The 56,981-nt window shown below is 62.9% G+C and carries 50 protein-coding genes and 4 pseudogenes (1 of these 54 only partly in view); 32 read left to right on the forward strand and 22 right to left on the reverse strand.

Annotated elements, in window-relative coordinates:
• Positions 1–9: 9 nt before the first annotated feature.
• The 4 genes and pseudogenes from FX984_RS30615 to FX984_RS30625 all read right to left on the reverse strand — a co-directional run bounded on the left by FX984_RS30615 (position 10) and on the right by FX984_RS30625 (position 3,901).
• Entirely contained in the window at positions 10–831 is an 822-nt protein-coding gene (locus tag FX984_RS30615) for a DeoR/GlpR family DNA-binding transcription regulator (protein WP_092359084.1), read from the reverse strand.
• 91 nt (positions 832–922) lie between these two features.
• Positions 923–1,438: pseudogene (locus tag FX984_RS33335) on the reverse strand (methyl-accepting chemotaxis protein); the annotation flags it as partial.
• Positions 1,439–1,786: 348 nt separating this feature from the next.
• Positions 1,787–2,866: pseudogene (locus FX984_RS33340) on the reverse strand (HAMP domain-containing protein); the annotation flags it as partial.
• Positions 2,867–3,010: 144 nt separating this feature from the next.
• Entirely contained in the window at positions 3,011–3,901 is an 891-nt protein-coding gene (locus FX984_RS30625) for a bestrophin family protein (RefSeq protein WP_027603608.1), read from the reverse strand.
• A gap of 249 nt (positions 3,902–4,150) precedes the next feature.
• On the opposite strand from FX984_RS30625, the gene FX984_RS30630 reads away from it, so the two are divergent.
• The 3 genes from FX984_RS30630 to FX984_RS30640 are packed head-to-tail and all read left to right on the forward strand — an operon-like array spanning position 4,151 to position 6,527.
• A complete protein-coding gene (locus FX984_RS30630; RefSeq protein ID WP_223841678.1) occupies positions 4,151–5,041 on the forward strand; it encodes a hypothetical protein in 891 nt (296 codons plus the stop codon).
• Complete coding sequence (locus tag FX984_RS30635) at positions 5,026–6,072, forward strand: GGDEF domain-containing protein (protein WP_027603610.1); 1,047 nt, start codon at positions 5,026–5,028, stop codon at positions 6,070–6,072. Before FX984_RS30630 ends, FX984_RS30635 begins: the two co-directional genes overlap by 16 nt.
• Positions 6,069–6,527, forward strand: a complete 459-nt coding sequence (locus tag FX984_RS30640; protein ID WP_027603611.1) for a metallophosphoesterase family protein — start codon at positions 6,069–6,071, stop codon at positions 6,525–6,527. Before FX984_RS30635 ends, FX984_RS30640 begins: the two co-directional genes overlap by 4 nt.
• An 8-nt stretch (positions 6,528–6,535) precedes the next feature.
• Here FX984_RS30640 and FX984_RS30645 read toward each other — a convergent pair whose 3' ends face one another.
• Complete coding sequence (locus FX984_RS30645; protein ID WP_027603612.1) at positions 6,536–6,847, reverse strand: ArsR/SmtB family transcription factor; 312 nt, start codon at positions 6,845–6,847, stop codon at positions 6,536–6,538.
• A gap of 78 nt (positions 6,848–6,925) precedes the next feature.
• On the opposite strand from FX984_RS30645, the gene FX984_RS30650 reads away from it, so the two are divergent.
• Positions 6,926–8,017 carry an NADH:flavin oxidoreductase/NADH oxidase gene (locus tag FX984_RS30650; RefSeq protein WP_108574608.1) on the forward strand — a complete coding sequence of 364 codons (1,092 nt, stop codon included), beginning with the start codon at positions 6,926–6,928 and terminating at the stop codon, positions 8,015–8,017.
• Between the two features lie 282 nt (positions 8,018–8,299).
• Complete coding sequence (locus tag FX984_RS30655) at positions 8,300–10,426, forward strand: TonB-dependent siderophore receptor (protein ID WP_146477609.1); 2,127 nt, start codon at positions 8,300–8,302, stop codon at positions 10,424–10,426.
• A gap of 202 nt (positions 10,427–10,628) precedes the next feature.
• Here the strand turns inward: FX984_RS30655 and FX984_RS30660 are convergent, their stop codons facing one another.
• On the reverse strand, positions 10,629–11,351 hold the full coding sequence (locus tag FX984_RS30660; protein WP_027603617.1) for a FadR/GntR family transcriptional regulator: 723 nt from the start codon (positions 11,349–11,351) through the stop codon (positions 10,629–10,631).
• A 48-nt stretch (positions 11,352–11,399) separates the two neighbouring features.
• A complete protein-coding gene (locus tag FX984_RS30665; protein ID WP_027603618.1) occupies positions 11,400–13,136 on the reverse strand; it encodes an IlvD/Edd family dehydratase in 1,737 nt (578 codons plus the stop codon).
• Positions 13,137–13,328: 192 nt separating this feature from the next.
• Here FX984_RS30665 and FX984_RS30670 point away from each other — a divergent pair, with 192 nt between their 5' ends.
• From FX984_RS30670 to FX984_RS33345, 8 genes and pseudogenes are all read left to right on the forward strand, one after another.
• Entirely contained in the window at positions 13,329–14,651 is a 1,323-nt protein-coding gene (locus FX984_RS30670; protein ID WP_027603619.1) for an MFS transporter, read from the forward strand.
• Positions 14,652–14,666: 15 nt separating this feature from the next.
• Positions 14,667–15,659, forward strand: coding sequence for an AraD1 family protein (gene araD1, locus FX984_RS30675; RefSeq protein ID WP_092359072.1), 993 nt, complete (start codon positions 14,667–14,669; stop codon positions 15,657–15,659).
• Positions 15,660–15,669: 10 nt separating this feature from the next.
• Positions 15,670–17,250: an aldehyde dehydrogenase (NADP(+)) gene (locus FX984_RS30680; protein WP_146477611.1), complete on the forward strand. Its 1,581-nt coding sequence runs from the start codon at positions 15,670–15,672 to the stop codon at positions 17,248–17,250.
• 16 nt (positions 17,251–17,266) lie between these two features.
• Positions 17,267–18,130 carry an SMP-30/gluconolactonase/LRE family protein gene (locus FX984_RS30685; RefSeq protein ID WP_146477613.1) on the forward strand — a complete coding sequence of 288 codons (864 nt, stop codon included), beginning with the start codon at positions 17,267–17,269 and terminating at the stop codon, positions 18,128–18,130.
• Between the two features lie 37 nt (positions 18,131–18,167).
• Positions 18,168–19,175, forward strand: a complete 1,008-nt coding sequence (locus FX984_RS30690) for a substrate-binding domain-containing protein (RefSeq protein ID WP_065926374.1) — start codon at positions 18,168–18,170, stop codon at positions 19,173–19,175.
• Entirely contained in the window at positions 19,172–20,674 is a 1,503-nt protein-coding gene (araG, locus tag FX984_RS30695; protein ID WP_154905411.1) for an L-arabinose ABC transporter ATP-binding protein AraG, read from the forward strand. The genes FX984_RS30690 and araG overlap by 4 nt, the downstream gene beginning before the upstream one ends.
• A 9-nt stretch (positions 20,675–20,683) precedes the next feature.
• A complete protein-coding gene (gene araH, locus FX984_RS30700; RefSeq protein WP_027607587.1) occupies positions 20,684–21,652 on the forward strand; it encodes an L-arabinose ABC transporter permease AraH in 969 nt (322 codons plus the stop codon).
• Positions 21,653–21,780: 128 nt separating this feature from the next.
• Positions 21,781–22,928 (forward strand): annotated as a pseudogene (locus FX984_RS33345) (integrase core domain-containing protein).
• Positions 22,929–23,056: 128 nt separating this feature from the next.
• Here the strand turns inward: FX984_RS33345 and FX984_RS30710 are convergent.
• Positions 23,057–24,205, reverse strand: a complete 1,149-nt coding sequence (locus tag FX984_RS30710; RefSeq protein ID WP_146478229.1) for an aldose epimerase family protein — start codon at positions 24,203–24,205, stop codon at positions 23,057–23,059.
• Positions 24,206–24,341: 136 nt separating this feature from the next.
• Between FX984_RS30710 and FX984_RS30715 the strand changes: the two genes are divergently transcribed.
• Positions 24,342–25,109 carry an SDR family NAD(P)-dependent oxidoreductase gene (locus FX984_RS30715; RefSeq protein WP_027607585.1) on the forward strand — a complete coding sequence of 256 codons (768 nt, stop codon included), beginning with the start codon at positions 24,342–24,344 and terminating at the stop codon, positions 25,107–25,109.
• Positions 25,110–25,246: 137 nt separating this feature from the next.
• On the opposite strand, the gene FX984_RS30720 is transcribed toward FX984_RS30715, so the two are convergent.
• Positions 25,247–25,843 (reverse strand): glutathione S-transferase family protein, encoded by a 597-nt coding sequence (locus FX984_RS30720; RefSeq protein ID WP_027607584.1) that lies wholly within the window; start codon positions 25,841–25,843, stop codon positions 25,247–25,249.
• A gap of 38 nt (positions 25,844–25,881) precedes the next feature.
• Positions 25,882–26,394, reverse strand: coding sequence for a G/U mismatch-specific DNA glycosylase (mug, locus tag FX984_RS30725; RefSeq protein WP_027607583.1), 513 nt, complete (start codon positions 26,392–26,394; stop codon positions 25,882–25,884).
• A 79-nt stretch (positions 26,395–26,473) separates the two neighbouring features.
• Between mug and yghU the strand changes: the two genes are divergently transcribed.
• Entirely contained in the window at positions 26,474–27,310 is an 837-nt protein-coding gene (yghU, locus tag FX984_RS30730) for a glutathione-dependent disulfide-bond oxidoreductase (protein WP_027607582.1), read from the forward strand.
• Between the two features lie 124 nt (positions 27,311–27,434).
• Here yghU and FX984_RS30735 read toward each other — a convergent pair whose 3' ends face one another.
• From FX984_RS30735 to FX984_RS30745, 3 genes are read right to left on the reverse strand one after another with little or no spacing between them, the layout of a single operon-like run.
• Positions 27,435–28,361, reverse strand: coding sequence for a sugar ABC transporter substrate-binding protein (locus FX984_RS30735; protein ID WP_027607581.1), 927 nt, complete (start codon positions 28,359–28,361; stop codon positions 27,435–27,437).
• 19 nt (positions 28,362–28,380) lie between these two features.
• On the reverse strand, positions 28,381–29,160 hold the full coding sequence (locus FX984_RS30740) for a TIM barrel protein (protein ID WP_065939860.1): 780 nt from the start codon (positions 29,158–29,160) through the stop codon (positions 28,381–28,383).
• On the reverse strand, positions 29,160–30,176 hold the full coding sequence (locus FX984_RS30745) for a Gfo/Idh/MocA family oxidoreductase (protein WP_146478226.1): 1,017 nt from the start codon (positions 30,174–30,176) through the stop codon (positions 29,160–29,162). Before FX984_RS30745 ends, FX984_RS30740 begins: the two co-directional genes overlap by 1 nt.
• Before the next feature lie 185 nt (positions 30,177–30,361).
• On the opposite strand from FX984_RS30745, the gene FX984_RS30750 reads away from it, so the two are divergent.
• Positions 30,362–32,335 (forward strand): sigma-54 interaction domain-containing protein, encoded by a 1,974-nt coding sequence (locus FX984_RS30750; protein ID WP_146478224.1) that lies wholly within the window; start codon positions 30,362–30,364, stop codon positions 32,333–32,335.
• Between the two features lie 355 nt (positions 32,336–32,690).
• On the opposite strand, the gene FX984_RS30755 is transcribed toward FX984_RS30750, so the two are convergent.
• Complete coding sequence (locus FX984_RS30755) at positions 32,691–33,740, reverse strand: LacI family DNA-binding transcriptional regulator (RefSeq protein ID WP_027607577.1); 1,050 nt, start codon at positions 33,738–33,740, stop codon at positions 32,691–32,693.
• A 162-nt stretch (positions 33,741–33,902) separates the two neighbouring features.
• Between FX984_RS30755 and FX984_RS30760 the strand changes: the two genes are divergently transcribed.
• From FX984_RS30760 to FX984_RS30780, 5 genes are read left to right on the forward strand one after another with little or no spacing between them, the layout of a single operon-like run.
• Positions 33,903–34,997, forward strand: a complete 1,095-nt coding sequence (locus tag FX984_RS30760; protein WP_092359725.1) for a fatty acid desaturase family protein — start codon at positions 33,903–33,905, stop codon at positions 34,995–34,997.
• A gap of 28 nt (positions 34,998–35,025) precedes the next feature.
• Complete coding sequence (locus FX984_RS30765; protein ID WP_027607575.1) at positions 35,026–35,346, forward strand: MocE family 2Fe-2S type ferredoxin; 321 nt, start codon at positions 35,026–35,028, stop codon at positions 35,344–35,346.
• 2 nt (positions 35,347–35,348) lie between these two features.
• Entirely contained in the window at positions 35,349–36,548 is a 1,200-nt protein-coding gene (locus tag FX984_RS30770) for an NAD(P)/FAD-dependent oxidoreductase (RefSeq protein WP_092359727.1), read from the forward strand.
• Position 36,549: 1 nt separating this feature from the next.
• Positions 36,550–37,368: a sugar phosphate isomerase/epimerase family protein gene (locus FX984_RS30775; protein WP_092359729.1), complete on the forward strand. Its 819-nt coding sequence runs from the start codon at positions 36,550–36,552 to the stop codon at positions 37,366–37,368.
• Between the two features lie 49 nt (positions 37,369–37,417).
• Positions 37,418–38,380 carry a Dyp-type peroxidase gene (locus FX984_RS30780; RefSeq protein WP_146478222.1) on the forward strand — a complete coding sequence of 321 codons (963 nt, stop codon included), beginning with the start codon at positions 37,418–37,420 and terminating at the stop codon, positions 38,378–38,380.
• A gap of 78 nt (positions 38,381–38,458) precedes the next feature.
• Here FX984_RS30780 and FX984_RS30785 read toward each other — a convergent pair whose 3' ends face one another.
• Positions 38,459–39,331, reverse strand: coding sequence for an undecaprenyl-diphosphate phosphatase (locus FX984_RS30785; RefSeq protein ID WP_108574877.1), 873 nt, complete (start codon positions 39,329–39,331; stop codon positions 38,459–38,461).
• 177 nt (positions 39,332–39,508) lie between these two features.
• Here FX984_RS30785 and FX984_RS30790 point away from each other — a divergent pair, with 177 nt between their 5' ends.
• Positions 39,509–40,015, forward strand: a complete 507-nt coding sequence (locus FX984_RS30790) for a GNAT family N-acetyltransferase (RefSeq protein ID WP_043293772.1) — start codon at positions 39,509–39,511, stop codon at positions 40,013–40,015.
• On the opposite strand, the gene FX984_RS30795 is transcribed toward FX984_RS30790, so the two are convergent.
• On the reverse strand, positions 39,993–40,937 hold the full coding sequence (locus FX984_RS30795; protein ID WP_027607569.1) for a GlxA family transcriptional regulator: 945 nt from the start codon (positions 40,935–40,937) through the stop codon (positions 39,993–39,995). The two genes, FX984_RS30790 and FX984_RS30795, sit on opposite strands and share 23 nt — an antisense overlap.
• A gap of 172 nt (positions 40,938–41,109) precedes the next feature.
• On the opposite strand from FX984_RS30795, the pseudogene FX984_RS30800 reads away from it, so the two are divergent.
• From FX984_RS30800 to FX984_RS30810, 3 genes and pseudogenes are all read left to right on the forward strand, one after another.
• A pseudogene (locus tag FX984_RS30800) lies at positions 41,110–41,737 on the forward strand (TetR/AcrR family transcriptional regulator).
• Positions 41,734–42,411, forward strand: a complete 678-nt coding sequence (locus tag FX984_RS30805) for a type 1 glutamine amidotransferase domain-containing protein (RefSeq protein ID WP_027607567.1) — start codon at positions 41,734–41,736, stop codon at positions 42,409–42,411. The pseudogene FX984_RS30800 and the gene FX984_RS30805 overlap by 4 nt, the downstream one beginning before the upstream one ends.
• 78 nt (positions 42,412–42,489) lie before the next feature.
• Entirely contained in the window at positions 42,490–43,614 is a 1,125-nt protein-coding gene (locus FX984_RS30810; protein ID WP_146478220.1) for an alkene reductase, read from the forward strand.
• Positions 43,615–43,874: 260 nt separating this feature from the next.
• Here FX984_RS30810 and FX984_RS30815 read toward each other — a convergent pair whose 3' ends face one another.
• A complete protein-coding gene (locus tag FX984_RS30815) occupies positions 43,875–44,873 on the reverse strand; it encodes an NAD(P)H-quinone oxidoreductase (protein ID WP_146478218.1) in 999 nt (332 codons plus the stop codon).
• Positions 44,870–46,102, reverse strand: a complete 1,233-nt coding sequence (locus FX984_RS30820) for a YbfB/YjiJ family MFS transporter (RefSeq protein WP_146478216.1) — start codon at positions 46,100–46,102, stop codon at positions 44,870–44,872. Before FX984_RS30820 ends, FX984_RS30815 begins: the two co-directional genes overlap by 4 nt.
• 112 nt (positions 46,103–46,214) lie before the next feature.
• Between FX984_RS30820 and FX984_RS30825 the strand changes: the two genes are divergently transcribed.
• Both FX984_RS30825 and FX984_RS30830 read left to right on the forward strand, forming a co-directional pair.
• Positions 46,215–47,090 (forward strand): LysR family transcriptional regulator, encoded by an 876-nt coding sequence (locus tag FX984_RS30825; protein ID WP_027607563.1) that lies wholly within the window; start codon positions 46,215–46,217, stop codon positions 47,088–47,090.
• Positions 47,091–47,171: 81 nt separating this feature from the next.
• Positions 47,172–47,558 carry a DoxX family protein gene (locus tag FX984_RS30830; RefSeq protein WP_092359737.1) on the forward strand — a complete coding sequence of 129 codons (387 nt, stop codon included), beginning with the start codon at positions 47,172–47,174 and terminating at the stop codon, positions 47,556–47,558.
• Between the two features lie 46 nt (positions 47,559–47,604).
• Here the strand turns inward: FX984_RS30830 and FX984_RS30835 are convergent, their stop codons facing one another.
• The 3 genes from FX984_RS30835 to FX984_RS30845 all read right to left on the reverse strand — a co-directional run bounded on the left by FX984_RS30835 (position 47,605) and on the right by FX984_RS30845 (position 50,797).
• A complete protein-coding gene (locus FX984_RS30835) occupies positions 47,605–48,423 on the reverse strand; it encodes an alpha/beta fold hydrolase (protein ID WP_027607561.1) in 819 nt (272 codons plus the stop codon).
• Between the two features lie 89 nt (positions 48,424–48,512).
• Entirely contained in the window at positions 48,513–49,904 is a 1,392-nt protein-coding gene (locus FX984_RS30840) for an alginate export family protein (protein WP_146478214.1), read from the reverse strand.
• Positions 49,901–50,797 (reverse strand): VOC family protein, encoded by an 897-nt coding sequence (locus FX984_RS30845; RefSeq protein WP_146478212.1) that lies wholly within the window; start codon positions 50,795–50,797, stop codon positions 49,901–49,903. The genes FX984_RS30840 and FX984_RS30845 overlap by 4 nt, the downstream gene beginning before the upstream one ends.
• 147 nt (positions 50,798–50,944) lie before the next feature.
• On the opposite strand from FX984_RS30845, the gene FX984_RS30850 reads away from it, so the two are divergent.
• Positions 50,945–52,012 carry an NAD(P)-dependent alcohol dehydrogenase gene (locus FX984_RS30850; protein ID WP_092359743.1) on the forward strand — a complete coding sequence of 356 codons (1,068 nt, stop codon included), beginning with the start codon at positions 50,945–50,947 and terminating at the stop codon, positions 52,010–52,012.
• A 266-nt stretch (positions 52,013–52,278) separates the two neighbouring features.
• Here FX984_RS30850 and FX984_RS30855 read toward each other — a convergent pair whose 3' ends face one another.
• Complete coding sequence (locus FX984_RS30855; RefSeq protein ID WP_027607557.1) at positions 52,279–52,578, reverse strand: hypothetical protein; 300 nt, start codon at positions 52,576–52,578, stop codon at positions 52,279–52,281.
• Positions 52,579–52,794: 216 nt separating this feature from the next.
• On the opposite strand from FX984_RS30855, the gene FX984_RS30860 reads away from it, so the two are divergent.
• The 4 genes from FX984_RS30860 to FX984_RS30875 all read left to right on the forward strand — a co-directional run.
• Positions 52,795–53,439: a secretin and TonB N-terminal domain-containing protein gene (locus FX984_RS30860; RefSeq protein WP_146478233.1), complete on the forward strand. Its 645-nt coding sequence runs from the start codon at positions 52,795–52,797 to the stop codon at positions 53,437–53,439.
• Complete coding sequence (locus FX984_RS30865; RefSeq protein ID WP_027607555.1) at positions 53,436–53,981, forward strand: RNA polymerase sigma factor; 546 nt, start codon at positions 53,436–53,438, stop codon at positions 53,979–53,981. The genes FX984_RS30860 and FX984_RS30865 overlap by 4 nt, the downstream gene beginning before the upstream one ends.
• Positions 53,982–54,018: 37 nt before the next feature.
• Positions 54,019–54,945 carry a FecR family protein gene (locus FX984_RS30870; protein WP_027607554.1) on the forward strand — a complete coding sequence of 309 codons (927 nt, stop codon included), beginning with the start codon at positions 54,019–54,021 and terminating at the stop codon, positions 54,943–54,945.
• Between the two features lie 423 nt (positions 54,946–55,368).
• A protein-coding gene (locus FX984_RS30875) for a ShlB/FhaC/HecB family hemolysin secretion/activation protein (RefSeq protein WP_146478210.1) crosses the window boundary here: on the forward strand, positions 55,369–56,981 show its 5' portion. The gene runs 82 nt beyond the window's last position; 1,613 of the gene's 1,695 nt are visible here — the first part of the coding sequence; its start codon is at positions 55,369–55,371; its stop codon lies off the right edge, out of view.

The following is a 56,981-nucleotide window of genomic DNA, read 5'->3' on the forward strand; positions in this document are numbered from 1 at the left end:
GGAAGGGGATCAGGCCGGCAACGGATCACCCGGCAGCATCAATTCAATCCCGCGCTTGCGGATGCCATCTGCCGCTGCCGGGGCCAGGGCGTCGTCGCTGATGATCACGTCGAACGGTTCCAGCCCGGCGATGCGGTACATGCTGAAGGTGCCGTATTTGGAGCTGCTCGCCACCAACACCACCTGGGACGCCGATTGCATCGCCACTTGCTTGACCTCGACTTTCAGCGCCGAGGGGGTGGTGATGCCTCGGTGCAGATCCCAGGAGCTGGTGGAGACAAAGGCGATGTCCGTGACCACCTGGCGCAGGGTCGCCACGGCCAGCCCGCCGACGGAAGAATGGTTGTCATGGTCCAGTTGGCCGCCGGTGTGGATCACCGTGACCTGCGTCGCATCCATCAGGGCCTGCACGATCCCGAAGTCGTTGGTGACCACCGTCATCCCCGACAGCGCCTTGATATACGGGACGATCTCCAGGGTGCTGGTGCCGGCATCCAGGTACACCGTCATGTCCGCGTGCAGCAACCGTGCGGCCAGTCGTGCCATGGCCTGCTTTTGCGGCAACTCCACCACGGCTTTGGATTGATGGCTGGGTTCGCTGTGCATCTGGCTGGCGATCCTGACCCCACCGGTGACGGAGTACGCCCGGCCTTCCTGCTCCAGCAGGGCGATATCGCGGCGCACGGTCATGTGCGAGCAGTCGAACATCTCCATCAACTGGTGCACGCTCATCACCTGATGCTTGCGCAACTGTCGCAGGATCTGTTCGCGACGCTGCTCGGGAATCATCGGGGTGCTGCTGTCGGTGGCCGTGTCCTTCGGGTTGGGCATTAAGGCTCCGCAGTGGTTGGGTAAGAGGCGGGGAGTGCGTGGCTATAGTAGCCAATACACGCCCCCGCCGGCGACCCCGGTGTGACAGCGGTCAGAACTTGAACCGCCCCACCAACCCCTTGAGCTGACCGGAAATATCCGTCAACCGTCCTGATCCGGTCTGCGCCGAGTGGGCAAAGCCTTCGACCAGTTGCGCATCGGCATGGATCTGCGCGATGTGCCGGTTGATCTCTTCGGCCACCTGGTGCTGTTCTTCGGCCGCTGTGGCGATCTGGGTGTTCTGGTCGCGGATCGAGTCCACCGAGCCTTGGATCTTGTCGAAGCTGTCGCGGGCCTGCTGGATGCGTTCCACGCTGGTGTGGGACACGAGCAGGCTGCCTTGCATCTGCTGGGTGACTTCCTGGGTGCGGCGGGCGAGGTTGCCCAGCAGGCTGTCGATTTCACCGGTGGAGTCGGCTGTGCGGCGTGCCAGGGCGCGGACTTCGTCGGCGACCACGGCAAAACCGCGGCCCTGGTCACCGGCGCGCGCGGCTTCAATCGCGGCGTTGAGCGCCAGCAGGTTGGTCTGTTCGGCGATCGAGCGGATGGTGTCGAGGATGGTGTTGATGTTCTGGCTGTCCTGCTCCAGCAACTGCATGGTCTGGGTCGACTTTTGCAGGTCTTCGCTGAGCTTGAGCACGCTGCCGGTGGCTTCGCCGATGTGCTGCTGGCCATTGTGCACGTCGCGGTAGCCTTCGTCGGCACTCGCGGCGGCGGCGCTGCAGGAACGCGCGACCTCGTTGGCGGTGGCCACCATTTCGTTGAACGCGGTGCTTACCAGCTCCACGGCTTCGCGCTGGCGGCCGGCGGCCTGGTTCATGTTATTGGCGACTTCGCTGGTGTCGGCGGCGGCGGTCTGCAGGTCGGAAGAGGCGTTACCGATGCGCTGCACCAGTTGCGCGATCATGCTCAGGAACTGGTTGAACCAGCCCGCCAGGCTGGCGGTTTCATCCTTGCCTTGCACCTTGAGTTGGCGCGTCAGGTCGCCTTCGCCTTCGGCAATCTCCTGCAGGCCGTCGGCCACCCCGCGAATCGGGCGCACGATCACGCTGGCAAAGCTGGCGCCGACAATCGCGAACACCACGGCCAGGACGGCGGCAATCGCGGCGATCAACCAGGTGAGGCTGGTGGCGCCGGCCATGACTTCATCGCGTTTGATCAGGCCGATAAAGCGCCAGCCCAGATCCTTGGAGCTGACCACGTTGGCCATGTAGGCCACGCCGTTGATGTCGACCTGGGTCACGCCGTCGCCGCGCTTGGCCAGTTCGGCGTAGTTGGGGCCCAGGTCGGCCATCGGCTTGAAGTTGTGCTTGGCGTCGCTGGGGTCCACCAGCACGTTGCCGTTGGCTTCCACCAGCATCAGGTAGCCGCTGTCGCCCAGCTTGATGTTGCGCACCAGCTCGGTGAGCTGCTTGAGCGACACGTCCAGGCCGACCACGCCAAGGATGTTGCCGGTGGCGTCGGCGACGGTGTGCACGGTGCCGATCAGCACCACGTCGTCCGGTGCCCAGTAATACGCGCCGGTGCGCACGGTGGCGCCTGGGGCGGCGATGGCGGCCTTGTACCAGGGGCGTACGCGTGGGTCGTAGTTGTTCAGTTTGGTGTCGTCAGGCCAGCTGGCATAACCGCCGTCGGCGAGGCCCAAGGACAAGTAGGCGGTGCTTGGGTGGCTCTTGGCGAACTGATCGAAAATCGCCAGCAGGTCTTTGTTGGTCTGGGTCAGGGGGATTTGCGCGGCGTCGGCGCCGGCGTAGCTCTTGAGGTCCTTGGCCGCGACAACGCGCGGGTCCTTGGCGACGAAGTCGACGTTCTGGCTGATGCCATCGAAAAACTGCTTCATGCCGTTGTCGATCTGACGGATCTCGCGACCGCTGCTGTCGAGGAAATTGGCCAGGGCCCCCTCGCGCAAGTTCAGCACAACCATAACGGCCACCAGGATGACTGGCAGGCACGCGATAGCGGCAAACGCCCAGGTCAACTTTTGCTTGATATTCATGACTTCACCCGCGGGTATTTATATTTTTGGCAAGGAGAAAACAGTGGCGTCGAGCGTCGCATGTGTTGTTTTGAGGGGATGTGGCCCATGCGTACTCCCTTTGTATCGACTGCGGGAGCACGCACTTTAGGCCGAAGGGCGTGTTTATCCGATGCGCTCGCCACCCAGCGCATCACGCTGCATCGATTGCAGGTTTTTCTCGATGGTTTCGCAGATGGCTTCCATCTGGATCTGGTGTTCGCTGGAGCGGAACGGGCTTTGCAGGTCGGTGCCGATGCGTTCGATGGCCAGCAACATAAAGCCCACCACGGTGGACGCCAGCGGGGTGAACCAGCCCAGGGATTCCACCAGGCCCACGGGCACGATCAGGCAGAACAGCGAGATAAACAGGCGTGGGAAATACACGTAGGGGTAGGGTAGTGGCGTGTTGGCGATCCGCTCCATGCCGCCCTGGGCATTGGACAAATCCACCAGGGTCGATTCCAGCCGTGCCAGGCGAATGCTGTCCAGGTGCCCGGTCTTGTATTCCCTGGCCAGCAACGCCGCCGAGCCGGTGAGGATGTCATTGGCGAAATTATTGGTGGCGCCGTTGCGGGCGAATTCCTCGGCGGGGATAAAGGCGCGTACTTCATCAGGGCACGGCTCGCCCTTGAGGTGCGCAGCCAGGCAATTCACGTAGGCCACGTGGCGGCGCAGCAGGGTGGCCTTGACCGGGTTCACTTCGCCGTCGGGGTCGTCCAGCAGGGTCAATACCTGCCGCGCGAAGCTGCGTGAATTGTTGACCATCGCGCCCCACAGCGTGCGGGCCTCCCACCAGCGGTTATAGGCGCTGCTGTTACGAAAGCTGATGAGCACGATCAGTGCCGAGCCCAGCAGGGTGAGGGGCATCAGCGGCAAATTGATCTTGGCGGTGAGGAACAGCATGAAGTCCACGGTGACGGCGACGTCCCACAGCAACAGCCAGAACAGTGACCAGCCCACATAGCCCATGGTCTTGATGATCAGGCGGTACTTTTTGATGATGGCGGCTTTCAAACGACAACCTCGCGGCGAACGGTAGGCAACAGTGCCTTAGCTCGGACGCCGGCTTGCGGGGAAGGTTCGCCGCGGCGACTGAAACGGTTAAGCCGCCTGGGTTTTTTGGAACAATTTTGGTAACGACGATGTCCCCTGAGCTAATCACGCTAGATTGCGCTCAAGGCAAAACGCCATTACCGGTGCTGCAATTGAGATCAGTGAATCCAAGTTGTTTGATCAGGGCTCTTTCTCATGTGCAGTGGTTCGTTGAAGCTGGCGATTGAACAGTCGGCGCGGGCGTTTGAGCGCCATATGGATTTTGACGGGTGTATTCGTACCCATTATTCGGCTCTGCTGGAGTGCTATTCAAAAAGACCGTTTTTCTACAAGACGGCGCTGAAATTCAGTCGCTTGATGGTGTCCTTTACGTTATTGAGCACGTATTTCACCAAGCCGGTCCCCTTGCTGTCCGAGGTGAAAGCGTTTTGTGTGGCGCGCGGGTTCTGTTCGCGAAACAGCCTGGAGTCGATCTTCCTGCTGTTCAGGGCACTGGGGTTCATGACGGTGTCGAGGCATCCGGACGACAGCCGTCTGCGGCTGTTCAGCCCATCGTCCCAAGCCTGCGCGGAGATCCGGCCGATGCTCACGTCCATGGTCGAGCCGCTGGGCGTGATGTGCCCCGAACCCGCGGTGTGCGCCTCAATGGCCGGGTTGGATGATCGCGCCTATCTGGCCCGGTATTTCAAAGGGTTTTCGGTGCTTCTCTGCCGTAACCTGAGCATTGACCTGTTGATACCGGATTGTTATTGGCTGGTAAAACGCGATGCCGGGCATATGTTGATGCTGGCGATCTATAACGATGCGTGTACGCGGGATAACCAGGGCGCAAGTTTCAGGTCATCGTCCTATCTTTCCATCGCTGAGCAACTTTCGGTGTCCAAGACCCACGTCATTCGTCTGGTGCAAGAGGGGGCCGAGCGGGGCTATTTCAAGATTCATTCCAAGACGCAGCTTGAAGTCCTGCCACCTTTTGTCGTGCTGGTAAGACGGTTCATGGCCTATTCGTTTGCGATTTGCCTGCACAGTCTTCAACTGAGTCATGCCGATGACACACCGGCCACCCATGCACAGGGAGTGACGGGATGCCGGCAAATGTGAAACTCAGGCCACGAATGCAGAGGCTGTTGTCGCCTGCCATCGCCCAGGCCGAACTGATCGGGATTTTCGCCTGGCTGGCGGTGTTGCTGGTGGATCGTGGGGGGATGTTCGGCTGGCCGGTGGTGCTGGTCACGCTGGGGCTGTGCGTGGTGTATGGGGTTCACCGGGTGGTGACGCATTATGTGCTGTGGCGGGCGCTGGGCGGGTTCTACATGGTGCTGCTGTCCGCAGGTTTTGCCTATGTGGTGCACACCCGCCCCGCGTTGCAGGTGTTCGCCTTGCCGCTGGCCGTGACCTTGGTGATGAGCAGCGCAATCCTGTTTATCGTGGTCCAGGATTTTCTGGTCTGCGCCGCCCTGGTCTGGTTACTGACGTGGCCCAACATTCAGCTGAGCCTTTATGACGGGGTCGACACCTATGTGTTTATTTTTTGTGCGGCGTCGGTGTCGATCGGCTTTATCTTGAATGTCTACTACCTGAAAAACCTGCGCTCCGTGTTACTGGTCGAGAGTGAGTTTCGGGAATTGGCCGAGACGGATTACTTGACCTCCATCCTGAACCGGCGCGCCTTTATGGAGGGCTTCGCCAAACTGATTGCGGCCGGTGATACCGGTTACTTCATGATGTTGGATATCGACAGTTTCAAATTGAAGAATGACCAGTTCGGCCATGATGTCGGCGACCGGATTCTCTGCGCCATGGCCGCGTGCCTGAAATCCACCCCCGGCAGCCACAGTTTCGGCAGGATTGGCGGCGAGGAATTCGGCGTGCTGCTGCTGGTCGATGACCCCGATCTCGCCACCGATTACGCGCTGCGCCTGCTGCAAGCGATCCGCTGCAGTGTCGCGCCGCCCCATCACTACACCTGCAGTGCGGGCATGACGCGCTTTACGACCGGGGCCGATATGTCGGCGGTCCTCAAGCGTGCCGACCGCAATCTCTACGCCTCCAAGGGCAATGGCAAAGACCGCGTATATTTGGATGGCGCGCCGGTGTTTCACCGTTCGATGTCCACCCCGGAGGCCCTATGAAAGTTGGCGTGATTTCCGACACCCACGGCCTGCTGCGCCCTGAGGCTGTCGCTGCCTTGCAGGGATGCGGGCAGATCATCCATGCCGGTGATATCGGCAGCCCTGAGATTCTTCAGCAATTGGCACAGATCGCGCCCCTGCACGTGGTGCGTGGCAACAATGACCAGGACGCGCCGTGGGCAGAGCAGGTGCCCGATCATCTGATGCTGGAGGTGGACGGATGGCGGACGCTGGTGGTGCATGATATCGCCGACGTACCCGCCTTACTCGACACGTCTACTCGGCTGGTGATCACCGGCCATTCGCACAAGCCCCTGATCGAATGGCGGGGCGCAACACTGTACGTAAACCCCGGCAGTGCAGGGCGGCGGCGCTTCAAGTTGCCGGTGACGTTGGCGGTGCTGGACGTGCGGGACATGACGATCGAGTCGCGGCTGATCGCGCTGCTGGACTGATCCGGCTTTTATCGTTGCGTCAGGATGCTCTGCAACAATCCCGGAAACCGTTCCTCAAGCACCTCGCCGCGCAATGAATTCATATGGGTGGTGCCCACGCTGCGGGTGTGGACCAGGCCGGCATCGCGCAGGACCCGGAAGTGGTGGGACATGCTGGACTTGGGGCGCCCGCCGTCCAGTTCGCCGCAGCTGGCCTCGGGCACGCCGGCCAGGCAGCGGACAATCTCCAGGCGCACCGGATCACTCAGCGCGTACAACAGGCGCTCGAGGGTCAGGTCTTCCGGGGTGGGGTGTTTAAAGGCTCGCATGAAACGAATCATAACAGGGGGCTATCATCGAATACCATAGTTCGATTACCATCGAACTATCGAATCATCCACTCGCTCCCGGAGTTCTCAATGCCCGCTTTGTTCGAACCGTTCACACTCAAAGACGTCACCCTGCGCAATCGCATCGCCATCCCGCCGATGTGCCAATACATGGCCGATGACGGCATCGTCAACGACTGGCACCTCGTGCACCTGGCCAGCATGGCCCGGGGCGGCGCCGGTTTGCTGGTGGTCGAGGCCACCGCTGTAGCACCTGAGGGACGTATCACCCCAGGTTGCGCCGGTCTCTGGAGCGACGCCCACGCCCAGGCGTTCGTACCCATGGTCAAGGCCATCAAGGCCGCCGGTTCGGTGCCCGGCATCCAGATCGGCCACGCCGGTCGCAAAGCCAGCGCCAACCGCCCGTGGGAAGGGGACGACCATATGCCTGCCTCCGATGTACGCAGTTGGGAAACCATCGCGCCGTCGGCCATCGCCTTCGGTGCCAACCTGCCGCAAGTGCCACGGGCCATGACCCTGGACGACATCGCTCGGGTCAAGCAGGACTTCGTCGACGCCGCCCGCCGTGCCCGTGACGCCGGCTTCGAATGGATCGAACTGCACTTCGCCCATGGCTACCTGGGCCAGAGCTTCTTCTCCGAGCATTCCAACCAGCGCACCGACGCCTACGGTGGCAGCTTCGACAACCGCAGCCGTTTCCTCCTGGAAACCCTCGCTGCCGTGCGCGAGGTCTGGCCGGAAAACCTGCCGCTGACCGCGCGTTTTGGTGTAATCGAATACGACGGCCGTGACGAACAGACCCTGACCGAATCCATCGAACTGGCCCGCAACTTCAAGGCCGGCGGCCTGGACCTGCTGAGCGTCAGCGTCGGTTTCACCATCCCCGACACCAATATCCCGTGGGGCCCGGCCTTCATGGGCCCGATCGCCGAGCGCGTGCGCCGCGAAGCCGGCATCCCGGTGACCTCAGCCTGGGGCTTTGGCACGCCGCAACTGGCGGAAGGTGCGTTGCAGGCGGGGCACCTGGACCTGGTCTCGGTCGGTCGTGCGCACCTGGCTGACCCGCATTGGGCGTACTTTGCGGCCAAGGAGCTGGGCGTGGAAAAATCCTCCTGGACCTTGCCGGCGCCTTACGCCCATTGGCTGGAGCGCTATCGCTGATCGGATCCATTTCTAAAGTTGTATAAAAATCCAAATGTGGGAGGGGGCTTGCCCCCGATAGCGGTAGACCAGTCGATGTTGCTGTGACTGATACACCGATATCGGGGGCAAGCCCCCTCCCACGTTTGGCTCGCGTCCAATTTCCTACAGATCGATACAAAGCTGTTACCTGAAAAATAGTGAATGAGAATAGATGTCAAACGCGAATGGATTGATATACCATTCCCGCGTTTTTTGGCAGGTTTGCCGCCCCATCTGGCTCATTCACTAGGTTCAACATCCATGCGTCGTACCCTGATTTCCCTCTGCGTGCTTCAGGCGTTTTCCCCGTTTACCTGGGCCGAGGTTGTCCCTGCCGACAAGGCCAGTCTTGAGCTGCAAGCCACCAATGTCACTGGCGAGGCGGACTACGAGACGGCGCAAGGGCCGGTCAAGGGCTACCACGCCACACGTTCGGCGAGTGCGACGCGCACCGACACCTCGATTCATGAAACCCCGCAGTCCATCAGCGTCGTGTCCAAGGATGTGGTCGAAGACATCGGCGCCACCCGTTTGCAGGATGCCCTGGACTACGCCGGTGGCGTCGGTCGTGCCAACAACTTCGGCGGCCAGGGGCTCACCACCTTCACCGTACGTGGCTTCACCACCGGCGAGTTCTACCGCAACGGTTTCCCGATCAACCGCGGCTACCCGAACATGCCCGACGCCAACACCATCGAACGCCTCGAAGTGCTGCGCGGCCCGGCAACCATGCTGTATGGCCGTGGCGATCCCGGCGGCACCTTCAACGTGGTGTCCAAGCAACCGCTGGCCGAGCCGACCGTGACCCTCGGCAGCCAACTGGATGACCAGGGCATGCAGCGCGCCACCCTCGACGCTTCCGGCCCGCTGGACGAACAAGGTCGCCTGGCCTATCGCCTGAACGTGGTGGGCGAGGGCGGTGACACCTTCCGTGACCATGTCGAGACCGAACGCTATGGCGTGACCCCGGTGATCACCTGGCAGGCCAGCGATGACACCAAGGTGATCTTCGAAGGCGACTTCATGCGCAACAACCACCCGCTGGACCGTGGCCTGACGCGCTACCCCAATCAAAAAGGCACCGCCTCGCGTGACACTTTCTGGGGTGAAAAAGACGCCGGCAAACTGCACAACGACAACAGCATGGCCCAGCTGCGTTTCGAGCACCTGCTCAATGACAGCTGGACCCTGGGCGGTGGTTTCCAATGGCTGGACGGCACCTTGCAAGGCAATGCCATTGAAGCCAACGGCCTGGCCGCCGACGGTCGCACCCTGGGCCGCAACTTCAACTACCGCAAACTGGAGTGGACCGACAAGGACACTCAGCTCAACCTCACCGGGCATTTCTCCACCGGTGGTTTCGACCACACCTTGCTCACCGGCGTCGAATTCGAAGACTACGACTACAAGTCGATCATCCAGCGCTCCAGCGGCGCAGTGGGTGCTTATGCAATCGATATCTTCAACCCGGTCTACGGCCAGGCGCGCCCGAACCTCACGCGTACGCCGACCCACGACAAGGAAAACCTCAAGACCTACGCGGCCTTCGTGCAGGATCAGGTGGCCCTGACCGAGCGCCTTAAAGTGCTCGCCGGCGCACGCTTCGAGCGTTTTGAACACGACTACCACACCTACGTGCCGGGCGGTAAAAGCTGGGAAGCCAGCGACAACGCGGTCACCCCACGCGTGGGCGTGATCTACGACCTCACCGACACCGTCGCGGTCTACGCCGACGCCGCGCGTTCGTTCAAGCCCAACACCGGCGCCAGTCGCCAGGGCGGTGGTTTTGAGCCGGAGAAAGGCAAATCCTACGAGATGGGCATCAAGTGGGAAGCCCTGGACCGTCAACTCAGCGTCGACGCCGCGATCTACCAGATCGAGAAGAAAAACGTGCTCACCACCGACCCTCTCGACTCCACCTTCAGCGTCGCCGCCGGCCAGGTGCGCAGCCGTGGTTTCGACCTGAACGTGGCGGGCAATATCACCCCCGAGTGGCGTGTGATCGGTGGCTATGCCTACGTGGACGCCGAAGTGACCAAGGACAACACCCTGCGCAGCGGCACGCGCTTGCTGAACATTCCGCGCAACAGCTTCAGCCTGCTCAACGTCTACGAGTTCCAGGACGGCGCCCTCAAGGGCCTGGGCCTCGGCGCGGGTAGCAAGTATGTGGATGAACGGGCCGGGCAGACCTCCAACAACGCCTTCTCGATGGACGCCTACACCGTGGTCGACCTGCTCAGCTACTACAAGGTCAACGACAAGGTGCGGCTGAACCTGGACGTGAAAAACCTGTTTAATCGAGAGTATGAAGAAGGTGCGTTCGGCAATGTGTACGCCTACCCAGGTGAACCGCGCACGGTGCAGGTAGGGATCGCCTACACCCTCTAACGGCCTGCACAGTGCCAGTGTGGGAGCGGGCTTGCTGTGGTGAGCGGGCTTGCCCCGCGTTGGGGCGCGAAGCGGCCCTAAAACCCGCGACCCGGTTCAGCCTGAAAGAATGCAGTGACTGTATTGGGGCTGCTTCGCAGCCCAACGCGGGGCAAGCCCGCTCACCACAGCAAGCCCCCTCCCACATTTGACTACGTTTACATTACAACGGCGTCAGCACATTCATCACCGTATCCAACGCCACCCGCGTGTCATCCAGCTGCACCAGCGACGCATGCCGCGCGCCGAGGGCGTCGCGGTTCTGGATCGCGGTGAGGATCGCCTTGTGCCGGGGCAGGCTCAGGCCCTGGATGTCCGGGCGGCGGTTGGTGATGTTGATCGACTCGCGCAGCGGCAACGACAGCATGTTGCACATATAGGCGAGCAGGTCGTTACGGGTGGCATCGGCAATGGCGCGGTGGAAGTCCAGGTCGGCCTGCAACAGCTGTTCGTGGGTCTGCGCGGTTTCCATGCCCTGGTAGGCTTTTTCGATGGTGGCGATGTCTTCATCGGTGGCGGTGGTCGCGGCCATGGCGGCGATCTCCGGCTCGAGGATGCGCCGCACACCGGCCAGGGTATTGAAGAATTCACTGTGGGGCGTGGACTGCATCAACCAGGACAATACGTCCGGGTCGAGCAGGTGCCATTTCAAGCGCGGCCGCACTACTGCACCCACCCGTGGCTTGGAATACACCAGGCCCTTGGCGCTGAGCACCCGGGTCGCCTCGCGCAATACCGAACGGCTGACCTTGTACTCCTCGCACAGCGTGGCCTCCATGGGCAGCCGTTCTTCGGGCTTGAAGCGACCTGAAACGATGTGCATGCCCAAGTCCTGAACGATCTGGGCATGCATGCTCTTGCGCGGCTTGGACGGCTGGTGATCCATAACGACAGGGATGCTCCGACTTAAATTCGCGGCATCATAGCATCCCAATTAGTGGGAATGCCGGGGGACTTCAGCCCCACGGCAACCCACCAGGAAGTCAAAGTCGCAACCCTGGTCGGCCTGCAGCACATGGTCGATATACAGCTGGCGGTAGCCGCCGACGATCAGGTTCTGCGGCGGTTTCAGGTCGGCCATGCGCGCCGCCAGCTCTGCGTCGGGGATGTCCAGGTGCAGGCGACCGTTGGCGCAGTCGAGTTCGATCCAGTCACCTTCCTTCACCGTGGCCAACGGTCCGCCGGCCGCGGCTTCCGGCGCCACATGCAAGACCACGGTGCCGTAGGCGGTGCCGCTCATGCGCGCATCGGAGATCCGCACCATATCGGTCACGCCCTGGGCCAGCAGCTTGGCCGGCAAGCCCATGTTGCCGACTTCCGCCATGCCTGGGTAACCCTTGGGCCCGCAGTTTTTCATGACCAGGATCGAGTTGGCGTCCACGTCCAGTTCCGGATCGTTGATGCGCGCCTTGTACATGTCGAAGTTTTCGAACACCACCGCACGCCCGCGATGCTGCATCAGCTCGGCGCTGGCGGCCGACGGCTTGAGCACCGCGCCGAGTGGCGCCAGGTTGCCGCGCAACACGCAAATGCCACCGTCGGCGCGGATCGGGTTGTCGAGGGTGCGGATCACTTCGTCCTGGCCGTAGATCGGCGAGTCCTTGGTGTTCTCGCCGAGGGTCTTGCCGTTGACGGTCAAGGCGTTCGGGTGCGGAATCAGGTTGGCTTCACCAAGACGACGCAGCACGGCGGGCAGGCCACCGGCATAGTAGAACTCTTCCATCAGGAAGCGCCCGGACGGTTGCAGGTCGACGATGGTCGGCATGCCGCGACCGATGCGGGTCCAGTCGTCCAGGTCGAGCTCGACACCGATGCGCCCGGCGATGGCTTTCAAATGGATCACGGCGTTGGTCGAACCACCGATGGCGGCGTTCACGCGGATGGCGTTTTCAAACGCTTCCTTGGTGAGGATCTTCGACAGCTTCAAGTCTTCGCGCACCATCTCCACCGCACGCATGCCGGACATATGGGCCAACACATAACGCCGCGCATCCACCGCCGGGATCGCCGCGTTGTGGGGCAGGGACGTGCCCAGTGCCTCGGCCATGCAGGCCATGGTCGATGCAGTACCCATGGTGTTGCAGGTGCCCGCCGAACGCGACATGCCGCCTTCGGCCGCGAGGAAATCATCCAGGGTAATGGTGCCGGCCTTGACCTGTTCGCTGAGCTGCCACACCACGGTGCCCGAGCCGATGTCCTGGCCCTTGTGCTTGCCGTTGAGCATCGGCCCACCGGTGACCACGATGGCCGGCACGTCGCAACTGGCGGCGCCCATCAGCAGGGCCGGGGTGGTCTTGTCGCAGCCGGTCAGCAGCACCACACCGTCAATCGGGTTGCCGCGAATGGCTTCCTCCACGTCCATGCTCGCCAGGTTGCGGGTGAGCATGGCGGTGGGGCGCAGGTTGGATTCGCCGTTGGAGAACACCGGGAATTCCACCGGGAAGCCACCGGCCTCGATCACGCCACGTTTGACGTGCTCGGCGATCTGGCGGAAATGCGCGTTGCACGGGGTCAGCTCCGACCAGGTATTGCAGATGCCGATGATCGGCTTGCCATGGAACTGATGGTCGGCGATGCCCTGGTTCTTCATCCAGCTGCGGTACATGAAGCCGTTTTTGTCGGCGGTACCAAACCACTGGGCGGAGCGTAGGCCGGGCTTTTTATCAGACATGATCGATTCTCTTATTGTATGACTATATGTTCTATGCGTGCTTAAACATAAGCGCAAAATCGATGCTTTGGAAGAGTTGTTTTGCAAATAGTCCTACTATATAGTCTGGCTTAACTGAGGTATGACCCTGGCGGATTTCCGCGAGAGGCGTCCCCCGAGCTTCTATAAAAACAACAATCGGAGATCGACCCCATGAGCCAGGAACTGCGGCTTATTCGGCGCATCACGCTGAAACTGATTCCCTTCCTGATCCTGCTGTACCTGATCGCCTACGTGGACCGTTCCGCCGTGGGTTTTGCCAAGCTGCACATGGGCGCCGACGTCGGTATCGGCGATGCGGCCTATGGCCTGGGCGCGGGGTTGTTCTTCATTGGCTACTTCCTCTTCGAGATCCCCAGCAACCTGATGCTCGACCGCTTCGGCGCACGGCGCTGGTTTGCGCGGATCATGATCACCTGGGGCGCGATCACCATCGGCATGGCCTTCGTGCAAGGGCCGCACAGCTTCTATGTGATGCGCTTCCTGCTCGGCGCGGCCGAAGCCGGATTCTTTCCCGGCGTCCTGTACTACATCACCCAATGGTTCCCGGTGCGCCATCGCGGCAAGATCCTCGGGCTGTTCATCCTCTCCCAACCGATTGCGATGATGATCACCGGCCCGGTGTCCGGCGGCCTGCTGGGCATGGATGGCATCCTCGGCCTGCATGGCTGGCAGTGGCTGTTCATCGTGATCGGCACCCCGGCGATCCTGCTGACCTGGCCGGTGCTGCGCTACCTGCCGGATGGCCCCAGGCAGGTCAAATGGATGAGCGACGACGAAAAGGCCTGGCTCACCGGTGAGCTGGACAAAGACCTGCAAGCCTACGGCCAGACCCGCCACGGCAACCCGCTGCATGCCCTCAAGGACAAACGCGTGTTGCTGCTGGCGCTGTTCTACCTGCCGGTGACCCTGAGCATCTATGGCCTGGGCCTATGGCTGCCGACCCTGATCAAACAGTTCGGCGGCACCGACCTGGTCACCGGCTTTATCTCCGCCGTGCCGTACATCTTCGGCATCATCGGCCTGCTGATCATCCCGCGCAGTTCCGACCGCCTGAATGATCGCTACGGTCACCTGGCGGTGCTGTATGTGCTCGGCGCCATCGGCCTGTTCTGCAGTGCCTGGCTGAGTGTGCCGGTGCTGCAAATGGCCGCGCTGTGCCTGGCGGCGTTTGCGCTGTTTTCCTGCACCGCAGTGTTCTGGACCTTGCCGGGGCGCTTCTTTGCCGGCGCCAGTGCGGCGGCGGGCATTGCCTTGATCAACTCGGTGGGCAACCTCGGCGGCTATATCGGTCCGTTCGTGATCGGTGCGCTCAAGGAATACACCGGCAACCTCGCCTCGGGCTTGTACTTCCTGTCCGCGGTCATGGTGTTCGGGCTGGTCCTGACCGGCGTGGTCTACCGCGTGCTGGAGCGCAAGCACGTACTGCCCGCCGATCAATTCGCCGCCAGCGCCCGTGGCGCCACACGTACTTAATCTGGGAGAAGTCTGATGCGTTTAGTTCAGTTCGAGTCAAGCAACGGTGAACGCCGGGTCGGCGTTGTAGAAGGCGCCACAGTGCGCGAAGTGCGTACCGCGCGCAGCGTGCGCGAACTGGCGCTGGCCGCCATCGAGGCGGGCGTCAAGTTGCAGCAGCAGGTCGAGAGCCTGGGCCTGGGCGACAGCCATGACTACGCCGCACTGTTGGCCGACCTGAAGATTTTGCCGCCGCTGGACCACCCGGACCCGGCCCATATGCTCATCAGCGGCACCGGCCTGACCCACCTGGGCAGTGCCTCGGCGCGGGACAAAATGCACCAGCAGGCCGGCGATGAGAGCGCCTTGACCGACACCATGCGCATCTTCAAATGGGGCGTGGAGGGCGGCAAGCCCGCTGCCGGCCAGGCTGGCGTGCAACCGGAATGGTTCTACAAGGGCGACGGCAGCATCGTCGTGCGCCCAGGTGAAGCCTTCCCGGTGCCACCGTTTGCCGAAGACGCCGGTGAAGAACCGGAAATCGGCGGCCTGTATGTGATCGGCCCGGACAGCCAGCCCTATCGCCTGGGTTTTGCAGTGGGCAACGAGTTCTCCGACCACATCATGGAGCGCAAGAACTACCTGTACCTGGCCCATTCCAAGCTGCGCAGTTGCAGCTACGGCCCCGAACTGCGCGTGGGCGAGTTGCCCCAGCACCTGGCCGGCACCAGCCGCATCCTGCGTAACGGCGAGGAAATCTGGCGGAACGAATTCCTCAGTGGCGAGGCCAATATGTGCCACAGCCTGGAAAACCTCGAGTACCACCACTTCAAATACCGCCAGTTCCTCAAGCCGGGCGATGTGCACATTCACTTCTTCGGCACCGCCACGCTGTCATTCGCCGATGGTATACGTACCCAACCGGGCGATGTGTTCGAGATCAGCCAGGCCGAGTTCGGCGCGCCGTTGGTCAATGGCGTCGGCAGCAGCGAGGCGGCCTTTGAACCCGGCCAAGTCACCCCCCTTTAAGGAGATCAACATGACCCAGTTCCTCGGCCACAACTACATCGGCGGCCAGCGCAGCGCCAACGGCAGCGTCAAGCTGCACAGCGTCGATGCCAGCACGGGCGAAACCTTGCCGCAGGATTTCTACCAGGCCACGCCGGAAGAAGTCGACGCCGCTGCCAAGGCTGCCGCCGCGGCGTATCCCGCGTACCGTGCGTTGAGTGCCGCGCGCCGTGCGCAGTTCCTGGACGCGATCGCCGACGAGCTGGATGGCCTGAGCGATCACTTCATCGAGCTGGTCTGCCGCGAAACCGCGCTGCCCGCCGCACGTATCAAAGGCGAGCGTGGGCGTACCAGTGGCCAGATGCGCCTGTTCGCCACGGTGCTGCGTCGCGGTGATTTCTACGGCGCACGCATCGACAAGGCGTTACCCGACCGCCAGCCACTGCCACGCCCGGACCTGCGCCAATACCGCATCGGCCTGGGCCCGGTGGCCGTGTTTGGCGCGAGCAACTTCCCCCTGGCGTTTTCCACCGCCGGCGGCGATACCGCAGCGGCACTGGCGGCCGGTTGCCCGGTGGTATTCAAGGCCCACAGCGGGCATATGGCCACGGCTGAACAGGTGGCCAATGCAATCATTCGTGCGGCAGAAGCAACCGAGATGCCGGCGGGTGTATTCAACATGATCTTCGGCGGCGGCGTCGGCGAGGCGCTGGTCAAGCACCCGGCGATCCAGGCAGTGGGCTTTACCGGCTCGCTCAAGGGCGGTCGCGCCTTGTGCGATATGGCCGCGGCACGCCCGCAGCCGATCCCGGTGTTTGCCGAGATGTCGAGCATAAACCCGGTGATCGTGCTGCCCCAAGCCCTGCAAGCGCGAGCGGAAGCGGTCGCACGGGATCTGACCGCATCGGTGGTGCAAGGCTGCGGCCAGTTCTGCACCAACCCTGGCCTGGTGATCGGTATCGCCTCGCCGCAGTTCACCGCGTTTACCCAACAGGTCGCCCAACTGATCGGTGAGCAACCGGCACAAACCATGCTCAATGCCGGCACCCTGAGCAGCTACGGCAAAGGCCTGGAAAAACTCCTGGCGCACCCTGGCATTCAGCATGTGGCCGGTAGCACCCAGGCGGGCAATCAGGCACAACCGCAGCTGTTCAAGGCCGATGTGCGCTTGTTGCTCGAGGGCGATGAAGTGCTGCAGGAAGAAGTCTTCGGTCCTACCACGGTGTTTGTCGAAGTGGCTGATCAAGCCCAGCTCAGCGCTGCCTTGCACGGCCTGCATGGCCAGCTCACGGCGACGATCATTGGCGAACCGGCAGACTTTCAACAGTTCGCCGAACTCACGCCGCTGCTGGAACAGAAAGTCGGGCGCATCCTGCTCAACGGCTACCCGACCGGCGTTGAAGTCTGCGACTCGATGGTGCATGGCGGCCCCTATCCAGCGACGTCGGATGCCCGTGGCACCTCGGTCGGCACCTTGGCCATCGACCGTTTCCTGCGCCCGGTGTGCTTCCAGAACTACCCGGATAGCCTGCTGCCCGACGCGTTGAAAAACGCCAACCCCCTGCGCATCCAGCGCCTGGTGGATGGCACGCCATCCCGCGACTCGCTGTAAATAATCAGGAGGCAACATGTCGTGCATCGCCGTTACTCCGCACCGTGCTCAGTTGGGCGAAGGTCCGTTCTGGGACGCGCCCACCCAGGCACTGTATTGGGTGAATATCGCCGGCAAACAGGCCCTGCGCCTGATGGGCGGGCAGTTGCAGATCTGGCAGTTGCCCGAGCACGTTTCGGCGTTTATCCCGTGTGAACGCGGTGATGCGCTGGTGACCCTGAGCAGCGGTGTCTACCGCCTGGACCTGGCCACCGAAGCCCTGACCCTGCTGTGCGTGGCCGACCCACAACCGGGCAACCGTGGCAATGAAGCGCGCTGCGATGCCCAGGGCCGCCTGTGGCTGGGCACCATGCAGAACAACATCGGCGAACACGGCGAAGACCTGCCGATCACGCGGCGCTCCGGCGGCCTGTTTCGCATCGATGCGGATGCCCAGGTCACGCCGTTGCTCCACGGCCTGGGCATTCCCAACACCTTGCTGTGGAGCGAGGACGGCCGCCAGGTGCATTTCGGCGACAGCCTGGACGCCACGCTCTACCAGTATTCGATCCAGGCCGACGGCCAACTCGAGCCCGCAACGCCGTGGTTCGGGCCGCACTTGCGCGGCGGGCCGGATGGCTCGGCCATGGACAGTCAAGGCTACATCTGGAACGCCCGTTGGGACGGCAGTTGCCTGCTGCGCCTGACGCCCGAGGGGGAGGTGGACCGCATTATCGAGTTGCCCGTGAGTCGCCCCACCAGTTGCGTATTCGGTGGCCCCCACCTCACCACTTTGTATATCACCAGCGCCGCCAGCCCATTGGATCACCCTCTGGACGGCGCGGTGCTGGCCATCGAAGTCGATGTACCCGGCATGCCTTGCCATCGCTTTGCCGGCTAACCCCAAGACTTAAAAACAACAACAAGGAGTCACCCGTATGAATCATCGTCGTCGTGGTATCCGTTCCCTGTGCTGCGCCGCTGTGGCGGTCTCGGCCATGAGCTTGAGCGGGCTGTTGCTGGCCGCTGAAGAAGTGAAGATCGGTTTCCTGGTCAAGCAGGCCGAGGAACCGTGGTTCCAGACCGAATGGGCCTTTGCCGAAAAAGCCGGCAAGGAACATGGCTTTACCGTGATCAAGATCGCCGTGCCCGATGGCGAGAAAACCCTCTCGGCCATCGACAGCCTGGCCGCCAACGGCGCCAAGGGCTTTGTGATCTGCCCGCCGGATGTGTCCCTGGGCCCGGCGATCGTCGCCAAGGCCAAGGCCAACGGCTTGAAAGTGATTGCCGTGGATGACCGCTTTGTCGATGCCAAGGGCAACTTCATGGAGGACGTGCCGTACCTGGGCATGGCCGCCTTTGAAGTCGGCCAGAAACAGGGCGCGGCCATGGCCGCCGAGGCGAAAAAACGCGGTTGGGACTGGAAGGACACCTACGCGGTGATCAACACCTTCAATGAACTCGACACCGGCAAGAAACGCACCGACGGTTCGATCAAATCCCTGGAAGAAGCCGGTATCCCTAAAGACCACATCCTCACCGCCGCACTGAAAACCCTCGACGTCCCCGGCAGCATGGACGCCACCAACTCGGCCCTGGTCAAGCTGCCCAGCGGCGCGAAAAACCTGATCATCGGCGGCATGAACGACAACACCGTGCTCGGCGGCGTGCGCGCCACCGAAAGCGCCGGTTTCGCTGCGGCCAATGTGATCGGTATCGGCATCAATGGCACCGACGCCATCGGCGAATTGAAGAAGGCCAACAGCGGCTTCTTCGGCTCCATGCTGCCGAGCCCGCACATCGAGGGCTACAACACTGCGCTGATGATGTACGAGTGGGTCACCAAGGGCACCGAACCGCCGAAGTACACGGCCATGGATGAAGTGACCCTGATCACCCGCGCCAACTTCCAGGAAGAACTGACCAAGATCGGGCTGTGGAAATGACGGCGGCAGCCCTGCGTTTCGACGCTATCGGCAAGACCTTTCCCGGGGTCAAGGCGCTGGACGGCATCAGCTTCACCGCCCACCCGGGGCAGGTACACGCCCTGATGGGCGAGAACGGTGCCGGTAAGTCGACGCTGCTGAAGATCCTCGGCGGCGCCTATATTCCCAGCAGCGGCAGCGTGCAGATCGGCGCGCAGACCATGGCGTTCAAATGCGCCGCCGACAGCATCGCCAGCGGCGTCGCGGTGATCCACCAGGAGCTGCACCTGGTGCCGGAAATGACCGTCGCCGAAAACCTGTTCCTCGGGCATTTGCCCTCGCGCTTCGGCGTGGTCAACCGGGGCCTGCTGCGCAAGCAGGCCCTGGCTTGCCTCAAGGGCCTGGCGGATGAAATCGACCCCGAGGAAAAACTCGGGCGTCTGTCCCTGGGCCAGCGCCAACTGGTGGAAATCGCCAAGGCGCTGTCCCGTGGCGCCCATGTGATTGCCTTCGACGAACCCACCAGCAGCCTGTCGGCGCGGGAGATCGACCGCTTGATGGCGATCATCGCGCGCCTGCGGGACGAGGGCAAAGTGGTGCTCTACGTGTCGCACCGCATGGAAGAAGTGTTCCGCATCTGCAACGCGGTGACGGTGTTCAAGGACGGCCGCTACGTGCGCACCTTCGATGACATGAGCGCGCTGACCCACGACCAGTTGGTGACCTGCATGGTCGGCCGCGACATCCAGGACATCTACGACTACCGCCCGCGCGAGCACGGCGAGGTGGCGCTCAAGGTCGACGGTTTGTTGGGCCCGGGTTTGCGTGAGCCGATCAGTTTTGAGGTGCGCAAGGGCGAAATCCTTGGCCTGTTCGGGCTGGTGGGGGCAGGGCGCACGGAGCTGTTCCGTTTGCTCAGCGGTTTGGAGCGCGCCAGCGCCGGCAGCCTGGAGCTCTGCGGTGAAGCACTGACACTGCGCTCACCGCGTGATGCCATCGCCGCCGGTGTACTGCTGTGCCCGGAAGACCGCAAGAAGGAAGGCATCATTCCGCTGTCCAGCGTCGCCGAGAACATCAATATCAGCGCCCGTGGCGCCCACTCTTCGTTTGGCTGGTTGCTGCGCGACGGTTGGGAAAAGGGCAATGCCGACCAGCAGATCAAGGCAATGAAGGTCAAAACCCCGACCGCCGCGCAAAAGATCATGTACCTGTCCGGCGGCAACCAGCAGAAAGCCATTCTCGGCCGCTGGCTGTCGATGCCGATGAAGGTCCTGCTGCTGGACGAGCCGACCCGCGGCATCGACATCGGCGCCAAGGCCGAGATCTACCAGATTATCCATAACCTCGCGGCCCAGGGCATTGCGGTGATCGTGGTGTCCAGCGACCTCATGGAAGTGATGGGCATCTCCGACCGCATCCTGGTGCTGTGCGAAGGCGCGATGCGCGGCGAACAGACCCGTGAACACGCGACCGAATCCAACCTGCTGCAACTGGCCCTGCCGCGCGGCCTGGCGAACTGAGAGAAGACCATGACCACTCAAAACAACGCGCTGCCGACGGCACGCAAACCCCTCGATATGCGCGCACTGCTCGACAACTGGGCGATGCTGCTGGCGGCGGTGGGCATCTTTGTCCTGTGCGCCTTGCTCATCGATAACTTCCTTTCGCCGTTGAACATGCGTGGCCTGGGCCTGGCGATTTCCACCGTGGGCATTGCCGCCTGCACCATGCTGTTCTGCCTGGCATCGGGGCACTTCGACCTGTCGGTGGGCTCGGTGATCGCCTGCGCCGGCGTGGTGGCGGCGATTGTGATGCGCGACACCGACAGCGTCATGCTGGGCATCGGCGCGGCGTTGCTGATGGGCCTGATCGTGGGGCTGATCAACGGCATCGTGATCGCCAAGCTGCGGGTCAATGCGTTGATCACCACCCTGGCGACCATGCAGATCGTGCGCGGCCTGGCCTATATCTTTGCCGACGGCAAGGCGGTGGGCGTATCCCAGGACCAGTTCTTTATCTTCGGTAACGGCCAACTGTTGGGCGTACCGGTGCCGATCCTGATCACCATCGTGTGCTTCCTGTTTTTCGGCTGGCTGCTCAACTACACCACCTACGGGCGCAACACCATGGCCATCGGCGGCAACCCGGAAGCGGCGTTGCTGGCGGGGGTGAATGTCGACCGCACCAAGATCCTGATCTTCGCCGTGCACGGCCTGATCGGCGCATTGGCCGGGGTGATCCTCGCCTCGCGCATGACCTCGGGCCAGCCGATGATCGGCCAGGGTTTCGAGTTGACGGTGATTTCCGCCTGCGTGCTGGGCGGGGTGTCGTTGAGCGGCGGCATCGGCATGATCCGTCACGTGATCGCCGGGGTGTTGATTTTGGCGATCATCGAGAACGCGATGAACCTGAAGAACATCGACACCTTCTACCAGTATGTGATCCGCGGTTCGATCCTGCTGCTGGCGGTGGTCATCGACCGCATGAAACAACGCTGAACCCCTTGTCATGTGAGGCTCAAAATGTGGGAGGGGGCTTGCCCCGGTACAAACCGGGGACATCGTTTACATTTCTAACCGGGGACATGGTTTACAGGCTAATACGCATGATCAGGAGGTAACTGATCATGCCCTGGAACCAAGAGTCCCCCATGAATCAAAGAATCAAGCTGGTAGCTGATTGGCTTTCTGGCAACTTCACTAAAAGTCAGTTGGCACGCCGCTTTGACGTTAGCCGACCTACCGTCGATAAGTGGGTTGCCCGGCACGACGGCGATTTGAGGTCTTTATCCGAACTGTCCCGGCGACCTCACAACAGCCCAAATAAAACCGACGACGAGATTTTGGCCCGTGTAGTCGCGATGAAGGAGGCTCACGATAAATGGGGGCCGAAAAAGCTTCTCGAGCTATTACGGCTGGAAGATCCCTCCGTCACCTGGCCCTCTCCAAGTACGGCCGGTCAATGGCTTGACCGACTTGGGCTCGTCAAAAAGCGGCGCTTCAAACGCCGACACAGCATTTCCCACACACAAATGCGAAAGGCCGACGAACCTAACAAGACGTGGTGTGCTGACTACAAAGGGCAGTTCAAGATGCTTAATGCTCAGATGTGCTTCCCTTTGACCGTCACAGACCATGCGTCGCGGCTGATTTTAGCGTGCAGGGCCCATCCCAAGATCATGACCCAGCCTGTAAAACAGGCCTTTGAGAGGCTTTTTCAGGAGTACGGCATGCCGGAAGTTATCCGTTCGGACAACGGGGTACCGTTCGCCTCTCCTGGCCTGGCAAGAATTCCACACTGGCAGTTTGGTGGATTCGGCTGGGTATTTATCCCGAGCGAACCATGCCGGGAAGACCCGCCCAGAATGGTCGCCATGAACGAATGCACCGTAGCTTGAAACTTGAGTTGCCCTTAGGGAAAAACTTAGTCGAGCAGCAGCTTTTGCTGGAGCATTTCAGGCATGAGTTTAATTACGTACGCCCTCACGAAGCGCTCGGCATGAAAAGTCCGGGAGACTTGTATGTGCCGTCCACCCGAATTTATCCAGGGTGCTTGCCCGATGTGGAATATCCGGCAGAAATGAAAGTTCGAAGCGTCAGGCAGGACGGATCGATCAAGTGGAACGGCAAGTTGGTATTTATCAGCGAGGCGCTGTCCGGGGAAAGGATAGGGCTCAAAGAAGCTGAAGATGATGCTTGGGATTTGTACCTGTGTGATTATCCCTTGGGGAGGCTTGGACGAGGTATGACCCGCGTCCAGGCCTCAAATGTGTAAACGATGTCCCCGGTTTCAGATGTAAACGATGTCTACGGTTCTACACCCCGATGGCGGTGTATCAGAAGCAAATATGCAGACTGACACTCCGCAATCGGGGGCAAGCCCCCTCCCACAGTAAAGCGGTTTTAATCGGCGGTGAACTTGAAGACGGTGTTCTGGGTGTAGGTCTGTCCTGGGTTCAGGCGAGTTGAGGCGAAGTTTGGTTGGTTAGGCGCATCCGGAAAGTGCTGGGTCTCCAAGGTAAACCCGCTCCAGTGCAGGTAGGTCTTGCCACCTTTGCCCTTCACCGAACCATCCAGGAAGTTGCTGGTATAGAACTGCACGCCCGGTTCGCTGGTGTAGAGCTGCAAGCGCCGGCCTGACGCCGGGTCGTGCACCTCGGCGGCAAGTTGCTTGACGTCGCCCTTGGTGTCCAGCGCCCAGTTGAAGTCAAACCCACCCTGTTTCGGCTCGGCAAATTTGAGCTGCGGGTGATCTTCCTTGATGTGCTGGCCGATCGGGGTGGGCTTGAGGAAGTCCATCGGCGTGCCCTTGACCGGCGCGAGTTCGCCGGTAGGAATCAAGGTGGCATTCACCGGCGTGTAATGGCTGGCATGCAATGTAGCGACGTGCTTGAGGATGTCGCCGTTACCCGCACCGGCCAGGTTGAAGTAGCTGTGATTGGTGAGGTTGAGTACCGTCGGCTTGTCGGTGGTGGCCTTGTAGTCGATGTGCAGTTCGTTCCTGTCGTTGAGGCGATAGGTGACTTCGGTTTTCAAATTACCGGGAAAGCCCATCTCGCCGTCCTTGGACAGGTAGCTCAGCTTCACGCCGACCGAGTCCTTGTCCTTGACCGGCTCGGCCTTCCACACCTGCTTGTCGAAGCCCTGGGCGCCGCCATGCAGTGAGTTGGGGCCGTCGTTGAGCGGCACCTGGAAGCGCTTGCCATCGAGTTCAAAGGCACCGCCGGCCAGGCGATTGCCGAAGCGGCCGATGGTTGCGCCGAAAAACGCCGTACCGGCTTGATAGCCTTGCACGTCGTCAAAGCCCAGCACCACGTCGTCGACCTTGCCGTTTTTGTCCGGCACTTTCAGCGACTGCAACACGCCGCCGTAGGTGATCACCGTGGCTTGCATGCCGTGGCTGTTGCGCAGGATGTACTGTTCGACGGCGGTGCCGTCGTTGGTTTTACCGAAAGGTTTTTGCTCGCTGCTCAGGCCGGCCGCCTGGGCGCCGCCGCTGGCGATCAGCATGGACAGCGCCAGGCCGGACAGCAGGTATCGAGGGTGCTTCATGGTCGAACTTCCTTTTGTTGTTTTGAGTGGAATAGTTCTACTAATAGCGATATTTTGTCGGTTGAACAGCGAATTTATAGCCTTTAAAGCCGATTTCGTAAAATAAAATAAGACTAATTGATCGAGGCATCCTTTTATGAGTACTGAACACGCCGTTTATCCCGACCTCAAGGGCAAGACCGTACTGATTTCCGGGGGCGCCTCGGGGATCGGCGAATTCATGGTGCGCGCCTTCGCCGTGCAGGGTGCCAAGGTCGGGTTTGTGGACCGCGCGCAAAGCCAGGGCGAACGCCTGGCGGCGTTGTTGAGTTCCCAGGGGCATGCCGTGGAGTTCGTGTGTTGCGACATCACCGATGAAATCGCCTACAAGGCGGCCATAGGGCGCTTCGAACATTCCCTGGGGCCGATCAGCGTACTGGTGAACAACGCCGCCAATGACGTGCGCCACACCCTGGAAGAAGTCGATTCGGAAACCTTCGACAAGCTGATCTCAGTCAACCTCAAACACGCCTTCTTTGCCGCCAAGGCCGTGGTGCCGATGATGAAACGCGCCGGCAGCGGCTCGATCATCAACCTCGGCTCCGTCGGCTGGATGATGGCCTCCGCCGGCTACCCGGTGTACGCCGCCAGCAAGGCCGCCGCCCACGGCATGACCCGCGCGCTGGCACGGGAACTGGGGCCGAACCGTATCCGGGTGAACACACTGGTGCCGGGCTGGGTGATGACCGAAAAACAGCTGGCCATGTGGGTGGATGACGCCGCCAAGGAACTGATCAGCCGCAGCCAGTGCCTGCCCGGCAGCGTACTGCCGGAACACATCGCCAATATGGCGCTGTTTCTCGCGTCCGATGCCTCGGCGATGTGTTCGGCGCAGAACTTTATTGTGGATGGCGGCTGGGTCTGAGCCGAACACGTCAGTTCATGCAACCCAAATCAATGTGGGAGGGGGCTTGCCCCCGATAGCGGTGGTTCAGGCAGTACTTCTATAACTGATCCACCCTTATCGGCGGCAAGCCCCCTCCCACATTTGAACTGCTGTGCTTAGGCGATGGGGTAACGCCTGAACGCCGGATGCTGCTCCAGCCTTTCGGCATGCCGTTGCAGGTTGGGAAATGCATCCGCCTTGACCACCGATGCCACGGTGAACTGGCTGAACGACCAGGCCACCGCCGCCGTAATCGACGCCTGGGTCAATGCTTCGCTGTCGCCCAATTGCTTGTCCAGCAACCCATAGGCCGCAAGCAATTGCCCGCTCACGCGCTCAAGCCATGGCGCATGCAGCTTCTCGGCCGGGCGCAGGTTGTGTTCATAGACGATCTGCACGCTCTTCTCGCAGGCTGCCAGCGCCAGTCCCAGAACGTGCAAGTCCTTGGCCAGTGCCGCAGGTTGCCGGGGCAACAGCTTCCTGTCAGCCGGGGCCAGGGTTTCCAGGTACTCCAGGATCAGGCTGGAGTCCATCAACACCGTGCCATCGTCCAGCACCAGGGTAGGGGCCTTGACCACCGGGTTGATCTGCGCAAATTCGTCGAAGGTGCGGAACACGGACAGGGGTTCATGCACGAAATCCACCCCGTACAGGTCCAGGGAAATAGCCACGCGGCGCACGTAGGGCGAGTCCAGCATGCCGATCAGTTTCATGAAGCCTCCATTGCTATCAGGGTGACGAGCCCAAGAGATTAAGGGCACTCGGTCGCCCGGCGCAATTGTTGATACGCCTGCACCAGCTGCTCCAGGCTGAACGCCAGGTTGCGTCCGCTGGGATTGGGCAGCACCCACACTGACGCACCGCCCAGCACCTTTGGCTGCAAGCCCCAGGCGATCTCGCGTTGGCCGCTCAACGCGCTGTAGCCGGACTTGCCCATGAACGCCACGAAGCGCGGCGCGCAGTGGCGGATCTTGTGTTCAAAGCCCGTCGCGGCCTGGGTGAACTCATGCCGTGCCAATTCGCCCGCGCTGGCCGTGGGACGTTCCACCAACGTGGTCAGGCCGCAGTGGTAGTGCAGCAGCGTACGCCCGTGTTCGGGGCGGATTTCATGGGGCGTGAAGCCGGCCAGGTGCAGGGTGCGCCAGAAGCGGTTGCTGCGGTTGGCGAAATGCAGGCCGAGGGCGGCGGAACCCTTGCCGGGGTTGATGCCGCAGAACACGACCTTCAGGTGTTTGGCGAGAATATCTTCAAGTCTGTCGGCCATGTGGGGGTATCTGAATGTGAGCCAATCGGTAAGATGCGCTTTGAATTCATCCATCCCAAGCGCCTCAGGAGCAGTGAGCATGACCGATTCATCCAGCTATGTCCCACCCAAGGTCTGGACCTGGGACGCCGAAAGTGGCGGCACCTTCGCCAGCATCAACCGGCCCATCGCCGGCGCCACCCATGAAAAGCAATTGCCGGTCGGCAAGCATCCGCTGCAGCTGTATTCCCTGGCCACGCCCAATGGGCAGAAGGTCACCATCCTGCTCGAGGAACTGCTGGCCCTGGGGCACAGCGGCGCGGAATACGACGCCTGGCTGATCAAGATCGGCGACGGCGACCAGTTCGGCAGCGGCTTTGTCGGGGTCAACCCGAACTCGAAGATCCCGGCCTTGATGGACCATAGCGGCGTCCAGCCGATTCGCGTGTTCGAATCCGGCGCGATCCTGCAGTACCTGGCCGAGAAGTTCGGCGCCTTCTTCCCCACCGAGCCGGCGGCCCGCGCGGAATGCCTGTCGTGGTTGTTCTGGCAGATGGGCAGCGCGCCCTACCTGGGCGGCGGCTTCGGGCATTTCTATGCCTATGCGCCGAGCAAGATGGAATACCCGATCAACCGCTTTGCCATGGAAACCAAGCGCCAACTGGATGTGCTGGACCAGCGCCTGGCCGTGAGCGAATACATCGCCGGGGATGAATACACCATCGCCGATATCGCCATCTGGCCGTGGTACGGCGGGCTGGTCAAAGGCCGCTTGTATGGGGCGGCGGAGTTTCTCTCGGTGCACGAGTACAAGCACGTACAGCGCTGGGCGGACGCGATTGAGGCGCGGCCGGCGGTGCAGCGTGGGCGGCGGGTGAATCGGGTGTCGGGCGAGGAACAGTTGCCCGAGCGCCATGATGCAAGTGACCTGGACTGATTGAGATCCAAGTGTGGGAGGGGGCTTGCCCCCGATAGCGGTGGATCAGTCACGGATGTATCAACTGACCCACTGCCATCGGGGGGCAAGCCCACTCCCACATTTTGATCGCCTTATCTTCGATTTACTTGTAGCGCTGTTCGAACACCGCCACCTGTTCGGGCTTGATGAGCTCGAACGGCACCCACACCTCGGACTCGATCGGCTCGCCCTTGATCATCCTGATCGCCGACTGCACCGCCTGAGTGGCCTGGGCCTTGGGGTCCTGGAATACCGACGCCGTGAGCATGCCGCGCTTGATCGCCGCCAGACCGTCGGGCAAGCCGTCGATGCCGATAATCGCAATCTCGCCCTTGGCCTTGCCCGCCTGTTGCAAGGCCATGGCCGCGCCAATCGCCATTTCATCGTTGTTGGCCACAATCGCATCGAACTGCGTGCCGGCCAGCAGCCAGTTGCTGGTCAGGTCCATGCCCTTGTTACGTTGCCACTCGGCGCTTTGCTGCTCCACCACCTTGATGCCGGGAAAGTCCTTGAGCACCTGTTTGACGCCTTCGGTGCGGTCATGGGTGGCGTTCTGCGCGAGGTCGCCCATGATGATCGCCACATTGCCTTTGCCGCCGAGCTTTTCCGCGAGGTAGCGCATCTGCAGTTGCCCGGCCTCGATATCGTTGGATGCCACGGTGACCACGCCCTTGGGCAAGGTGCGCTCATCCGGGTGGCGGTTGACGTACACCAGTGGCGTCTTGGCCGCCACGGCGGCGCGGGTCATGTTGGCGGTGGCGGCGGTGTCCACCGGCAGCACGATCACAGCGTCGACTTTCTGGTTGAGAAAGCCTTCGACCTGGTTGAGCTGGCGCACCACGTCGCCCTGGGCGTCTTCGAACTGGATCTGCACGTCCTGTTGCTTGGCGGCATTTTCCAGGCCGGTGCGCACGTAGGTCATGAAGTTATCGTCGACCCGCGCGATGCTCACGCCGATGCGATACGCGGCGAAGGTCCATTGGCTGAACAGCAGTAAAAACGCAGCAACAAGCAATGAATAGCGATGCATGAGGATGTTCCTTTTATTGTTATAGGGTGAACGCTTGACGGAAACGCTCCAGGGCCAACTCGCTGTCGCCGCTGGCCCAGCCTTCGAGGCCGACCACGCCGTTGTAGCCCATGGCGTGCAGGGCCCTGGCAATGGCCGGGTAGTGGATTTCGCCGGTGCCGGGCTCCTGGCGTCCGGGCACGTCGGCCACCTGGATTTCACCGATGGCGCTGCCTGCGCGCTGGATCAGCTCGATCAGGTTTCCTTCGCCGATCTGCGCGTGGTACAGGTCCAGGTTCATCTTCAGGTGCGGGCTGCCCACGGCTTCGATCAGCGCCAGGGTGTCGTCGGCGCGGGCGAACGGGGTGCCGGGGTGGTCGACCTCGGTGTTGAGGTTTTCCAGCAGGAACACGCGGCCGGCGTCTTCGCCCAGGCGCGCGATTTTTTCCAGCGCCTTGCACGCGCTCAGCCACATGCGCCCGGTGGTCTGGCTCACGGGCTGCACCGGCAGGCCGCCGTCACCCAGGCCGGTGCCGTGCAGGTTGAGACTGGGGCAATTCAGGCGCTCGGCGACGCCGATGGATTCGCGCGCGCTGTCGAGCAGTTGGCGGATGCCGTCGGGGTCGGTGAGGGTGCCGCTGATATAGCCGGTCATCGAAGTGAAATCGGCGCCGGTGGCGGCCAGGGCGCTGATGTCTTTATTGGTCCAGTTCCAGATTTCGGCACTGAAACCCAGTGCATGGATGCGCTTCACGCGCTCGACGAAGGGCAGGTCGAGAAACACCATCTCGGCACTGATCGCCAGTTTGAACGGGCTCATCAGCGGGCTCCCTGCACGGCCACGGCCTTGCCGGTCTCGAACGACTCGATGCAGGCACGGGCAATCGCCAGGGCGGCGCGCGCGTCTTCACCACTGGCCATGGGCTTGGCGCCGCTGCGCAGGCAGTCGACAAAGTGGTTGAGTTCGGCGATGTAGGCGTCGCGCAACAGGTCGGTGTCCATGCGCTGGGTGTCGGCCTGGATGCCCTCGGCCAGGTAGCGCACCAGGTCGGAGTCGTTGAGGCTGCCCATGCTCAGCATGCCGGCGCTGCCGAACACTTCGCCGCGCACGTCGTAGCCGTACACCGCCTGGAAGTTGGCCTCGGCGGTGGCGATGGCGCCGTTGTCGAAGCGGATCGCGACCACGGCGGTGTCGAGGAAGCCTTTGCTTTTGTACTCCGGCGCGATCAATGCGTCGGCCATCACATACACCTGCACCGCTTCGGCACCGGGGTTGAGGTAGCGCAGGGTGTCGAAGTCGTGGATCAGGGTTTCCAGGAAGATCACCCATTGCGGCGAATTGGCCGGGTTGTTGAGTGCCGGGTCGCGGGTCAGCGAGCGCAACAACTGCGGCGTGCCGATGCGGCCGGCCGCCACGTCGAGGTGGGCCGTACGGAAGCTCTTGGCGAAACGCCGATTGAAACCGACCTGCAGCGGCACGCGCGCATCGGCCGCGGCGGCAATGGCGCGGTCGGCTTCGTCGAGGGTGATGGCCATGGGTTTTTCGCAGAAGATCCCCTTGCCGGCGCGGGCGGCGCTGATCACCAGTTCGGCGTGGCTGCGGGCGGGGGCGGCGATGAGGACGCCGTCGATGTCCGGGTCGTCGAGCAGCTGCTGTGGGTCGGTGTAGACCTTGTCCACGCCCAGTTCGGCCGCCAGGCGTGCGGCTTGGCCGGGAGTGGGGTCGGCGATGGCGGCGAGGGTTGCGCCGGGGATGTGTCGCGCAGCGGTCAGGCCGTGGAAGCTGCCCATGCGACCTGCACCGATCAAGCCCAGGCGGATGTTCTGTGTACTCATGAAATAACCCCTTTTTATTGTTGGCCGCAGGACAGCCCTGGCTGGCAAAGGGGCTGGAGCAAAGGTTATGCCAATTTATAACTGTCTGATAATTAAGACTTTATAAAATACAATAAACAAAATGTGTTCATTCTGATGACATGCCTATACTGACATGTCAAAAACATGAACATGGATATCGCCCGATGAGCATGGCGTTCAGCGTACAAGACCTCGACTACCTGGCGGCCCTGGGGCCTGCGGCGCTGAACGACGGCCCGGTTGCTGCGCTGGAACAGGCGTGGCGCGCGTGCCTGGCCGGGCGGGTGCAGCGCCCGGCCGAGGTGCGGCAGGTGATCTGGGATTCCTGGCGCCGCAGTGTCGAGGCGGGTATCGACCCGGATGACAGCCAGTACCGCTTTGTGGCGCCCCACGACCTTTCCGCCACCCTGGCCACTCACCGCGTCCTGATCGCCGCCGCTGCGCAGGTCATGCATGGCCTGCTGGCCTATAACCCGCGCGGGCATATCAACCTCACCGACGCCGAGGGCACCACCCTGTATTTCTGCGGGCTGGACATCACACCCGTCGGCAGCCGCCTGCTCGAATCGGTCCAGGGCACCAACTGCACCGGCCTGGCCCTGGCCGAAGACCGGCTGGTGTACGTGCTGGCCGAGGAGAACTTCGGCAGCGGCCTGCGCCAACGCCGCATGCACTGCGCCGCCACGCCGATCAGGAATGCCCAGGGCCAGACCCTGGCGATGCTGACCCTCACCGCCGAACCCGGCTGGTTTCACTTTCACACCCTCGGCACCGTGCAAGCGGCTGCCGAAGCGGTCTCCCGCCAGATGGCCCTGCAAGCGCTGTTGGAAGAGCAGCAAACCGTGCTCGAAGTGCTTAACGAAGGCCTGGTGGTGCTCGATGAGCGTGGCTGCATCAAGGCGCTCAATCGTTATGCCCGGCAACTGTTCGGGGTGGGGCTGGAGCTGATCGGCAGCCCCTTCCAGCGCCTGGGCCGCAGTGAATTGAGTGACGCCATGCTTTTACGCGGCGGTGAGCCGGTGCGTGACCTCGATTGCACCTTCCACCTGCACGACCGCAGCCAGCTCGCCTGCCTGGTCTCGGTGTGCCCGCTGGAGCAGGGCGGGGTGATCGTGTCCCTGCGCGAAAACCGCCGCATCCGTGAAATCACCCGGCGCATCATCAGCACCCAGGCGCGCTACACCTTCGATACCATCCAGGGCACGTCGCGGGCGATCCAGGACGCGCTGCACCTGGGACGCATCGCCAGTCGCAGTGAATCCACCACCCTGATCCTCGGCGAAAGCGGCACCGGCAAGGAGCTGTTCGCCCAGGCCATCCACAACGCCAGCGACCGCGCCAACGGTCCGTTCGTGGCGGTCAACTGCGGCGCGATCCCACGGGACCTGGTGCAGAGCGAGCTGTTCGGGCACGTCGAAGGCGCATTCACCGGCTCGGCCCGGGGCGGGTCGGCGGGCAAGTTTGAACTGGCGGATGGCGGCACCATCTTTCTGGATGAGATTGGCGATATGTCCTTCGACGCTCAGGTCAGCCTGCTGCGGGTGTTGCAGGAAGGCGAAATTACCCGCGTCGGCGCGAAAAGTTCACGGCCCGTGGACGTAAGGATCATTGCCGCCACCCACCGCAACCTCAGCCAGGCGGTGGCCGAAGGGGCGTTCCGTGAAGACCTCTACTACCGCCTCAACGTCCTGAACCTGACCGTACCGCCGCTGCGCATGCGCCGTGAAGACATCCCGTTGCTGGCGCGGCACTTCCTCACGCGCTGCGCCCGTTCGCTGCGCAAATCGGTACAGGGCTTTGCCCCGGATGCGCTGGAATTGCTCTCGGCCTACGCCTGGCCAGGCAATGTGCGCGAGCTGGAAAACAGCATCGAACGCGCCACCAACCTGGCGACGGGCGAACTGATCCAGGCGGCCGATCTACCCCTGGAAACCAGACCGCGCGCCACGCTGCGCCACCACGAACCTCAGCCCGCCCAGGACCTGAGCAGCCACGAAATGCACGCCATCGTCGCCGCCCTCAAAAGCACCGGCGGCAACATCCGCCTGGCCGCCCGGCAACTGAACGTGTCCCGGGGTGGGCTGTACAACAAGATGAGTCGGTTCGGGTTGAGTGCCGCAGATTTTCGCGGCGCATAGGGTCGACATGTGGGAGGGGTTTTGCCCCCGATAGCCATAGGTATCTACACAACGTTGGCTCAACGCTGAAAGCGCGGCGGATAGGGCTGTCGTGGTGAGCGGGCTTGTCCCGCGCTGGGCTGCGCAGCAGCCCCAAAACCAGCCTCTACAGAGTGTCTGATACACCGCGATCTTCTTGACTGGGGCTGCTGCGCAGCCCAACGCGGGACAAACCCGCTCGCCACAGGGAGATTTGTCAGGGTCTGAAAAGTTGCGTAGATGCCCTTGCCCCGATAGCGGAGTGTCAGTTGACATCTACTTAACTGATCCACCGCCATCGGGGGCAAGCCCCCTCCCACATTTTGATCTCCATGTATCAGGCACACATGTTCTCCGACGTCACAATCTGCGGCGCGATATACACCCGATGCCGCTCCGGATCAAACCCCTCGGCACTCTGCAATTCCACCAGCAACTGCACCAGCGCGTTCGCCGTCTGCCTGGGCTGGGAATCCATCACCACATCGATCAACCCCTGGCTCAGCGCCTGGCGTGACAGCGCCGTGGACTCCTGCAAAATGCAGCACAACGCCGGGCGCTTGGGCAGTTGCGCCAGGGCGCTGATGATGCCGTCGCCACCGCCACCCACCACGCACAGGCCGCGCAGGTCGGTGTGGCGGGTGAGCAGGTCGAGGGTGGCTTCTTCGGTGATGTCGCAGTTGTCCAGGTTGATCAGCGGCTCCAGCGGTTTGAGCCCCGGGGCGTGTTCGGCCAGGTAGCTGTGCAGGCCTTCGACCCGTGCCTGGTGACCGAGGAAGCGATGGCCGCCGAGCAGGATCCCCACGCTGCCTTTGCGTGCGCCGCAGGTGCGGGCGAGCAGCCAGCCCATGGTGCGCCCGACCACGTGGTTATCCTGGCCCACATAGGGTTCCAGGGCTTGCTCGTGAATATCCGAAAGCAGGGCCACCACCGGCACACCGGCCTCGCGGATCTGCGCCAGGCAGGCGTTGATCAGCGGGTGGGCGAAGCTGACCACGGCGAGGGCATCACACTGCACGGCCAGTTGTTCGATCTGCGCGACGATGACGCTGGGTGTGCGGTCGTGGATGTAGTCGAATTGGCAGGTCAGGTTGGCGCTGGCGTGATGCTGCGCCGCCTCGCTGATCGACTGCGCCAGGTGGGCATAGAACGCCTGGGCGGTGCCCAGCAGCAGGATGCCGAAGCGATAGGTGGGCCGGCGTTCGCGTATGCGTTGGCCGATCAGCCGCGCCGCAAAATAGCCCACCGCTTCGGCGGCCTGGAACACCTGCTCGGCCGTCTGCGGATTGACTGGCGCGCGCGCATTCAGCACGCGGTCGACGGTGGCCACGCTGAGGCCCGCATGGGCGGCGACGGTGGCGATGGTCGGGCGTTTATTGTTGTTCATGACAGCCCCCTTGAGCGTCTTGATAGAAAACTATCAAGCCCCGCTGGGCCTGGATGATAGCTTGATAGGGAATGGATTCAAGGCCTTGAGGGTGATTTAGCCGCGCTCTATCGTTGGTTTCGCAAAGCACCTGAAACCTCTCGCTTGCGGAGAACAATAACAATGCCTGAACACACCGCTCACACCGCTCGGCGCGACTACAGCCTCACCGGCCCCGAAGCTGCCCGCGCGGCGGAAAAAGGCCTGGTCTCGGCCAGTTGGTACCAATCGCCGATTTCCCGTAAACGCATGAAAGAACTGATGCAACGCCGCGACGGCCCGGCCTTGCTCGACACCGCTATATGGGTGAGTGCGCTGTTCGCCACTGGCTTCGGCGGCTACTGGTTCTGGGGCACGTGGGCCTGCGTGCCGTTCTTCCTCGCCTATGGCGTGCTGTACGGCACCGCGTCCAACCCGCGCTGGCACGAAACCGGCCACGGCACCGCGTTCAAGACCCGCTGGATGAACGACGTGCTATACCAGGTCGCAAGCTTCATGTGCATCTTCGAACCCCACGTGTGGCGCTGGAGCCATGCCCGGCACCACACCGACACCATCGTCGTCGGCCGCGACCCGGAGATCGTCGAGCCACGCCCGCCTAGCCTGCCGATGATGTTTCTCAGCCTGTTCAACCTGCCCCTGGCCTGGAAGACCTTCAGCGGTGTGGCGCGCCATGCCATCGGCCAGATGAGTGCCCAGGAGGCGGATTTCATCCCCGAATCCGAGTGGCCCAAGGTGTTCCGCGCCGCGCGTATCTGGGTCGGTATTTATGCGCTGGTGATCGGCACCGCGTTGTACCTGCACAGCTGGTTGCCGCTGATGCTGGTTGGGCTGCCAAGTATCTACGGCGCCTGGCTCGGCTACGTGTTCGGCCTCACCCAGCATGTGGGCCTGGCCGAAGATGTGCTCGACCACCGCAGCAACTGCCGCACCATCTACATGAACCGCGTGCTGCGCTTTATCTACATGGACATGAACTACCACCTCGAACACCACATGTACCCGATGGTGCCGTACCACGCCTTGGCGCAATTGCACGAAGAGATCCGCAGCGACTGCCCGCCGCCGTACGCCAACCTGTTCGAGGCGTACAAGGAGATCCTTCCGACGATCTGGAAGCAGCGCAGCGATCCGACTTACTTCGTCCAGCGTCCCATCCGCCCCAGCGCTGAACCGGCCGCCAGGGCCCCGATGCATGCAGAAGCCACTGCCGGCTGAATCCCACCCAAGAACAAGAGAAAACGCCATGAACGATCAATGGATCGACGTCTGCGCCGTGGGCGAAATAGACGCGGAAGACGTGCTGCGCTTCGACCACGGGGCGCACACCTACGCGGTGTTCCGCTCGGCGGACAATGAGTTTTTCGCCACCGCCGGCCTGTGCACCCACGAGAAAATCCACCTCGCCGACGGCCTGGTGATGGACCATGTGATCGAGTGCCCCAAGCACAACGGGCGCTTCGATTACCGCTCGGGCAAGGCCCTGGGCGCGCCGGTGTGCGTCAACCTCAAGACCTACCCGGTACGGGTCGAAGCGGGGCGGGTGTTGCTCGCCGTCACGGCTTGATGATGGACGCAGCCCTGATCATCGTCGGCGCCGGCCATGCCGGTGGCCGCGCGGCACTGACCCTGCGCGAGGAAGGCTACAGCGGGCGCCTGATCCTGATCGGCGACGAACCGTACGTGCCCTACGAGCGGCCGCCCCTTTCCAAGGGCCTGTTGCAAGGCAGCATGGACCTGGCCGGCTGCAGCCTGTGCGACAGCGCCCGGCTCGCCGAGTTGGGCATCGAACATATCGCCGGTAACCCGGTCCGCGAACTGGACCCGCCGCAGCACCGCCTGCAATTGGCCGACGGCCAGTGGCTGTCCTACGCCGGCCTGTTGCTGGCCACCGGGGGCAGGGCGCGGCGTCTGCCCCAGGCGCAGGCCAACGTGTTGTACCTGCGCACCCACGATGAAGCGCTGGCGCTGAAATCCGCGTTGCGGCCCGGAGCGCGGCTGGTGATTGTCGGCGGTGGGTTTATCGGCCTGGAAGTCGCGGCGACCGCTCGTGGCCTGGGCTGTGAGGTGACAGTGCTCGAAGCCGGGCCACGCTTGGCGGGCCGGGTGCTGGCGCCGGTCATCTCCGAGGCGCTGCTGCAGGTGCATCGCCAACAGGGTGTCGACGTGCGCTTGAATGTGGCGTTGGAGTCGATCCATGCAGAGGCGGTGCAACTGGTGGACGGGCAGTTACTGCCCTGCGACCTGGTGGTGGTCGGCATCGGCATGCAACCGAATATCGAGCTGGCCGTGGCGGCGGGGCTGGAGGTGGGGCAGGGCATTCGCGTCGATGCGCATCTGCGCACCAGCGTGCCGGACATCTACGCGGCAGGTGACGTGTGCGAGTTTCGCCTCGGCGGTGAGTACCAGCGCCAGGAAACCTGGCGCAATGCCGAGGCGCAAGGGCGGCATGCCGCATTGAACATGCTCGGGCGTGAGGAGCCGTTCGAAGCGCTGCCCGGCTTCTGGTCCGACCAGTACGACTGGGGCTTGCAGACCGTGGGCGTGATCACGCCGCTGACCGTCAGCCGTGCCTTGCCGGGCGCGGGGCTGTTGCTGTTCTACCTCGACGCCGACCAGCACTTGCAAGGCGCCTGCGGCTGGGGCCCCGGCAACAGCGTGGCCAAGGACATCAAGCTGTGCGAACGCCTGATCAACGCGCGCATCGCCCTGAACGCGGCCAGCCTGGCCGACCCCGACGTGTCCCTCAAACACCTGCTGCGAGGCTGATATGCGCCAATTCCTGGTATTCCAATCCCTCTGGGCGATGCACACCGAGCCCGGCCCCCTGGAGGCCCAACTCGACCGCATCAAGGCCGCCGGTTTCGACGGCATTACCGATCACTACTGGCACGCCGCCGATGTCGCGCGCCTGCACGCCGCCGCCACGGCGCGGGGCCTGCGGATCGAAGGCCAGTTGTTCCCGCAAAGCGTCGACGACCTGGCGGCCGCACTGGATGTGATCAGCCGCCACGGCTGCCACCACCTCACCCTGCAAGCCGATGTGCGCCCGCGCACCCAAACCGAAGCCGCCCGCTTGATCGAAGGCTGGCAACGCCTGGCCGAGCAGGTGGATTTTCCGGTGCTGCTGGAAACCCACCGCTATCGCCTGACCAACGACCTGCTGTTCACCCTCGACCTGCTGGCGCAGATGCCCGATTTGAAGCTGCTGGCCGACCTGTCTCACTACGTGGTCGGGCGCGAGCTGCCCGAGCCCGGCGCCGTTGAAGACGATGAGCAGATCCGCACGATCCTGCGCCACAGCTGGGGCTTTCATGGTCGTGTGGCCAGCAGTGAACAGGTGCAGGTGTCGCTGGCGTTCCCCCAGCACCAGGCCTGGGTGCAACGCTTTACCCAGTGGTGGCGCTACGGGATCGAGGACTGGCTGGCCCGCCCCGACACCCCGCACAGCCTGTCCTTCACCTGCGAACTGGGCCCGCCGCCCTATGCCATCACCGGTGCCGACGGGCGTGAAATCAGTGATCGCTGGGCCGAGGCGTTGCAGCTCAAGGCCTTGATTCGCGACGTGTGGCAGGCGTGCCGGAAATGATCTGCTAACCTGCGCGGGTTCACTCCCGCCCTTAGCCTGGATTTGCCCCATGCCGACTTCCTCCGTTCAGCCGCCTCTTGAACCGCAGTCCGTCTGCCACCCGATCACCAGCAGCGCGATCTTTATGGTCGCCACCATCGTCCCCGGCAGTGAAGACGGCGTGCGCGCCTGGTGCGCAGACATCGCCGGGCTGGTGCGTTCGGTGGGCAAGCGCGTGCCGGCGGGCAACCTCACCTGCGTCTGCGGCTTTGGCTCGCAGGCCTGGGACCGCTTGTTCGGCGCACCGCGCCCGGCGGCGTTGCACCCGTTTCGCGAGTTCGGTGTGGAAGGGCGCATGGCGGTGTCGACGCCCGGCGACATCCTCCTGCATATCCGCGCCGAGCAGATGGACCTGTGCTTTGAACTCGCCACCCAACTGATGACCGCCCTGGGCGATAGCGTGAAGGTGGTGGATGAAGTCCAGGGTTTCCGCTACTTCGACATGCGCAGCATCATCGGCTTTGTCGACGGCACCGAGAACCCGGTGGGGCGCAAGGCCGTGGGCTTCACTATCGTTGGCGACGAAGACCCCGGATTCGAAGGCGGCAGCTACGTGCTGGTGCAGAAGTACCTGCACAACATGACCGCCTGGAACGGCCTGACGGTCGAAGCCCAGGAGAAGGTGATCGGGCGCACCAAGCTGTCGGATATCGAGTTAGGCGAAGACGCCAAGCCGAGCAATGCCCACAGCGCCCTGACCGTGATCACCGACGAGAACGGCGAAGAAGTGAAAATCCTGCGCGACAACATGCCCTTCGGCCGCCCCGGTGCCGGGGAGTTCGGCACCTATTTCATCGGCTACGCACGCTCGCCGCAGCCGCTGGAGCAGATGCTGGAAAACATGTTCGTCGGCCGCCCGGCAGGCAACTACGACCGCTTGCTCGACTTCAGCACGGCGGTCACCGGCGGGTTGTTTTTCGTGCCATCGGCCGACCTGCTCGAAGCACTGGCGGAGCGTACGGGCGGGCTATAAGGCAAGGCAGTTCAAATGTGGGAGGGGGCAAGTCCCCTCCCACATGAGATTGATGCCGGGTTGAGACGGGGTGTTATATCAACCCAGCAACCCGGTACTGACCGACACAATCAGGAACACCCCCAGCAGCGCACGATAGATCACAAACGGCCAGGTGGAGAACCGCTCGAGGAACTTCATCAGGCCCCAGATCGCGAAGAACGCCGAGACACTGGCCACCACCAGCCCGAACAACAAATGCGGCCAGGCATGGGCGGGCATATCGGCATGCAGCAGCACCCACAGCTCCTTCAAACCGGCGAGGGCGATGGCGGGCAGGCCCAGCAGGAAGGAAAAGCGCGCGGCTTCTTCGCGTTTGAAGTTGAGGAACAGGGCCGCGGTGAGGGTCGAGCCGGAACGCGATACGCCCGGAATCAACGCGCCGATCTGCGCGACCCCGACAATCAGCGCATCCCGCAGGCGCATCTGGCTGACCTCGCGGGTATGCCGGGCACGCAGCTCGGCCGCCGCCAGCAGCACCGCCATTACCACGCAGGAAATACCGATCACCAGCAGCCCGCGCAGCGGCGAATTGCAGGCGTTCAGGGTCGACGACAAGGCCAGCCCGGCAATCCCGATCGGAATGGTCGCCAACACAATTGCCACCGCGAGCTTGAACCATGGATCGTTGTAGTCGCCCCGGCGCACCGCGCCGATGCTGCCCGTGGTCACTTGGCGCACATCGCGCCAGAAGTAACTGACCACCGCCGCCAGTGCCGCCAGCTGCATGGCCGCCGAAAACGCCGAACCGGGGTCTTGCCAGCCGAGCAGGGCGGGCACTACACGCATATGGGCGGTGGAGGAGACCGGCAACAATTCGGTAATGCCCTGGATCACGCCCAGGATAAAGATCTGCAGGTAATCCAGGGAGGCGAAGCCCACATCCAGGCCGGCGGTACAGACGTTGGTCAAAGTGCGTGTCCTTGAAAAAGTGGCGAACCGGCGGAGTTTATTCGAAATGTTTCAGCGCTTCGGCAGGGCTCGCCGCTATTTGCAATCGGTTCAGCAAGTAGAAAGGTTCGCGGCACTATTGGACTGCGCCGAGGTTTTGTGAACAATGGCGCCCTGCGTTTTTTGACCGAGAGCCCCATGCCTGAAACCACCGTGGAATTGATCCAGACCGGCCCCGAAGAAGCCGAGCTGATCCGCAATCTCTACCAGTACTACGCCTATGAATCGTCGGACTGGGAGCAGGAAGATGTCGAGGCGGACGGCCGTTTCTACATCCATGACCAGCACCTGAACCGCTATTGGCAAGACCCGCACTGGAGCGCCAACCTGTTGCTGGTGGACGGCTATATCGCCGGCTTCCTGCTGATCGAAGGCAGCGAGTTGCCGGGCATCGACGCCCTGGAACTGGCCGACCTGTTTATCCTCAAGCGCTATCGTCGCAAAGGCATCGGCCGCGCCATCGCCACCCAGGTGTTGTGCAGCGGCGAGGCGGATTGGCTGGTGCGGTTTTATGACCAGGACGAAGTGTCCCAGGCGTTCTGGCGTACGGTGCTGGATAACCTGCCGCGCCCGGTGCAGGCCCTTGAGCTGGCGGATGACCCGCAGTTGATGAGTTACCTGGTTACGCGGGCGGTGTTGCATTAAAGGTGTGCTGCATCGCCTGAGGCGGCTGCCCGAACGCCCTTAGAAACGCCTGGCGCATGCGCTCGCGATCACCGAAGCCGGTTTCGCGGGCCACCACTTCCACCGGATGACGGCTGGTTTCCATCATCGCCCGTGCGGCTTCAACCCGCAGGGATTCGATGGCCTTGGCCGGCGTCTGCCCGGTTTCTTCGCGAAATACCCGGCTGAACTGGCGCGGGCTCAGCCTGGCCACCTCGGCCAGGGCGTCCACCGACAGGTCATGGGTGAGGTTTTCGCGGGCGTAGGCCAGGGCCAGTTGCACACGGTCGGACTTGGGGTCCAACTCCAACAGTGCAGACAACTGCGATTGCTCGCTGCCCCGACGCTGGGCGATCACCAGCTTGCGCGCAATGCGCCGGGCGAGGTCGCTGCCCAGGTCGTTCTCCACCATGGCCAGCGCCATGTCCACCCCGGCACTCATGCCGGCGCCGGTCCATACCTGGCCGTCAACGATAAACAGCTTGTCTTCTTCCAGGCGGATATCCGGGTAGCGCTTGCGAAAGGCCGGCGCGTGGATCCAGTGGGTGGTGGTGCGTTTGCCGTCGAGCAAACCGGCCTCGGCCAGCACGAAGATGCCCATGCACAGCGACGCGACACGCCGCGATTGAGCCGAGGCGGCCTTGACCAGTGCCAGCAGGTTGGCCTCCGGCAGGCGAAACTCCAGGTAACCGCTGACGATCAGCGTGTCATAGCCTTGGGGCCGCAGGGGCGAGGTGTTCACCGAGAAGCCCTGGGACGTCATCACGGCGCCGCCGCTTTCCGACACCAGGTGAAACTCATAGGCGGGCTCTCCACGCAGCAGGTTCGCGCACTCGAACACCGAGCCCAGGCTGAGGCTCAGGGATTGGAAGTTCGGGTAAACCATCAGCGCAACGCTGTGCATCGCATGTCTCCAGGGGCGTGGGAGGGTGGATTGTCGGCGGCTGCCGGGAAAACGGCAACCGACTTCGGGTCATGTCCGGAATCCTTGCGCATATGACATTGTGAGGGGTTGGCGTGGTCCCTAACATTCCCTCAACGAACTAGACGACTGGTCTAATCGGACGGAGTGAAGCATGAGCAGCGAAACTAAAAGTGCACGGCAGACCATTCTCGACACGGCGCAGTTGATTGTTGGCCGTAAAGGATTTTCTGCGGTGGGCTTGAACGAAATACTGCAAGCCGCCGAGGTGCCTAAAGGTTCGTTCTATCACTACTTCAACTCCAAGGATGGCTTCGGTGTCGTGTTGCTCGACACCTACTTCGACAACTACGTGCACGGCATGCAGCAACTGTTCGACCAACCCGGTTTATCCCAGCACGCCAAGTTGATGCGTTATTGGCAGGCCTGGATCGACAATCAGACCGGTTGCACCGATGCGGGCAAGTGCCTTGCCGTCAAACTGGGTGCGGAGGTGTCAGACCTTTCAGAGCCCATGCGCCTGGCGCTGGAACGTGGCACGTCGCGCACCATCGATTTACTCGCCATCGCCATACAGCGTGGCCTTGAGGACGGTTCCCTGAACGTCGACCAAGCCCCTGCAAGCCTGGCCCGGCGCCTGTACGCGCTGTGGCTGGGGACCAGCGTCATGAGCAAGATCACCCGGACATCCGCGCCGTTTGATGAGGCGTTGCTGCTGACCCGACAGCTGTTGGGTTGCCCTGGACACACAGACATTCACTGATCGAGGCACTGGAAAATGAAAGTATTAATGGTACTGACCTCTCACGACCAGCTTGGCGACACCGGCCGCAAGACCGGCTTCTGGCTCGAAGAATTTGCCGCACCCTATTACGTGTTCAAGGACGCGGGCGCCGAACTGGTGCTGGCGTCCCCGGCCGGTGGCCAGCCGCCCCTGGACCCGGTGAGTGACGCGCCCGACGCGCAAACCGAGCAGACCCGCCGCTTTGCCGCCGACCCTGCCGCGCAACAGGCCCTGGCCAGCACGGTCAAGCTGGACACGGTCAACGCTGACGACTTCGACACCGTGTTCTACCCAGGCGGCCACGGCCCGCTGTGGGACCTGGCAGAGTCGCCGGTGTCCATCGCCCTGATCGAGTCCTTCGAGCGTGCCGGCAAGCCCATCGGCTTTGTCTGCCACGCACCGGGCGCCTTGCGTCACGTCAAGGCGGTCAATGGCGAGCCGCTGGTCAAGGGCCGTCGCGTCACCGGCTTCTCCAACTCGGAAGAAGCGGCGGTGGGCCTGACCGAGGTGGTGCCGTTCCTGATTGAAGATGATTTCAAGGCACTGGGCGGCAACTATCAGAAGGGCGCCGACTGGCAATCCTTCGTGCTCGAAGATGGTTTGCTGATCACTGGGCAGAACCCTGCCAGTTCCAGTGACGTGGCCAAGGCGCTGCTCAAACTCACCGCGTAAGTTAATTAACCCTTTCATTCATTGGCGACTTGCAACAGTCGCCAATGCTTTTGCTCGTCTCGAATTTGGAATACCCCAATGACTAACAGCGTTTTAAGTACCCCGGTCAAACTGGGCCGTCACACCTTGAACAACCGTATCGTGCTGCCACCGTTGACACGCCAGCGCAGCGCCCAGCCCGGCGATATCGCCACCGACCTGATGGCCGAGTATTACCGCCAGCGCGCTACGGCCGGTTTCATGGTCAGCGAAGGCACGCAGATCGAACCCCGTGGCCAGGGTTACGCCTGGACGCCGGGCATCTACACCCCGGCGCAGATCGACGGCTGGCGCAAGGTCACCGACGCGGTGCATGCCGAAGGCGGGGTGATCTTTGCCCAGTTGTGGCATGTGGGCCGTGTGTCCCACAACGCCTTGCAGCCTGACGGCGCCGCACCGGTGGCACCGTCGGCGATTCAAGCCCGGCAAGCCAAGGCCTTTATCCAAACCGGGCCGGGGGTCGGCGAATTGATGCAGCCGCCGGTGCCGCGAGCGTTGAGCGTGCTGGAGATCGAAGAATTGGTCGGGCAGTACGCCCAAGCGGCGCGCAATGCCCTGGACGCTGGGTTTGACGGCGTGGAAATTCATTCGGCCAACGGTTACCTGGTCAACCAGTTCATCTCGGCCCATGCCAACCAGCGCGACGATGAGTACGGTGGTTCGCTGCACAATCGCCTGCGCTTTTTGCGCGAGATCGTCGAAGCCGTCAGCAAGGTGGTCGGGCCGGAGCGCCTGGGCGTGCGGTTCTCGCCGTTGTTCAGCGGCACCGACCAGGACCGTGTGTACATCGGCCTGGTGGAAGAAGACCCGCACCACACCTACATCGAAGCGATCAAGGTGCTGGAACAGTCGGGCATCGCCTACGTGTCCATCGCCGAAGCCGACTGGGACAACGCCCCCGTGCTGCCCGACAGCTTCCGTGAGGCCGTGCGCAGCACCTTCAGCGGTCGCATTATCTACGCCGGTCGCTACACCGCTGAACGCGGCGCGAAACTGGTGGACGCCGGGCTGGCGGATTTGATTGCGTTCGGACGGCCGTTCATTGCCAACCCGGACCTGCCGCAACGGCTATTCAAGGGCTGGCCGTTGAACCCGCTGCGGGAAGAGGGGATGTATGGTGGCGGTGAGGCGGGATACATCGACTACCCCACCTATTCCGAGTAAGAACGCGGTCAATGTGGGAGGGGGCTTGCCCTGATTCCAGCCATTTAAGAAGGAACACTATTAACTGTGGTGAGCGGGCTTTTTGTGGTGAGCGGGCTTGCCCCGCGCTGGGCCGCGAAGCGGCCCCAATAAGAGCGCTGCAGTGTGTCAGGCAGCTCCGGGGCTGTGTTTGGGGCTGCTGCGCAGCCCAGCGCGGGGCAAGCCCGCTCACTACAGGTTGCTGCTTGCGCCTCACACATTTGCTTTGTGTTGCCTGCTGGTTACTCTACCCGCAACACAATCTTGCCGATATGGTCCCCACCTTCCATCCGCGCATGGGCCTGGGCGGCGTCGGTGTAGGCGTAGACCTTGTCGATGATCGGCAGGCAACGCCCGGCTTCCAGTACCGGCCAGATGTACTCGCGCAACTGTTCGGCAATCGCGGCTTTTTCAGCCTTGCTGCGCGCACGCAACAGTGAGCCGGTAATCACCGCGCGCTTGCCGAGGATGGTCAGCAGGTCGACGTCGTTGGCCTTGGCGCCGCCGAGGAAACCCAGCATCACCAGGTGCCCGTCCATGGCCAGGGCCTTGAGGTTGTTGTTCAGATACGAGCCGCCCATGATGTCGAGGATCACATCCACACCCTGGTCGTTGGTCTGTTGCGCGATGACCTCGGCAAAATCCTGTTCCCGGTAGTTGATCGGCTCGCCGCCCAGCTGGGCGATGGCCGCGCATTTGTCGGCGCTGCCGGCGGTGGCGAAGGCCTGGATGCCGAACTCGCGGCACAGCATCAGCGCGGTCGTACCGATGCCGCTGGTGCCGCCGTGGATCAGCACGCGCTGGCCGGTGTGGGCATCGCCGAGGCCGAACAGGTTGGCCCACACGGTGAAGAAGGTTTCCGGCACGGCGGCGGCTTGAGTCCAGTCCATGCCTTCAGGAATCGGCAGCGCCTGGCTGGCGGGCACCGTGCAGAACTGCGCATAGCCGCCGCCATTGGTCAGGGCGCAGACCTTATCGCCCACGGCGAATTCGCTCACGCCGTCGCCCAGCGCGGCGACTTCGCCCGCCACTTCCAGGCCAGGCAGCGGGTTCATGCCGGGTTTCATCGGGTACTTGCCGGCGCGTTGCAGGGCGTCGGGGCGATTCACACCGGCCGCATGCACGCGAATCAGGATCTCGCCGGGGCCCGCCACCGGCACATCTGCCCGGCGTGGTTGCAGCACCTCGGGGCCACCGGGGGTGGTGATTTCGATCAGGGTCATTTCTTTGGGAAGCGTCATTTCAGATTACCTGCAGCGATGAGCGTATGGGTTGGGACCGCGTCGGACGGCCGGCGGTTCAGCAGGCGCATGCCCGGCTCCAGGGCCAGGGCGACCACTATCGCCCCGGCGGCGATCAGGAACAACAGCGCATGCTGGCCTCCGCTGACGTTGAACAGGGCGGAATAGGCAAACCCCGAGAGTGCCTGGAAAGTCGCAAAGGACACCGTGGCACGGCTCCACGCGACCTGCTGCTGATGATGGTCGGGGAGCAGTTCGTGCACCCGCGCCAGCGCCAACGGCACGATGCCCGGCGGGAAAGAACCGAGGATCACCGCGAGCACCGCCAGGCCAGTCAACGAGCCGGCAAACGACAACGCACCGACGGCAATCGCCTGCACCACCAGCACCACGCGGATGCTCAAGCGCGCCCCCAGTTTGTCTGCCAGGAACCCGTAGGTGACCGGCCCCACAATCGACCCCAGGCCGTACATCACCCAGATCATCGCGCCGATATGCGCCCCGGCCCCCAGGCCACGGGCCACGTAATCCACCAGGAACACCATCGCCGGTACCAGCCCTGCGGCCATGAAGGCGTATTGGGCGAACAGCAGGTACACGCCGGAAGGCGTTGCTACGGCCGCGCCGGATGGCGGCGCGTCTTCATGCAGCGTGCCCGCAGGCCAGGCGAACCAGCTGGCGGCGGTCAACACCACGGCCAGCAGGCCGAGGCCGAACCAGGTCTGCTGCAAGCCCAGGCTCAGCAGCGGCGGCACCAGCGTGCCGGAACCGGCGATGCCCAGGCCGATGCCGAGGAAAATCGCACCGCTGGCCAAGCCTCGTCGCGCTGCCGGAACATGGGGCAACACGGTCGCCGCCACCAGCACCATGATTGCGCCACCGGCAATCCCCGACAGCAGGCGCCAAGCGAAGAACCACACCACCGACAGCGGGAAGCCACAGGCGAAGAACGCCAGGGTCACCGCCACCATCATGATGCGCAGCGCAGTCCTGTTCGAGGTGCGCTGGGCGATGGGCCGCCCGATCAGCGCGCCGATCAGGTAACCCACCAGGTTGGCGGCACCGAGGTACACCACGTCATTGGCGCTGAACCAGTGGGCCTGGATCAGCGACGGAATCAACGGCGTGTACGCAAAGCGTGCCAGGCCGATGCTGACCAGGCTGGCGCACAGGCCGGCGAAGATCGGCAGCCACACGGAGCGGCGGGGTGGGGCGTGAGTGTCGAACATGATGGCGGTCCTGGGTATTTTTCTCTGGTGCCCAGCATATCCAGGTTTTTGGATGCAATAATGCAGCGAATACACGTCGCTGTGATGCAGATATGCAGCATAAGGAAACCGCATGAATTGGGATGATGCACGGGTGTTCCTGGCGGTTTGCCGCGAGTCGACGTTGCGCGGGGCCGCACGGGTATTGGGGGTCGACCAGGCCACAGTCGGGCGGCGGGTCAACGCCCTGGAAAAGTCCCTGGGGGCCACGCTGTTCCTGCGCACCTCCGAAGGCTACGCCCTGACCGCCGTCGGCGAGGCCGCCCTGCACTCGGTGGAAAAAATGGAACGCTCGGCTCTGGAACTGGAGCGCCAGATCCAGGGCCTGGATGACCGCCTGACCGGCACCGTACGGGTCAGCACCACCGACTCCCTGGCCATCGACTTCCTGATCCCGGCGATTGCGCGCCTGCACATCCAGCACCCGGATGTGCGCGTGCAGCTCGACGCGTCTACCCAGTTCCTGAGCCTGGCCAAACGCGAGACCGACATCGCCGTGCGCAACACCCGCCCGGACAGCCCCGACCTGATCGCCCGGCGTCTCGCGCGCTGGCCGGTGGGGTTGTTTGCGTCCCAGGCCTATATCGATCGCCAGGGTACGCCGGAGCCGGGCAGCCTGTTTGAAGGGCATGATCTTGTGGTCTATCAACCGTACCTGCAAACCCAGAAGGACATGACCCTGGTCTCGGAACCCCTGGGCCGTGGGCGCATCGTCGCCGCCCTGAGTTCCAGCCTGTTGGTGCGCCGCTCCATCGCCGCCGGGATCGGCATCGGCGAAATCCCGATCCTCACCGGTGAGCGCGACGGGTTGGTGCGCCTGTGGCCGGAGCGCACGCGGCCGTTGCCTTACGACGTCTGGCTGGTGACCCACGCCGACCTGCGCCACACCGCACGGGTGCGAGCGGTGATCGATGAAATCGTCGCGGGGTTTGCCGGCACCGGGGAGTGAGGTCAGCACACGGTTGCAAGCGTGCGTACCGCTCTGTGGACACAATCGAGGTCGATAACCTGTCAACCCACCGGAGCGCATATGAACGAATCAAGACACCAGGACCTGGGGCTGTTGTTTCTGCGAGGCAGCGGGGCGCTGTTCCTGCTGTGGGTGCATGGCCTGCCCAAGTTGCTCAACTACAGCGAGCAGTTGAAGCAGATCGAAGACCCGTTTCACCTCGGCGCCCATGTCACCTTGCTGCTGGCGATTTTCGCCGAAGTGCTGTGCCCGCTGCTGATCATCGCCGGGGTGCTGGTGCGCCTGGCGTGCCTGCCGATTCTGGCGGTGCTGTTGATTGCGATGGTGGTGGTGCATCCGGAGTGGACGCTGCTGGAAGGGCAATTCGGCTGGCTGCTGTTGATCATGTTCACCACGCTGCTGATCAGCGGGCCAGGGCGCCTGGTGCTGAGCCAGCGTTTCTCCTGAGCAAAAAAAGGCCGGGCGAGCCCGGCCAAAATAAGGAGCGGGTGTTTTAGCGATTGAGGAACGCCAGCAGGTCTTCATTCAAGGCCTGAGCGTGGGTCACGGCAAAACCGTGGGGCGCATCCTTGTACACCTTCAGCTCGGCGCCCTTGATCATCTCGGCCGCCACCTTGCCGGTGGTCTCGAATGGCACGATCTGGTCACCGTCACCGTGGATCACCAGGGTCGGCACGTCGATCCTGGCCATGTCCGGGCGGAAGTCGGTCTCGGAGAAGGCGGTGACGCAATCCACGGTCGACTTGAGGGACGCCAGCATGGCGATTTGCAGGGTCTGGGTCAGCGTACCTTCGGAAACGACCTGGCCCTTGTTGATGCCGAAGAACGGCGTGTTGAAGTCAGCGATGAACTGCGCACGGTCTTTCAGCAACCCGGCCTTGATGCCGTCGAACACTTCGGTCGGCACGCCCTGGGGATAATCGGGCTTCTGGCCGAAGATCGGCGTCACTGCGCCCAGCAGCACCAGGCCGGCCACGCGTGCACTGCCGTGGCGTGCGATGTAGCGGGCGACGTCGCCGCCTCCCATGGAGAAGCCCACCAGGGTCACATCCTTGAGGTCCAGGTGTTCGATCAACTGCGCGATGTCGTCGGCGAAGGTGTCATAGTCGTTGCCGGTCCACGGCTGGTCCGAGCGGCCAAAGCCACGGCGGTCGAACGCGATGGTGCGAAAGCCACGGCTGCTGAGGTACTCCATCTGGTATTCCCACATGTCGGCATCCAGCGGCCAGCCGTGGCTGAACAGCACGGGCTTACCGCTGCCCCAATCCTTGAAGTAGATCTGGGTACCGTCTTTGGCAACGAATGTGCTCATGGAAAACTCCTTGATTGAGGGACTGAAAAACCAGCCTCACTATTGCCCGAAACCGGGCCGGGGGCTTGTACGGGTGTGCTTGCCTGGGGTCACCAACTGAACTTGAGCTCGACCCCCAGGTAATTGCTGTCATCGCCGCCGGCATCGCGCAAGGTGCGGCCGACCGCGTAGTGCACCGCTTCAACCGCGCCGGTGAGGTTTGGCGTAAACACATAGTCGGTACGCAGCTGACCATAGGCACCGGTCCAGCGTTCACCCTGGCCTGCGGTGCCGGCGACGGGCAGGTTCGGCTGGGTGTACACCGCGTCGCTGGTGGTCTGGCGCCACAGCAGTCCGACGGCGGTCTGCACGCTGAGCTTGTCGATGGGCTTGACGGTGATCGACGGTTTGACGTGAATCAGGTTGCTGTAGCCCGTATAGCCGGCCAGGGAAAAATAGTAGCCGTTGGGGAACAGCGGGTTGAACGTGCCGACGGTGCCGTCCCCGGTCTTGCGGTCGCCCGAGGCAATGTCCAGCTGCAGGCCGATGCGCGGCTTCCACGCCAGGCTCTCGAAGGTGTACCCCGTGCGGCTGCCACCGGCCCAGGCGCGAATATCCTTGCTGCCCACCGAGCCGCTTTGCAGCATGGCTTCGATGTCCCAGTCGAATCCCTGGGCCGCACCGCCCAGGCGTGCGTCGAACAGATGGCGGGTTTCATCGCCGTCCGCGTCGAGGTAATGCGCGGCACTGCGTTCGTACACGCCGTAGTAGGCCGACAGCTCATTCTTGCCGCCCACCAGCCGCTCGACCCGCAGCATGTGGAAGCGCGCGTCACGGTTGGATGTGTCGTCGAAGTGCCGATCGTCCTGATACTGCACCGGCTGGCTGGCGATCCCGATAAAGCGCCAGTTGGGCGTCTCCCAATCGGCCCACAGCGCATCGAAGGATTGCCGCACATTCGGGCCGTCCCGCGATGAGATGAAACGTTGCAAGTCGAAGGCGAAGTCCTGGCGCCCGACACGGGCCTTGAGGGTGCCGCTGCCGAAGGCATTGACGTATTCGGCGAAGGCCAGGCGCAGATCGACGCGGTTCTGATCGGCGCCGCCGACCGTGGTCTTGTCGTAGGCGCGTACGTCTTCGAGTTGGGTGAAGAGCCGCCAGTGTTCATTCAAGTGCAGGTCGGCGTGCACCTGGAAGCGCTGGATCAGGTAGCGATCTCGCTTCACGTCCTTCACCCCAAAACCACTGGCATCGTTCATCTCGAAGCGCTCACGCAGCGTCGCCCCCAATGACAAATAGGTGAACGGGTTGGCGCTGGACAGCGGGATGTACTTCACGCTGTCCAGCGGCTGCGTGCGCAACGCCGGGTCACGCAGCACCGACCAGTCCTCCTGCCAGCGGTTGGTCTTGATGGCCGGTCGTGCCGGTTGCTCGTCGGCGTGGGCGCTGCCGACCAGCAGCGGCCACAGCACGGCCAGGCCCCAGCCTGTGCGGCGAATCATTTTGTGGCGTGGAGCTGGTGAATTTCCGCGACGTAGCCGCCGGGGAACTCAACCACGGCGCTGCGACGGCCCTTGCTGTCAAAGGCCGGCACCAACACCTTGGCGCCGGAACCGGTGGCCTTGCCCAGGGTGGCCGTCAGGTCAGGCACTTGGTAACCGGTGGTCTCGTGGCCGAAGGGGTAGGGCAGGTGGCCGTTGGTGACCAGCACCGCCATGCGCCCGAATGGCGACTCGATATCGACGCGACGGTAAGTGCCAGTGGCCTGACCCACATCGACGCCAGGCGCGTGTTTGTCATCGGCCAGGACCTTGCCGTGGGAGAAGCCCAGGAACGCTTTGATAAAGGCGTCAGCGCGATCGGTGGACAGGTACACGCGGTTTTCCGGCACGGTCTGGAACGCCGCGTAGTCCGGGGTCTTGGTGTGCCAGTAGAGCTGCATGTTCACGCCGCCCGGCCATTGCACCACGGCGTCTCGGCCGATCGGGTCCGGGAAGTCGCTGACGATAACGGCGGCGCCGTTTTCCCGCGCGGCGTTGAGCGCCGCGTCCATGTCCTTGACCAGGTAGCCGTTGCGTTCCTGGCCGAAGGGGTGCGGGATGGGCGTGGTGAAACCGAACAGCGACACCGTGCCCGCCGGCGTCTGCAGCAGTTGCGAGGTGGTACTGCTCGGCACCGGCAGCACGTTCACCACCACCTGGGGCGTGCTCTTGCCGCCAAAGGTGGCGAGGAAACTCTGGGCGAAACGCTCCACATCCGCCGGGGCCACATACACGTGGCTGGTGTCGTATTGCGGCGCCACGGCCACGCTCGGGGTTGCCGCGAAGGCATTGCCCATCATTGCGCTCGCCAGCAGCGTCAATGCCACAGATACCTTGATTGCTTTGCTGCCCATGCCCACTCTCCAGCACTTCTACGGGATTGAAAGCCGTGAGGTTAGGGGCAGGGACGCGATGGAAATTGTACAAACGTGCTCGGTTGAACGGTTCAGCGTCTATGCTGGTCCACTGACCTCTACCGTCAGATCACACAGGTGAACGAAATGGCCAAGACCTACAGCTACGCCGCCCAGAACGCCACGGATGCCCTCAAGCCGTTTACCTTCGAGCGCCGCGCGCCGGGGGCGGACGATGTCCAGATCGACATTCTCTATTGCGGCGTGTGCCACTCCGACCTGCACACCGCGCGTAACGAGTGGAACAACACCCTTTACCCTTCGGTACCCGGCCACGAAATCGTTGGCCGCGTGACGGCGGTGGGTGGCAATGTGAAGAAATTCAAGGTCGGCGACCTCGCCGGTGTCGGCTGCATGGTCGACAGCTGCCAGCACTGCGCCTCTTGCGCCGAGGGCGAGGAGCAATACTGCGAGAGCGGTTTTACCGGCACCTACAACGGCCCGGTGTTCGGCGGTGAAAATACCTTTGGCGGCTATTCGGACAGCATCGTGGTCAAGGAGAAGTTCGTGCTGCGCATCTCCCACGACGATTCCAACCTGGCCGCCGTCGCGCCGCTGTTGTGTGCGGGCATCACCACCTACTCGCCGCTGCACCACTGGAAGGTCGGGCCCGGCAAGAAGGTCGGTGTGGTGGGCCTGGGCGGCCTGGGGCACATGGCGGTGAAGATCGCCCATGCCATGGGCGCCCATGTCACGCTGTTCACCACCTCGCCCAACAAGCGTGAAGACGGCCTGCGCCTGGGCGCCGACCAGGTGGTGGTGTCGAAGAACCCGGACGAAATGGCCAAGGTCGCCAACAGCCTGGACTTCATCCTCAACACTGTCGCCGCGCCGCATAACCTCGACGCGTTCCTCAACCTGCTCAAGCGCGACGGCACCATGACCCTGGTCGGCGCCCCCGACAGCCCGCACCCGTCGCCAACGGTGTTCAACCTGATCTTCAAGCGCCGCAGCCTGGCCGGTTCGCTGATCGGCGGGATCCAGGAGACCCAGGACATGCTCGACTTCTGCGCCAGGCACGGGATTGTCTCGGACGTGGAGATGATCGACATCCAGGGCATCAACGAGGCGTATGAGCGCATGCTCAAGGGCGATGTGAAGTACCGGTTCGTGATCGATATGGACAGCTTGAAAAAGGAAAGCCACGCGGCTTGAAAACTGCTCCGGCAAACACTGGGGGCAATGTGGGAGGGGGCTTGCCCTGATGCCCGTCAGTTAAGGAGGAACGCTGTAACTGTGGTGGTGGTGGTGGTGGTGGTGGTGGTGGTGGTGGTGGTGGTGAGCGGGCTTGCCCCGCGCTGGGCTGCCCCGCTCACCACAACAGCTCTATCTGCCGGGGGGACAGCGTTTAGACAAAGTTGTGTAGATACCTATGCCCCTCCCACATGGGTGCTGTGTTGCTCAAACGGTCATCGAACACCTCAAGGCCGCTGCGGCTTCACCGAGGTGCCGAAGGTGTTGCCCATGCGCACGCTGGTCGCCGCCGGGGTGGCCAGGCCGACCTTGTTCGGCTGGCGTTTTTCCACGGCAATGCCTTGCGCCTCGCGGTTTTTCTTCGCGGCTTTGGCCGCATTCGTATCGTTGCCCATCTGCTGGCTCAGGCAGCCATAGTCGGGCGCCTTGTAGCCATCCACCGAGACTTCGGCGCAGTTGCCGGCGTGGGCGTGCAAGGGCAGGGCCGTGCACAGCAACAGGCTGGCGAGGAGCGGTAAGCGTTTCATCAAGGCCTCCTGGCGGGCCCGAGGGGGTGGGCCGGTTGGTGTGCAAGTCTAGTGCAGCGGGCCTCTCGTCACCGTGATGTTTTTTTTGCTATCACCGTAACATCAGGTTCATAAATTGGCCTCAGGATGACGGTTTTCTAGGGCGCGTCGGCCGTGCAGCGATGCAGAGCAGGGGGTGAACAGGAGGGCTGGAGGCGCGCCGTATGCGCCCTGGTCTTGCTGTTGCTGCTGGCCGGTGGTCGCGTCGCGCAGGCGGAGTCACCGCTGCTGCTGTTGAACCTGCCGGCGCAGGACCTGGAACATGCACTGCAAGCGTACAGCCGCGCCACCGGAATGGCGGTGCTGGTCGACCGCGAACTGACGCGGGGCCGGCGTTCCATCAGTGTGCGCGGGCGTTTTACGGCGCAGGAGGCTCTGGCGATGTTGCTGACGGGGAGTGGCCTGATGGCGCGTTATGCACGCGATGATGCGTTCACCTTGCAGTTGCCCGCGGTCAGCCAGCCGCCTGCCACCCGTGGTGCGGCGGCACGCAACGCCGCACGGATCAACAACAGCTACGCCACGGCCTTGCAGCAGGCCATCGAGACCAGCCTGTGCCGCTCGCCGCTGACCCGGCCCGGCAGTTTCCGCGCGCTGGTGCAGGTGTGGGTCAACCCCCAAGGGCTGATCGAATACAGTCGGTTGGTCAGCTCCACCGGCGACGAACAACGCGATGAAGCACTGGTACGCAACCTGGGCGCCACGCGGGTCGAACGACCGGCACCGAGCTCGCTGCGCCAACCGGTGACTTTACTTTTGATGCCCGACACCACAGGAATGCGCATGGAATGCACAGCAGCAAACGGAGCCTGGGGCGGATGAAAAATACCGGGCACAGTACGATGGTCGGGTTGTTCCTGGCCTCCTACGACGACTTCAAGGTGCGTTTGCGCAAGCGCCTGGGCTCGGAGGACCTGGCCAACGATGTGCTGCACGAAACCTACCTGCGGGTCGACCGCATGGAAGTGCCGCCCAACCTGGCACAACCCAATGCCTACCTGTACCGCATGGCCTTGAACATCGCCGCCGACCGCCGCCAGGCCGACGCGCGCCTGCTCACCGGCAGCGAGGTGGAAGAACTGCTGCAAAGCGCCGACGAAGCCCAGGATCCGTCACGGGTGGTGGGCGGCCAGAAAGAAATCCAGTCCCTGGTCAAGGCGCTCTACGAACTGCCGGCCCGCCGCCGCAAGATCCTTATCGCCGCCCGCCTGGAAGAAGCCCCGCACCTGGAAATCTCCCAGCGTTTCGGCATTTCCACACGCATGGTCGAGAAGGAAATCAAGGCCGCCCTGGGCCACTGCGCCAAGCGCCTGGAAAGAAAAGTGATCCAGCGGTTCGGTCCCGGGGCCGGAAAACCGTCTTAGAGTCGAGTCCCTGATAAAACCGTGAGTATTTGCGCGCTTGAACATTTTTAGCCTCAGTGCCACTCGGCAATCCGCCGCCAGCCCCCTGCACGATGAAGCCCGCGACTGGCTGGTCCTGCTGACCTCGGGCCGCGCCACCGTGGCCGATGCCAAGGCGCTCAAGGCCTGGTGTGCGCAAAGCCCCGAGCATGCCCAGGCGTTCGAGCAGGCCAAGGCGATGTGGCAGCAACTGGCCCCGGCGCTTGAGCAAGTCTCGCAGCCGCGCAGCTTTGGGCGCCGGGCGTTCCTGGGCGGCGCGATTGCCGCATCGGCCGCCATGCTCATGGTGCAGGTCGGCTCCCCCGGTGGTTTTGCCGGCCTCACGGCGGACTATCGCACCGAAGTCGGCGAACAGCGCCAAGTGCTGTTAAGCGACGGCGTCAGCCTGGAACTCAACACCCAGACGCGCGTCAGCCGCGTGGGCCAGGGGCTTGAATTGCTCGAAGGCGAAGTCGAGGTGATCGCCCATTCCGCACAACCGCTCAAGGTGCTGGCGGGCGAAGGCTGGGTGAGCGCGGCGCAGGCACGTTTCAATCTGCGCAACACCGACCGCACGGTGTGCGTGACCTGTATCGAGGGCTGGCTGTCGGTGGCCGTGGCTGGGCGCAGCGTGCGCCTGGAAAGCGGCCGGCAACTGAGCTACGACGCGGCCGGCCTGGGCGAACCGGTGGTGGTGGACACCCAGGCGGTCGTGGCCTGGCGCGAACAGGTGCTGGTCTTCAACAACGCCACCCTGGCCACGGTGGTGGATGAGATCAACCGCTACCGCCCGGGGATGCTGGTGCTGCTCAACAAGCAACTCGGCCAACGGCGCGTCCAGGCGCGGTTCAGCCTGCAGCAGTTGGCAGGGGTGGCGCTGTTGATTCGGGACGCGTATGGGGCCAAGTGTACGGAGTTGCCGGGTGGGGTGGTGTTGTTGAGTTGAGGCCTGCCGCTCGTCGGGTAACTCCGATTTTTACGCTGTAAAAGAGCCGCGATCACCCGTTGTTCTACGCCTGTCGCTTTCAGGTATGCCTGTGTGCTCATGGGCTGAGCGACCGGTCTTCCCCCTCTGACAGACCTCCTTTCTTATCTTCTCTGAATTTTCTCTTTTGTTTGTAGGGGAAGAGATTTTTAACGTATGAAAAAACCAGGAAACACGCTCTTCAAGTCTCACTGCCTATCCGATTTCTTCCTTCGACTTACATTGTTCGGAAGCCTCTGACAGTCCTCGAACGGCTGTGTGACAGGCAGGGCGACGACGTCAAAAACGCCGAACTTTTTGTAACTTTTCCTCTTTTCCTTAAGCGTTTCAGCCTCGGCAGCATGGGTGCTCTTTCCATTTGAGTACCTGTGTGAGGGTGAAGGGATGCCAGCTGTTTTCCGACCTGCGCTGCTGGGGATGGCGCTGCTTTCAGGTCCGCTTTATGCCGCGTCCACCGTGTCGCCCGGCGACCGTGAACTGGCCCGTGAGCGTCAGCAGAAAGTGTTGGAAGAACAGCGTCGCCGCCTTGAAGACCTGCAACACCTGCCGGGCCAGATCGCTGCACCAACCGCCCCCGCGCCGCTGGACGACGGCCAGTGCATCACCCTCACGCGCATCAATGTCGAAGGCGCTGCGTTGCTGTCGGCGGCCCAGCGGCAGGCGCTGCTGGAACCCTGGCAGGGGCGGTGCCTGGGGGGGCCTCAACTCAACGCAGTGCTCAAAAGCCTCACTGATCATTACCTGCATCGCGGCTATGTCACCACCCGCGCCTACCTGCCGCAGCAGGACCTGAAAAATGGCGAGCTGACCATCATTGTGGTGGAAGGACGCCTTGAAGGACTCGACAGCTCATCGCTGGCCAGCCCGCTGGAGTCCGCCATGACCTTCCCCGGCACCGTGGGTGAGGTGCTCGACCTGCGTGAGCTGGAGCAATGGGTGGATCAGCTGTCGCGCTTGCCCTCGCGCCAGCCGCAGCTTGAGGTCCTGCCGGGGCAGGCGGTGGGCGGCAGTCGCGTGACGCTTAAAGGCGAGCGCTTCAAACCCTGGCGCGTCTCGGCCAACCGTAACAACCATGGCGATACCAGCACCGGTCGCCAGCAGGCCGGTATCGGCCTGGACTGGGACAGCCCCCTGGGCCTGGCGGATCAGTTGAACCTGCGGGCCAACCGCGACACCGTCAGCGACCGCTGGCGCCATTCCCACAGCCAGAACCTGTTCTACAGCCTGCCGTATGGTTGGTGGACCTTCAATTTCAGCCACGGCCAAAGCTACTACCGCACGCGTAACGACCTCTCCGGGTTTGCCTTTGCGCTGTCAGGTGAAACCTCCAGCCAGCAGTTGCGCGCCGAACGCGTGCTGCACCGCGATAACCTGGGCAAGACGGCATTTAACCTGGGCCTGAGCCACCTGCGCACCCGCAACTACCTGGAAGACGCGTTGCTGCGCACCTCCAGCCATCGCATCACTGAGCGTCAACTGGGCTTCAACCATGGCCGCCGAATCGGCAATGCCTTTCTCAATCTCGATGCCGGTTGGCAACAGGGCATCGGTGCCCTGGACGCCCAGCGCGATCTCTCCAGGCAGCGCGGCGCGCCTACCTCGCGCTATCAGAAATACACCCTGACCCTCAGCTATTTGCAGTCCTTTCGCTGGCTGGGCCAGTACTGGAGTGTCGACAGCCTTGCTACCGGCCAACACGCCGAAGACGAACTCTATGGACCACAACGCCTGAGCGTCGGCGGCCTTGGTGCCGTGCGCGGGTTTCAGCAACAGAACCTGTCGGGCAACAGCGGCGGCTACTGGCGCAGCCAGGTGCGCTGGCGCCAACCGGTTGCCTGGGATGCGCTGCGCCCCTGGGTGCACGAAGTGGGCGTGGGCTTTGGCTACGACGTCGGTGTGATCAGCCGCGGCCCGCATAACCCCGGGGTCGCCGGGCGCCTTACCGGCCATGCCTGGGAGTTCAGCGCACGCGGCACTCACCTTGCGGCGTCGCTGGT

The organism is Pseudomonas marginalis (assembly GCF_008692035.1).
GTDB lineage: Bacteria > Pseudomonadota > Gammaproteobacteria > Pseudomonadales > Pseudomonadaceae > Aquipseudomonas > Aquipseudomonas marginalis.

Bases quoted from the DNA above. Each gene is read 5' to 3' on its own strand.
- FX984_RS30615 (WP_092359084.1), bottom strand. From the start codon at position 831: ATGCCCAACCCGAAGGACACGGCCACCGACAGCAGCACCCCGATGATT.
- FX984_RS30645 (WP_027603612.1), bottom strand. From the start codon at position 6,847: ATGATTCGTTTCATGCGAGCCTTTAAACACCCCACCCCGGAAGACCTG.
- FX984_RS30820 (WP_146478216.1), bottom strand. From the start codon at position 46,102: ATGTTCGACACTCACGCCCCACCCCGCCGCTCCGTGTGGCTGCCGATC.
- FX984_RS30815 (WP_146478218.1), bottom strand. From the start codon at position 44,873: ATGACGCTTCCCAAAGAAATGACCCTGATCGAAATCACCACCCCCGGT.
- FX984_RS30760 (WP_092359725.1), top strand. From the start codon at position 33,903: ATGCCTGAACACACCGCTCACACCGCTCGGCGCGACTACAGCCTCACC.
- FX984_RS30845 (WP_146478212.1), bottom strand. From the start codon at position 50,797: ATGGGCAGCAAAGCAATCAAGGTATCTGTGGCATTGACGCTGCTGGCG.
- FX984_RS30790 (WP_043293772.1), top strand. From the start codon at position 39,509: ATGCCTGAAACCACCGTGGAATTGATCCAGACCGGCCCCGAAGAAGCC.
- FX984_RS30865 (WP_027607555.1), top strand. From the start codon at position 53,436: ATGAAAAATACCGGGCACAGTACGATGGTCGGGTTGTTCCTGGCCTCC.
- FX984_RS30715 (WP_027607585.1), top strand. From the start codon at position 24,342: ATGAGTACTGAACACGCCGTTTATCCCGACCTCAAGGGCAAGACCGTA.
- FX984_RS30770 (WP_092359727.1), top strand. From the start codon at position 35,349: ATGGACGCAGCCCTGATCATCGTCGGCGCCGGCCATGCCGGTGGCCGC.
- FX984_RS30840 (WP_146478214.1), bottom strand. From the start codon at position 49,904: ATGATTCGCCGCACAGGCTGGGGCCTGGCCGTGCTGTGGCCGCTGCTG.
- FX984_RS30670 (WP_027603619.1), top strand. From the start codon at position 13,329: ATGAGCCAGGAACTGCGGCTTATTCGGCGCATCACGCTGAAACTGATT.
- FX984_RS30780 (WP_146478222.1), top strand. From the start codon at position 37,418: ATGCCGACTTCCTCCGTTCAGCCGCCTCTTGAACCGCAGTCCGTCTGC.
- FX984_RS30805 (WP_027607567.1), top strand. From the start codon at position 41,734: ATGAAAGTATTAATGGTACTGACCTCTCACGACCAGCTTGGCGACACC.
- FX984_RS30735 (WP_027607581.1), bottom strand. From the start codon at position 28,361: ATGCATCGCTATTCATTGCTTGTTGCTGCGTTTTTACTGCTGTTCAGC.
- FX984_RS30755 (WP_027607577.1), bottom strand. From the start codon at position 33,740: ATGAACAACAATAAACGCCCGACCATCGCCACCGTCGCCGCCCATGCG.
- FX984_RS30640 (WP_027603611.1), top strand. From the start codon at position 6,069: ATGAAAGTTGGCGTGATTTCCGACACCCACGGCCTGCTGCGCCCTGAG.
- FX984_RS30690 (WP_065926374.1), top strand. From the start codon at position 18,168: ATGAATCATCGTCGTCGTGGTATCCGTTCCCTGTGCTGCGCCGCTGTG.
- FX984_RS30745 (WP_146478226.1), bottom strand. From the start codon at position 30,176: ATGAGTACACAGAACATCCGCCTGGGCTTGATCGGTGCAGGTCGCATG.
- FX984_RS30810 (WP_146478220.1), top strand. From the start codon at position 42,490: ATGACTAACAGCGTTTTAAGTACCCCGGTCAAACTGGGCCGTCACACC.
- FX984_RS30720 (WP_027607584.1), bottom strand. From the start codon at position 25,843: ATGAAACTGATCGGCATGCTGGACTCGCCCTACGTGCGCCGCGTGGCT.
- FX984_RS30835 (WP_027607561.1), bottom strand. From the start codon at position 48,423: ATGAGCACATTCGTTGCCAAAGACGGTACCCAGATCTACTTCAAGGAT.
- mug (WP_027607583.1), bottom strand. From the start codon at position 26,394: ATGGCCGACAGACTTGAAGATATTCTCGCCAAACACCTGAAGGTCGTG.
- FX984_RS30635 (WP_027603610.1), top strand. From the start codon at position 5,026: ATGCCGGCAAATGTGAAACTCAGGCCACGAATGCAGAGGCTGTTGTCG.
- araD1 (WP_092359072.1), top strand. From the start codon at position 14,667: ATGCGTTTAGTTCAGTTCGAGTCAAGCAACGGTGAACGCCGGGTCGGC.
- araG (WP_154905411.1), top strand. From the start codon at position 19,172: ATGACGGCGGCAGCCCTGCGTTTCGACGCTATCGGCAAGACCTTTCCC.
- FX984_RS30765 (WP_027607575.1), top strand. From the start codon at position 35,026: ATGAACGATCAATGGATCGACGTCTGCGCCGTGGGCGAAATAGACGCG.
- FX984_RS30825 (WP_027607563.1), top strand. From the start codon at position 46,215: ATGAATTGGGATGATGCACGGGTGTTCCTGGCGGTTTGCCGCGAGTCG.
- FX984_RS30660 (WP_027603617.1), bottom strand. From the start codon at position 11,351: ATGGATCACCAGCCGTCCAAGCCGCGCAAGAGCATGCATGCCCAGATC.
- FX984_RS30795 (WP_027607569.1), bottom strand. From the start codon at position 40,937: ATGCACAGCGTTGCGCTGATGGTTTACCCGAACTTCCAATCCCTGAGC.
- FX984_RS30710 (WP_146478229.1), bottom strand. From the start codon at position 24,205: ATGAAGCACCCTCGATACCTGCTGTCCGGCCTGGCGCTGTCCATGCTG.
- FX984_RS30740 (WP_065939860.1), bottom strand. From the start codon at position 29,160: ATGAGCCCGTTCAAACTGGCGATCAGTGCCGAGATGGTGTTTCTCGAC.
- FX984_RS30855 (WP_027607557.1), bottom strand. From the start codon at position 52,578: ATGAAACGCTTACCGCTCCTCGCCAGCCTGTTGCTGTGCACGGCCCTG.
- FX984_RS30665 (WP_027603618.1), bottom strand. From the start codon at position 13,136: ATGTCTGATAAAAAGCCCGGCCTACGCTCCGCCCAGTGGTTTGGTACC.
- FX984_RS30655 (WP_146477609.1), top strand. From the start codon at position 8,300: ATGCGTCGTACCCTGATTTCCCTCTGCGTGCTTCAGGCGTTTTCCCCG.
- araH (WP_027607587.1), top strand. From the start codon at position 20,684: ATGACCACTCAAAACAACGCGCTGCCGACGGCACGCAAACCCCTCGAT.
- FX984_RS30650 (WP_108574608.1), top strand. From the start codon at position 6,926: ATGCCCGCTTTGTTCGAACCGTTCACACTCAAAGACGTCACCCTGCGC.
- FX984_RS30830 (WP_092359737.1), top strand. From the start codon at position 47,172: ATGAACGAATCAAGACACCAGGACCTGGGGCTGTTGTTTCTGCGAGGC.
- FX984_RS30680 (WP_146477611.1), top strand. From the start codon at position 15,670: ATGACCCAGTTCCTCGGCCACAACTACATCGGCGGCCAGCGCAGCGCC.
- FX984_RS30850 (WP_092359743.1), top strand. From the start codon at position 50,945: ATGGCCAAGACCTACAGCTACGCCGCCCAGAACGCCACGGATGCCCTC.
- FX984_RS30685 (WP_146477613.1), top strand. From the start codon at position 17,267: ATGTCGTGCATCGCCGTTACTCCGCACCGTGCTCAGTTGGGCGAAGGT.
- FX984_RS30775 (WP_092359729.1), top strand. From the start codon at position 36,550: ATGCGCCAATTCCTGGTATTCCAATCCCTCTGGGCGATGCACACCGAG.
- FX984_RS30750 (WP_146478224.1), top strand. From the start codon at position 30,362: ATGAGCATGGCGTTCAGCGTACAAGACCTCGACTACCTGGCGGCCCTG.
- yghU (WP_027607582.1), top strand. From the start codon at position 26,474: ATGACCGATTCATCCAGCTATGTCCCACCCAAGGTCTGGACCTGGGAC.